General features: G+C 72.0%; 28 protein-coding genes. 24 read left to right on the top strand and 4 right to left on the bottom strand.

What is annotated here, in order from left to right; translation table 11 throughout:
- Nucleotides 1-1,129: 1,129 nt before the first annotated feature.
- Nucleotides 1,130-1,597, bottom strand: a complete 468-nt coding sequence (locus tag ACTIGN_RS13295; protein ID WP_439624544.1) for a hypothetical protein — start codon at nucleotides 1,595-1,597, stop codon at nucleotides 1,130-1,132.
- 158 nt (nucleotides 1,598-1,755) lie between these two features.
- Between ACTIGN_RS13295 and ACTIGN_RS13290 the strand changes: the two genes are divergently transcribed.
- The 3 genes from ACTIGN_RS13290 to ACTIGN_RS13280 are packed head-to-tail and all read left to right on the top strand — an operon-like array spanning nucleotide 1,756 to nucleotide 5,764.
- Nucleotides 1,756-2,763, top strand: a complete 1,008-nt coding sequence (locus ACTIGN_RS13290; protein WP_439624542.1) for an AAA family ATPase — start codon at nucleotides 1,756-1,758, stop codon at nucleotides 2,761-2,763.
- Nucleotides 2,760-3,653 carry a DUF58 domain-containing protein gene (locus ACTIGN_RS13285; RefSeq protein WP_439624541.1) on the top strand — a complete coding sequence of 298 codons (894 nt, stop codon included), beginning with the start codon at nucleotides 2,760-2,762 and terminating at the stop codon, nucleotides 3,651-3,653. The genes ACTIGN_RS13290 and ACTIGN_RS13285 overlap by 4 nt, the downstream gene beginning before the upstream one ends.
- 23 nt (nucleotides 3,654-3,676) lie before the next feature.
- Nucleotides 3,677-5,764, top strand: a complete 2,088-nt coding sequence (locus ACTIGN_RS13280; protein WP_439624539.1) for a BatA domain-containing protein — start codon at nucleotides 3,677-3,679, stop codon at nucleotides 5,762-5,764.
- Between the two features lie 1,260 nt (nucleotides 5,765-7,024).
- Here ACTIGN_RS13280 and ACTIGN_RS13275 read toward each other — a convergent pair.
- On the bottom strand, nucleotides 7,025-8,404 hold the full coding sequence (locus ACTIGN_RS13275) for a transposase (RefSeq protein ID WP_439624537.1): 1,380 nt from the start codon (nucleotides 8,402-8,404) through the stop codon (nucleotides 7,025-7,027).
- 198 nt (nucleotides 8,405-8,602) lie between these two features.
- Here ACTIGN_RS13275 and ACTIGN_RS13270 point away from each other — a divergent pair, with 198 nt between their 5' ends.
- The 15 genes from ACTIGN_RS13270 (at nucleotide 8,603) to ACTIGN_RS13200 (ending at nucleotide 30,586) form a co-directional block, all read left to right on the top strand.
- Nucleotides 8,603-9,700, top strand: coding sequence for a hypothetical protein (locus ACTIGN_RS13270; RefSeq protein WP_439624535.1), 1,098 nt, complete (start codon nucleotides 8,603-8,605; stop codon nucleotides 9,698-9,700).
- Between the two features lie 56 nt (nucleotides 9,701-9,756).
- Nucleotides 9,757-10,692, top strand: a complete 936-nt coding sequence (locus ACTIGN_RS13265; RefSeq protein ID WP_439624533.1) for an SIMPL domain-containing protein — start codon at nucleotides 9,757-9,759, stop codon at nucleotides 10,690-10,692.
- An 816-nt stretch (nucleotides 10,693-11,508) separates the two neighbouring features.
- Nucleotides 11,509-12,828 carry a fibronectin type III domain-containing protein gene (locus tag ACTIGN_RS13260; protein ID WP_439624531.1) on the top strand — a complete coding sequence of 440 codons (1,320 nt, stop codon included), beginning with the start codon at nucleotides 11,509-11,511 and terminating at the stop codon, nucleotides 12,826-12,828.
- A 254-nt stretch (nucleotides 12,829-13,082) separates the two neighbouring features.
- A complete protein-coding gene (locus ACTIGN_RS13255; RefSeq protein ID WP_439624529.1) occupies nucleotides 13,083-15,836 on the top strand; it encodes a sigma-70 family RNA polymerase sigma factor in 2,754 nt (917 codons plus the stop codon).
- A complete protein-coding gene (locus ACTIGN_RS13250) occupies nucleotides 15,833-16,501 on the top strand; it encodes a DNRLRE domain-containing protein (protein ID WP_439624528.1) in 669 nt (222 codons plus the stop codon). The genes ACTIGN_RS13255 and ACTIGN_RS13250 overlap by 4 nt, the downstream gene beginning before the upstream one ends.
- A gap of 65 nt (nucleotides 16,502-16,566) precedes the next feature.
- Nucleotides 16,567-17,928, top strand: coding sequence for a DUF1501 domain-containing protein (locus ACTIGN_RS13245; protein WP_439624526.1), 1,362 nt, complete (start codon nucleotides 16,567-16,569; stop codon nucleotides 17,926-17,928).
- A gap of 64 nt (nucleotides 17,929-17,992) precedes the next feature.
- Entirely contained in the window at nucleotides 17,993-20,452 is a 2,460-nt protein-coding gene (locus tag ACTIGN_RS13240) for a pre-peptidase C-terminal domain-containing protein (RefSeq protein WP_439624524.1), read from the top strand.
- A gap of 49 nt (nucleotides 20,453-20,501) precedes the next feature.
- Nucleotides 20,502-22,907 carry a DUF1549 and DUF1553 domain-containing protein gene (locus tag ACTIGN_RS13235; RefSeq protein WP_439624522.1) on the top strand — a complete coding sequence of 802 codons (2,406 nt, stop codon included), beginning with the start codon at nucleotides 20,502-20,504 and terminating at the stop codon, nucleotides 22,905-22,907.
- Nucleotides 22,908-22,984: 77 nt separating this feature from the next.
- The gene (locus tag ACTIGN_RS13230) at nucleotides 22,985-24,649 is read left to right on the top strand and encodes a c-type cytochrome domain-containing protein (RefSeq protein WP_439624520.1); all 1,665 of its coding nucleotides are present in this window, start codon (nucleotides 22,985-22,987) and stop codon (nucleotides 24,647-24,649) included.
- Nucleotides 24,646-25,893, top strand: a complete 1,248-nt coding sequence (locus ACTIGN_RS13225) for an outer membrane protein assembly factor BamB family protein (protein ID WP_439624518.1) — start codon at nucleotides 24,646-24,648, stop codon at nucleotides 25,891-25,893. Before ACTIGN_RS13230 ends, ACTIGN_RS13225 begins: the two co-directional genes overlap by 4 nt.
- Nucleotides 25,894-26,053: 160 nt before the next feature.
- Nucleotides 26,054-27,283: a DUF1559 family PulG-like putative transporter gene (locus ACTIGN_RS13220; protein WP_439624516.1), complete on the top strand. Its 1,230-nt coding sequence runs from the start codon at nucleotides 26,054-26,056 to the stop codon at nucleotides 27,281-27,283.
- A gap of 36 nt (nucleotides 27,284-27,319) precedes the next feature.
- Complete coding sequence (locus ACTIGN_RS13215) at nucleotides 27,320-27,694, top strand: hypothetical protein (RefSeq protein ID WP_439624514.1); 375 nt, start codon at nucleotides 27,320-27,322, stop codon at nucleotides 27,692-27,694.
- On the top strand, nucleotides 27,664-28,683 hold the full coding sequence (locus ACTIGN_RS13210; RefSeq protein ID WP_439624512.1) for a hypothetical protein: 1,020 nt from the start codon (nucleotides 27,664-27,666) through the stop codon (nucleotides 28,681-28,683). The genes ACTIGN_RS13215 and ACTIGN_RS13210 overlap by 31 nt, the downstream gene beginning before the upstream one ends.
- Entirely contained in the window at nucleotides 28,680-29,873 is a 1,194-nt protein-coding gene (locus ACTIGN_RS13205) for a hypothetical protein (RefSeq protein ID WP_439624511.1), read from the top strand. Before ACTIGN_RS13210 ends, ACTIGN_RS13205 begins: the two co-directional genes overlap by 4 nt.
- A 104-nt stretch (nucleotides 29,874-29,977) precedes the next feature.
- Nucleotides 29,978-30,586, top strand: a complete 609-nt coding sequence (locus ACTIGN_RS13200) for an FHA domain-containing protein (protein ID WP_439624509.1) — start codon at nucleotides 29,978-29,980, stop codon at nucleotides 30,584-30,586.
- Between the two features lie 107 nt (nucleotides 30,587-30,693).
- Here the strand turns inward: ACTIGN_RS13200 and ACTIGN_RS13195 are convergent, their stop codons facing one another.
- On the bottom strand, nucleotides 30,694-31,677 hold the full coding sequence (locus tag ACTIGN_RS13195; RefSeq protein ID WP_439624507.1) for an aminotransferase class IV: 984 nt from the start codon (nucleotides 31,675-31,677) through the stop codon (nucleotides 30,694-30,696).
- 872 nt (nucleotides 31,678-32,549) lie between these two features.
- On the opposite strand from ACTIGN_RS13195, the gene ACTIGN_RS13190 reads away from it, so the two are divergent.
- The 3 genes from ACTIGN_RS13190 to ACTIGN_RS13180 all read left to right on the top strand — a co-directional run bounded on the left by ACTIGN_RS13190 (nucleotide 32,550) and on the right by ACTIGN_RS13180 (nucleotide 41,224).
- Nucleotides 32,550-39,485: an SdrD B-like domain-containing protein gene (locus ACTIGN_RS13190; protein ID WP_439624505.1), complete on the top strand. Its 6,936-nt coding sequence runs from the start codon at nucleotides 32,550-32,552 to the stop codon at nucleotides 39,483-39,485.
- Between the two features lie 162 nt (nucleotides 39,486-39,647).
- Complete coding sequence (locus tag ACTIGN_RS13185) at nucleotides 39,648-40,154, top strand: hypothetical protein (protein ID WP_439624503.1); 507 nt, start codon at nucleotides 39,648-39,650, stop codon at nucleotides 40,152-40,154.
- A gap of 299 nt (nucleotides 40,155-40,453) precedes the next feature.
- Entirely contained in the window at nucleotides 40,454-41,224 is a 771-nt protein-coding gene (locus tag ACTIGN_RS13180) for a lipid-binding SYLF domain-containing protein (protein ID WP_439624501.1), read from the top strand.
- 64 nt (nucleotides 41,225-41,288) lie between these two features.
- Here the strand turns inward: ACTIGN_RS13180 and ACTIGN_RS13175 are convergent, their stop codons facing one another.
- Nucleotides 41,289-42,914, bottom strand: coding sequence for an endonuclease/exonuclease/phosphatase family protein (locus ACTIGN_RS13175; RefSeq protein ID WP_439624499.1), 1,626 nt, complete (start codon nucleotides 42,912-42,914; stop codon nucleotides 41,289-41,291).
- Between the two features lie 169 nt (nucleotides 42,915-43,083).
- Here ACTIGN_RS13175 and ACTIGN_RS13170 point away from each other — a divergent pair, with 169 nt between their 5' ends.
- From ACTIGN_RS13170 to ACTIGN_RS13160, 3 genes are all read left to right on the top strand, one after another.
- Nucleotides 43,084-44,703, top strand: coding sequence for a TolC family protein (locus tag ACTIGN_RS13170; RefSeq protein WP_439624497.1), 1,620 nt, complete (start codon nucleotides 43,084-43,086; stop codon nucleotides 44,701-44,703).
- A 70-nt stretch (nucleotides 44,704-44,773) separates the two neighbouring features.
- Nucleotides 44,774-48,031 (top strand): efflux RND transporter permease subunit, encoded by a 3,258-nt coding sequence (locus ACTIGN_RS13165; RefSeq protein WP_439624495.1) that lies wholly within the window; start codon nucleotides 44,774-44,776, stop codon nucleotides 48,029-48,031.
- Nucleotides 48,032-48,104: 73 nt separating this feature from the next.
- Complete coding sequence (locus ACTIGN_RS13160; RefSeq protein WP_439624493.1) at nucleotides 48,105-49,280, top strand: AraC family transcriptional regulator; 1,176 nt, start codon at nucleotides 48,105-48,107, stop codon at nucleotides 49,278-49,280.
- Nucleotides 49,281-49,349: the final 69 nt, after the last annotated feature.

Raw genomic sequence — 49,349 nt, 5'->3', positions numbered from 1 at the left:
CGGGTCCCGACCGCCCGGGGCACCCCCCGTGGGGAGCTTCCCCCCCCGGCCCGGCTGGGGGCGTCGCCCCCCCGATCCGGCCGGTCGCGGTGTCCGCCCCGAGTGACTCGTGATCCCCGCAGACAACCCGCCGGTGCCGGACCCGAACCGGACGACGCGGCCGTGGAGACGGCCCACGGGAAGGTCAGAGTGGAGCGGCTCGCGGCCCGTTCCACACATTCGGGACGGGCTACCGGAACCTCGGGTGTGCGGGAATCCGCTCTGCACACCGGACGGAGGGAGAGGTTCGCGGCCGTGTTGTTCAGGGTCGCGGCGCGGCCCTTCGAGCGTTCAGCCGGACAGCGTCCGGCATTCGGGCTTGGCGAGCGGGTGCTGGTCCTACCGGCCGTCCGCGATCCCGACTTCGGTCATCTGGTGGGGCGGACGACACCGCTCACCTATCGTGGCTGGCTATCGTCCGGCTGGTGATGCGCCTGGCTGCTTGACCTACTCTCGTCCAAGGCCGCGTTCCAGTTCTTGGACCCCGGCTCGTGAGAACCGACTCCGCGAAAGAACGCCTCGAACGCCGCGCCCGGTCGAAGTCGTCGCACTTGTGCCACCCGACCAGCTTCGGCTCGCAGGCGGCGGACCGGCCGGAGGTGCGGGGCGTGTACGGGACGGCGAGCACGGGCCCCGGCCCACGGGAAGGCGTAGGACCGCACCTCCCTCCAGGGTGACTGCGTCCGGCTTGCCGCCCGCAGCGGCGACCCGGCCGTCGTTGGCCAGCACCCCATCGTCGGCGGTGAACGGGGTCTCCTCCAACCGCTTCCGGGCGTGCGCGACGGCCGCACCCGCGTCAGACACGCACCAGCTGGCGTGGGCGGCGACGAACCCGGCCGGTTCCGAAGCGGTAATCACCTGCGGCACCTCCGGGCCGAACGACCCGGTTCAGCCGGGGGAGTGCTACCGCCCAGAAAACGATCCCGCCCGACGCTGCGCCTGGTTAGACCTGTGCCCATCGCACCCCTCTTCCGTTCAACGATTCCGTGTCCGCACGGCGTCGGGTGTACCGGACAGGACGTCGGAGGGCAGCGGGCTTTCGCCAATAGTCCATCCAACGGCCACGCGTAACCACGGGGGCGTCGCTGCGTTACGCCACGTCGGAATCGGCCACCAGGATCGCACGGGTCCGGTAACCCTCCGAGGTTTCCGCGACCACGGCGACGCCGGAGCCGTTCGGGTCCAGCCGCACCAACAGGTCGCCGGTCTCCGACCAGACCGCACTGCGGCCCGCCGACCGGAGGCCCCCGGACGGGCCACCGAAGTTGGCCAGGGCCGTCAGCATGCGGTGCCGCGCGGCGTACTGGCCCAACTTCGCGACCTCGCCGTCGTAGTCGGAGGGGATCACGAACATGCTCGCCAGGTACGTGTCGGCCCCCCGGTCCGCGGCCCGCTGCGGGTGGGCCGGCGTCCCGACGTCGGCGCACACGGCGACCGCGGCGGTGCCCCCGCCGAACGCGACGAGCGGGTCGCGGTCGTCCGCCCGCCGGGACGACGAAATGACGGGGTTCGCGCAGACTCTGGGCCACCCGGCCTCCGGGTGCGGCGACGGACGCACTCACGCCACTCGTGCGAAAATGTCTGACACCAGATCGGCAAATCGCTTGCTGAAGAGATAGTTTTCGGTTATCGTTCTAGCCATCGATCTCCCAATCGACGCCCGGTGCGGCCCGTGCCGCACCGGCCGCCGGACCCCTCTATCTGCGCGACCACCTTATGCCAGCGCCCGAGAGTCCCGCCGAGTTGGCCCGAGAGCGGGTCGCGGCCTTTTCCGACCGCGTCCGCACGATCCGGGAGCAACTCCACCGGGTCGTCATCGGCCAGGACGCGACGATCGATCAGCTCCTGACGTGCGCGATGACCGGCTCGCACGCGCTTCTCGTCGGCGTGCCCGGGCTCGCCAAGACGCTCATGGTCAAGGCGCTCGCGTCGGCGTTCGACTGGAAGTTCTCCCGGGTCCAGTTCACGCCGGACCTGATGCCCTCCGACATCACGGGGTACGAGCTCCTGGGCCGCGACCCGCAGGCCGCGGCACCGGCGATGGTCTTCCGCCCCGGGCCGGTGTTCGCCAACCTCGTACTCGCCGACGAGATCAACCGCGCCGCACCCAAGACGCAATCCGCGCTCCTCGAGGCGATGGCCGAACGGCACGTCACCGTCGGCGGCCGCACCCACCCGCTCGAAGACCCGTTCCTCGTCGTCGCGACGCAGAACCCCATCGAACAGGAGGGCACGTACCCCCTCCCCGAGGCCCAACTCGACCGGTTCATGATGGAAATTCACATCGACTACCCGACCCCGGAACAGGAAGAGGAGATCGTCCTCCGCACGACCGGCGGGGCGGTCCAGATGCCGAACGCGATCCTCGACCGGGCCGCGTTCCTGGAACTGCGCGACCTCGTGCTGGCCGTGCCGGTCGCCCGGAGCGTCGCCTCCTACGCGGTGCGACTGTGCGGGGCCAGTCGGCCGGGCGACTCGCGGGCCGACCGCTACGTGAACGATTACGTCGCCTGGGGGGCCGGGCCGCGTGGGTCGCAGAACCTCGTCCTGGCGTCGAAGGCGCACGCGCTGCTCCAGGGGCGAACGGCACCCACCGTCGACGACGTGCGGGCCGTGGCGCTTCCGATTTTGCGGCACCGGATGATTGCCAATCACCGTGCGATCGGCGACGCCGTCGGCGCGCCCGCGATCGTCACCCACCTTCTCAAGGCGGTGGCCGCGTGACCGGCCCAGCACCCAGTCGGTTCCTCGAACTCTCGGCACTCGCGGGCCTCCGGCGGCTCCGCTTCGCCACGCGCCGCGCGATCGAGGGGACGTTCACCGGCCGGCACGCGTCGCGCCGCCACGGCGGGGCCGGCGAGTTCGCCGACTTCCGCGAGTACACCGACGGCGAGGACCTCCGCCGGCTGGACTGGAAGGTCCTGGCCCGGACGGGGCGGGCGTACACGCGACTGCACCAGGACGAAACGAACTTCGTCTGCACGCTGGTCCTCGACGCGAGCGAGTCGATGCGCTTCGGCACGCCGGGGCCCAAGATGGAGTACGCGCAGTACCTCGCCACGGCGCTCAGCCAGGTGATCGGCTGGCAGCAGGACCAGGTCGGGCTGGCCGTCGCGGCCGACGGGCTGCGGGCGTTCATTCCTCCGGCGGGGACGCCGCGGCACGTCGCCCACCTGCAGGCGGCCATCGAGCACCTCGCCACTCGACCCGCGAGCGACCTCGCCGGGGCGCTGCGGGAACTCTTCCAGCGGCTCACGCGCCGCGGGGTTCTCCTGGTGCTGAGCGACTTCCTCGTCGACGACCCGGAGGCGGTGTTCGGGGCCGTGCGGCTGTTCCGCCACCGGGCGTGGGAAGTCGTCGCGCTGCACCTGATCCACCCGGACGAGGAGCGGCTGCCCGAGGGCGAAGCCTTCCGGTTCGAGGGGCTGGAGAACGAGGGGGTCGTGGACTGCTCGCCGCGGGAGGTTCGGGCGGAGTACGAGGCGAAGTTCGAGGCGCACGCCGCGGCGATCCGGACGCTCGCGCTGGCGGCGGGCTGCGACTACCGGCGGGTCTCGACGGCGGTGCCCTACCTGCACACGCTGTCGGGCTTCCTGGTCGAACGCCAAGGGTGACCCGACTCGGCTTGGGGGCGGTGATGACCTTATTGCACCCGTGGGCGATCTGGTTCGGTGCCGCGGGCGTGGCCTTGCCCGCCGTCGTTCACCTGTTGACCCGACCGCGGCCGCGCCCGTACCCGCTCTCGACCATCCGCTTCGTCCGGGCCGCTCTGCGTGACCGCCGGAGCCGGCACCGCCTCCGCAACTTCGTGGTCCTCGGCCTGCGGGCACTCGCGGTTCTACTTCTGGCCGCGGCCGTCGCACGGCCGTTGGGCGCCACCCGACCGCTCGTGGTGCCGGACGGCCCCGGCGCCACAACGCGGGTCGTCGTCCTCGACGTCAGCCAAAGCATGGCGGCCGAGAGCCGCGGCGTCCAGCTCTTTGAACGCGCCCGGCCCGCCGCGGCGGCGTACCTCGGGGACCGGCCGGACCTCCACGCGGGCTTGATCCTGGCGGGGGCGTCGGCCCGCCCGACGTTCGATCGCCTCTCGGCCAACACCGGCGCGCTCCGGGAGGACCTGGGACGTGCGAGCGTTCGCCCCGAACGGCTGAGCGCCCAGGTCGCCGTGAACCGGGCGGGTGAGCTCCTCTCGTCCGCGGCGGCCGGCTCCGGGCGGCGCGAGCTGGTGATCGTCAGCGACTTCCAGCGGTCGAACTGGGCGAGCGTCGATTTCGGCGTCCTCCCGGCCGAGACGCTCATTCAGTTCGAGTCGGTCGCGCCCGCAGAGGCGCTCGCCAACCTGGCCGTGCTGCGAGTGGCCACGCCCGGCCGGGTCGAACAGGGGCGGGACGTGCGGATCGAGGTCGAGGTGGGGAACTTCTCGCCGGCCGCGCGACAGGTGCAGATCGAGGTGGCGGCCGGGGAATCGGTTTCGCGGGCCGAGGGCCTCTGCGCGGCGGGCGTCCGCACGACGCTCGCGGTTGAAGTTCCACCGCGGGGAACCGGCTGGCAGACCGGACTGGCCCGGATCGTCGGCGGGCGGGACGCGTTGCCAGCCGACGACAGCCGGCCGTTCGTTCTCGACATCCGCCCGCTGCCGAGCTACGCCCTCGTCACCCGGCAGCGTCCCGAGGAACGGCCGTCCTCCAGTTACTATCTGGAACGGGCGCTGTCGCCGCTGAGTCCGCGCCCCGGGCGCCCCGAACCGCGCGTGACCCGCCTTGACCCGGCGCAACCGGATGACGGGGGGCTCGCGACGGCTGACGTGATCGTCATCGACCACCCCGGCCGGTTCGGGGCGGACGCCGCCCGGCGGGTGGCCTCGCTTCTGAAGCGCGGCCGAGGGGTTCTGTACGCCGCCGCCGAACCGCAAGACGCCACGAACCTGAAGCTCATCACGGAAGCGGCCGGGGCGGACCTGCGGATGCCGGTCGAGTTCGTTCCCCCCGCGGCCGGCCAGCGCCGACGCGACCTGTTCCTGACCAGCGTGCGCCACGACCAGCCGCCGTTCGCGGCGTTCGGAGAGTCGCCGGCCTGGGCCGACGGCCTCCGATTCGCGGGCGGGCTGTCGTCCCGCCGCCTGGACCAGGGGCTCGCGGACGACGTGCTCGCCGGCTACAGCGATCGCTCGGCGTGCCTCGTCGTCACCACCTGCGGCGACGGCGTTCTCGCGGTGCTCAACGCCGACCTCGGCGCGTCCAACTTGCCCGCGTCGCCGGTGTTCGTGCCGCTGATGGGCGAACTCATTGGCCGACTGCTCGGTCAGAAGGGTGGGGCGGACGCGTTGCCGTGCGGTGAGCCCGCGGCGGTGTACCTGCCCGGCGCGGCAGGCACGGCGGCGGGGCTGAACGCCTCGGGACCGGACACGAGTGGCGGCCAGCTTCGTGAGGAGAGCGGCGGGATCTTGTGGAGTCACACGGGGGCGGAAGCCCCCGGCGTGTACCGCGTGACCCGCCAGGGCGAGGTGGTGTTCGCCGTCGCGTCCGCGCTGGCCGCCGAGGAGAGCGACCTGCGGCCGCTGGATGCGTCGGTGCTTCCCGAGCGGCTCGGCACCGGGCGGGCGGTCTCCTTCCACTCCGTCAGCGGCGGCGACGACGATCGCGACACGCCGTGGTCCGCGCTGGCCGTTGCGTGCGTCCTGTGCCTGTTCGGGGAGTTGCTCGCGCTCAAGGCGTACCGGACGTGACATGAACACCCTGAACTTTGAACCCCTGATCCCCCCTGCCCTCTGGGTGCTTCTCGCGCTCGCCGGGCTCGCCTTGGTGGCGTGGTACGGCGCGACGCGGCCCGGCTCGGTCTCGCGGCGGCGGTGGGCGACCGTCCTCGCACTCACCGCAGGGAGCCTGGTCGCGGTCCTGCTCGTGCTGTTGAACCCGACGTGGATCGAGCCGGTTCGCCCCCCCGGGGGGAAGCCGGTTCTCACGATCGTGGTGGATTCCACGGGCAGCATGGCGACCCCCGACGGCCACGGCGGAGCCACCCGTTACCGGGCAGCCGTCCGGGGCGCGCGGGTCCTCAACGAGAAACTCGGCGGCGCGTTCGACGTCCGCGTCGCGACGTTTGCCGAGACGCCGAAGCCCGCAGATGCGGAGGGTCTGGACGCTGTCGACCCGGCCGGGGCGGTCACGAACCTGGCGGCGGCGGTTCTCGGCTCGGTCGACCGGGCCCGGCCGCAGGGGCAAGCCGTCGTGCTGTTGAGTGACGGGATTCACAACGCGGGCGGCGGCACCGGCCGCGTGATCGACGCCGCCCGCGTCGCGAAGGCGATGGCCTGCCCCGTGTTCACGCACACGCTCGGTGGCGACGCGGGCGTCAAGGATCTCGCCGTGGACCTGCGTTCGCCGCAGGAGATCGCGTTCGTCGGGCAGAAGGTCGCCGTGCCGGTCGTCGTTCGCCAGCGCGGCCTCGCCGGTGCCGAAGCGACGCTGGTCCTGTCGGCCGACGGCACCGAGGTCGAGCGCCGGGTCGTTCGCCTCACGACCAGCGAGACCGCCGAAGTGCGGTTCGAGGTGACGCGAACGAAGCCCGGCGTCTACCGCTACGGGGTCGCGGTGGAAGCGCTCCCGGAGGAGGTGACGCGGGCGAACAACGCCGCCATGCTGGTCCTCCGGGTGATGGACCGGCCCGTTCGGGTGCTGCTGCTCGAGGGCCGGCCGTACTGGGACAGCAAGTTCCTGGTGCGGACGCTCCTGGGCGACGCGTCCGTCGAGCTCGACAGCGTGGTCCGCATCGGCGAGTCCCGGCTGATCCGCCGCACCCTCACCCGGGCCGCGGGGGCGGGCGACACGCCCGCCCCGGGCCAGGAGGAGTGGAAGGTGCTGGCCGATCTCTCCGAGGTGCTGGGCGGGGCCGACGGACTGCGGTCGTATCAGATCGTCGTGCTGGGCCGCGACACCGACGGGCTCCTGAGCGACGACGTGCTGGCGGGGCTTCAGAGCTATCCCTTTCACGGTGGCTGTTTGTTTCGCAACTGCTGGCGCTGTTGGAGGAAGCGAAATGTCGAGGTGTGCGTGTTGATCGGCACGCCCGCCTCGGGCATCGCCTTCGGCTTCTTCGGACCTCGCGTCGCCTTGCGGTAGTACTCCAGATCCATGTCCTTCGACGCCTCACGCAGCCAGCGGCCGAACTCCGACGCACTCAGCGCACGGACGCGATCCCAATCCTCCGAGCCCAGCACCAAGTCCAACCCGTCCCACATCCGCCCGACTTCCTCCGCCATCGTGTGACCCGACAGTTCCTCCGCCACGCCCGCGCCGTGCGTCGCCGCCACGGCACCCTTCACCGCCTGCAACCCGTTGTACACCGACACCGCCACGCAGAACGCGAACAGCGCCGCACGCGGGTACGCCAAGGTCTCCACCTCGCACGTCAACGACACCGTCAGGTCCCAGAACACGGTCTCGATCCCGCGACGGCACAGGTACGCCTGCGCCACCTGGCGACCACTCGCGACCGACGCCGGCACGTCGGTCAGCAATCGGATCACCGTCTCGCCGTTGCGAGTCCCCGTGTCCAACTCCACGTCCACGCACCGCAACCGGCGGCCCGTCCTCGCGTACTCGACCCTCGACTCGTACACCCGACCTGTCGCCGTCCTCCCACACGGCCGACGTTCCCTCGTGACCCGCAGCCCCACCGAGGCGTTGTGGCGGATGACGAACCGAGCCCCCCGGGCATTGACGAGGTCCATCACGGTGGACGCGCAGAACTGTCGGTCGGCCACCACGACATCCCCCTTCTGCAGTTCCAGCCCGCCACTCGCCAACACCTCCTTCTCGTTGGAGTGGGCATCCTCCCAGGGCAACACGTCGAGGACCAACCCGGACGCATGTCCGAGCACGGCGAGTACCTGGCCGGGCAGCGCCGCCCCGGTCTGACCGTCGAGTCGGTTCTGGGTGGCGTTGGGGTGGTTGCCGTCGATGATGATCAGCCGGCGCCCCGGGATCGGTTCGGCGTTGGGCCTGGGACAGGCCCCGCAGATCGCCTCGGTACGCCGAGAGGTGGCCCGGACCAGGGCCCGCATGGTGGCCGGTTCGACCCGCTGGACCTTCTCGTAGAAGCACTTGAGTGTGCCCCGTGCCTGTACGGCGGGAGCGTTGAGGAAGGAGCGTCGGACCGAGGGGTAGGTCGAGAAGACAACACCGGTGAGGACGCTGACGAGATCGGAGAACAGGAACTGGTGCGAGTAGTTGGCAACGGTGGAGTCGTCGAACAGGTCGTCGAGGAACGGGTCGGTGAAGAGGTACTCTTGTGTGGCCCGCGTCATCAACGCCACCGGGCAACGCTTCCGCACCCGGTCCCACAGGTCCGCCCACAGCGACGACATGGTAATTCCTTCTACGCAAACACGTTGCCATCACCACCGCGTCGCTAAGCTATCCCCCACACGGCCACCGTGAAAGGGATACCCCAAGGGGGTCACCGAACTCGTTCCGCTCCTCGAATCGCAGTTGCGGGCCGACGCCCCGGCCGAGCGCGGCGAGGCGGCGCTCGCCCTGATCGCACTCCATCAGGGAAGCCCGCGGTGGCGGCGCTGACCGCAGCGGCGGAGGCGCAGCCCCAACTCGTGGCGCGGGCCGCGGCGGCGCTGCCCTGGCTCCCGTGGGCGGAGCGGCTCGACCTCTTCACCCGCCTCGTCGCGCTCGGGCCGAAGGGCGAGGCGATGGAGTCGGCGGTGCGGGCCTTCGCCCAGGTGCCGGACGCCCGCGCGACCGGACCGCTGTGGGACCTCTCGGCGCGGAACGGGATCGGCGCGGCCGGCGCGGGAGAGATCGCCGGGGCGCTCCTCCAGTTGGGCGGCGGCGACCGGTACAACCGGCCGAGCGCGACGAGCCCCGCGGCCCGCGGGCTCCTCGACGACGCCCGGACCAAGGCCCGGGCGGGGCCGGAACTCCAGCGACTGGCCGCGCTCGTCGTCCTCGCGGCCCAGGACCCCGCGAGTGCCGCGGAGCTTTCCGCGGCGATCTACCAGGACGCCGCGACCCCGCCGCCGCTGCGTCGCGACGCCTTCCAGGTCATGCTCGTGACGCGGCGGCCGGCCGACGCGACGCCGGCGGCCGTGCAGGCGCTGGCCGAGGGCGAGCCGGGGGTTCGCCGCGCGGCCGTTCAGTTCCTCGCCATCGGGGCCGACCCGCTCCGGCAGCTCCGCGACCGGCAGGTCTACCTCAACGTCCACGACCGGTCCTTCGCCCACTACGGGTCGCTCCGGCTGGAGCGGTACGTCCCCCGGGTGCCCGCCGGCCTCCCCCGCGCCGTGCTGCGGCAACTGCTCGGCGACCCCGACCCCGTGACCGGCGCGGCCGCGGGCTACCTGCTCGCCCTGCTGGGCGACGACTCCGGCCTGGCCGTGCTGCTCCGCTACTGGCGGGAATCGGCTCGCACTGACAGCGACTGGACGTGGCTCGTCGTGATGGCCGTCTCGTGCCTCGACGACGACTCGCTGGTCCCCGTCGTGGAAGAGGTGTACCGCGGGCTTTCGCCCAAGGACCCGGACCGCCGCCAGACTCAGCAGGTCCAGGACCTGTACTGGATCATCCGCCCGATGGGCGGGCCGAACGCACTGCGTCTCCGAAAAACCATCCGCGCGGACGTCGGGTTGCAGTCCCTTGGCCTCTCCGACTGAGGCGTGCGGTCGCCGCTCCGGTCCGTGATCGTGACCCCTGTTCGAGGTAGCCCGCCATGCTCCGATCGTGTGCCCTCTCGTCGCTGGCCGTCCTGGTAGTGTGCCTCGCGGCCCCTCCGGCCGGGGCCGAACCGCCGACCGCCCCGACGGTGACCGGAACCGGCTCCTTCGAGATCAAGCGGCAGCCCGAGACGCTGCGGGTTCAGATCGAAGTGATGGCTCGCGGCAAGACGCTCAAGGAGGCACTCGAGAAGTTGAAGATTCGCCGGGAGGAGGTGCGGTCCGCGCTCGTTCAACTCGGGGCGAGGAAGGAGAGCGTCGCCCTGGGCGACCCGAGCACCGCCGACGAGCTAGCCGGCCGGCAGGCCGACGTGGGCCGAATGATTCGCGACCGAAACCGGGCCATCGGCAAGGCCCCGGGGAACGCCGAGGCCCCGGCCATCGTCGCGGGCATGGTCCGCGTGGAGTTCCCGTTGCCGGCCGGCGGGGCGGACGAGTTCCTGGTCGCCAGCGGCGGACTTCAGGACAAGATCAAGACCGCCGACCTCGGCGGGCTGAAGGACAAGGGGAAGCTCACGCCGGAGGAACAGGAGGCGATCGAAGAGGCGAACGGGCGCGGCCGCCGCGGCGACGAGGGCGAGGCCCGGGGCGAGCCGATGTTCCTGTACGTCAGCAAGGTTACGGACGAGGAGCGTGCGAAGGCGCAGGCGGGAGCCTTCGCCAGGGCGAAGCGGGACGCCGAGCACCTCGCCCGTGCGGCCGGCATGGAACTTGGTACCCTGCACCGCCTCACGAACGGGTTCCAGCCGGGTGGTGAATTCGACGACCCGTTCGGTCGCCGCGGGTTCTACAACCCGGCCACGATGCTGTCCCGGCCGCTCGACGGGGCTAACGACGACGTCTCCGAGGCAGTCGGGTTCCAACCCGGCAAGGTGTCGCTGCGCCTCGGCCTCGTGGCCGAATTCACCCTCAAGCCGCCCGCGGGCAAGTGATCGCAGTCCGGCGGCCGGTTCTGACCTCTAACCGCCGGTCCCTGGTCGGTTGTGACGGTACGGATCACTCGCCCAGCACGATCGCCTCGCCCCGAGGCACGCCCGGGGCGGGCGGTGGCACCCGCCCCGACCCGGTCTGGCAGTGCGCGCCGTCGGCACGAAGAACCGGGCTCGCCCATCCCCTGCGTCGCGCCGGCCCCGGCGGCCGCAACTGCGCTCACGGTCACCCCACTCGTCCTGGCAGTCATCCGGCACAAGATTCCGCCCTCCCGCGGCCGGGTCCGACGGTCTCGCAGTGGGGGCACGACGTCAGCTTGAGTCGCTCGACAAGGGCGACCCAATCCTCGTCGCGGCGGTAGACCCAGGGTTGGTCGCCGCGAACTTCGCTCATTCGCGGTGCGGGACCCATCCACCCACTCCGACGACAATTCGGCCACATCCGGCCTGAGACGCGACAAGAGCCCGGGAACGCACAATCAACAGCCTCGCCGCCTCCCACGCCGGCAACGCACCGGGACGTGAGAACCTTCCGCGAAGGCCGCTTGTGGCGGTCGTGAAGGCAGCGCGAAGTTCTTGCGGGTCCGCGGGGCCGTGCCGCGGTCCCGCCGCGGCCCGCTGCCAGGGGGCTCCCCACGAAGGCGTATCGCATCTCGTGGTCGTGAGAGAACGTGCGCCGCCCCGCGGCAGCGACGGCCGCGCGTCGGAAGCCCGTCACCCCTTTCTACACCGCACGCACACTTCAAATTCACTTGCACGCCCCCCGCAATTTCCAAGGATCGTGTGTGGCCCATCACATCCGCCCGGAGGTACCGCATCGTGCCCGCACTGAGTCGTCGCTCGCTCCTCGGCGCATCGCTCGCCGCCCTCGCCACCCGGACCGCTGCCGCGCAACAACAATCGCAACCCCCGGCGACACCCACCGTCGGCGGGGACGACGCGGCGTTCCAGCCGGACACGCTGTTCCTGACGTGGCACCGCGACCCGACCACCACGATGACCGTGCAGTGGGTCGGCACCGCCGGCGAGACGGCCGACACGGCGGTCTACTACCGGAACGCGACCCGCGGGCTCGTCGCCCGGCTCGCGCCCCACGCCCTGCCCCTGGGACCCTGGGAGGCCAAGCCCACGGTCGCGAAGCCGTACCCTACCACGGACTTCAAGGTGTTCCGCGCCGAACTCGACGGCCTGACGCCGGGCACGGACTACGAGTTCCGCATCGGCAAGCGGTCGCCCGTGTACCGGTTCCGGACGATGCCCGCGCGGGCGACGGAGGCGATCCACTTCGTCACGGGCGGCGACTGCGGGGTGAACGCGCACGCGATCGCCAACAACGTCCAGGCCGCGCGCCAGGACCCGATGTTCGCAGTCGTGGGCGGCGACCTCGGGTACGACAACGGGCGCTCCGTCGAGGTCAGCCTCGCCTTCATTCGGAACTACTCGCGGCACATGGTCGGCAGGGACGGGCGGCTCATCCCCCTGGTCACCTGCATCGGGAACCACGAGGTGGACGGCGGGTTCGGGAAGACCCGGGAGAAGGCCCCGTTCTTCTACGCCCTGTTCGACGGGCTCTACCCGAACACCGGGTACGCGGCCCTCGACTTCGGCGACTACCTGAGCCTCGTGCTGCTCGACACCGGGCACACGTCGGCGATCGCCGGCGACCAGACCGACTGGCTCGACAAGGCACTGCGGACCCGCCGGGACCACCCGAACGTGATGGTGGTGAACCACGTCCCGGCGTACCCGTCGTACCGCAAGGCGGAGGGGGTTGGTGATAAGCTCGGCACCGGCGAGGGGAACCGCAAGCACTGGGTCCCGCTGTTCGACAAGTACCGAGTGCCGGTGGTGCTGGAGCACCACGACCACACGTTCAAGCGCTCCAAGCCGCTCCTCGGCGGCCACACCGACAACGACGGGGTGCTCTACCTCGGCGACGGGTCCTGGGGCCGGATCCGGCCGCCGCAGTCCCCCGAGAAGCTCCCGTACCTCGCCGCCGCGAGCGGCGACTACCACCTCACGCTGCACCGCCTCCAGGGGCGGGAGCGGTTCCACCTCGCACTGGACGAGAACGGCCGCGTGATGGACGTGTGCCGCACGGGCCAGCGAAGGGCCGGGGTGGTCCGCGCCGGCGGCTGATACCGGGTCTGTGGGATTCGTACTGTTCCGAGCCCGAGCGCCGAGCGAGGGTTCACGTGGACCCTCGCTCGGCGCTCGGGCTCGGACCCGTCCACCACGGTTCCCGTTCCATCGGACCTGGTATGACCCGGTCGCCCCCGAGTTGGCGGACGGTGTGGGACTCGCGAAGCTCCGGTGAATGTCGACGAGCGGCGAGAAATGCGGACGCCCCGGAGCGGTTTACCCGTGTCTCGCCGGACGATGAGGGCAGCCGCGTGGCAACCAAGGCCGGTTCACTGCTCCTGCACCAACTGCGGTTCGTCGTGGCCTCCTGGCGGGAGGACCCGCGGACCGACGCCGAACTGCTCCGGTGGTTCACGCAGAAGCGCGACGAGCAGGCGTTCGGCACCCTGGTGGGGCGGCACGGGGAGATGGTGTGGGGCGTGTGCTTCCGCGTGCTGCGGAACACCGCCGACGCCGAGGACGCGGTCCAGGCGACGTTCCTCCGCCTGGCCCGCGACGCGGACCGCGTCGAGGCCCGGGGGGCCCTGGCCGGGTGGCTGCACCGCGTGGCCCGGGCGTGCGCCGTCGACCTGCGCCGCTCGATCGCCCGCCAGCGCCGCATCGAGGGGCGACTGGCCGAGGTCGCGAGCCAGGCGGGCGAGGCCCAGCCCACCGACCTCCGCGTCCTGCTCGACGACGAACTCTCGCAGCTCCCCACGTGCGAGCGGGCGGTCCTCGTCCTGATCTGCCTCGAGGGGCGGACCTACGCCGACGCGGCTCGCGAACTCGGGTGCTCCACGGCGGCCGTTCACCGCCGGTACCAGCAGGCCCAGGCCCGGCTCCGGCAGCGGCTCGCGCGGCACGGCCCCGCGGCGGTGGGAATGGTCACCGGCGGGGCGTCGGTGCTGTGCGCCCCGGTGGCCTACGCCGCCCGCCCGTTGCTCCTCGCCCGCACGGTCGAGGCGGGGCTGGGCGTCGCCCGCACGGGCGTTCTCCCCGCGGGCCGCGCGGGGTGGCTCGCCGCCGGGGCCACGGGGGCCGCCGGGGCCGCCCTGGTCCGGGGCCTCGCGATCGCGGTCCTCATCGGAACCGTGCTCGCGGCCGCCGCTCTCGCCCTGGCCGCCCCGCCACACGAACAGCCCGCCCCGGCACCGGACGTCCACGCTCCCGCCCCGCAGCGGGAGCACCCCGGCGGCACGCTGTCCGGCGTCGTCCGGGGTACCGACGGGCGGCCGGTCGCCGGGGCCGAGGTCGTCGCGCTCGCCCGCCGGCCGTTCGCCCCGGGCGAGCGCGGGCTCCGCGACGAGGTTCTCGAACAGACGACCACCAACGGCGACGGGCGGTTCACGCTCCGCGTGGCCGACGACTTCGCCACGTGGTTCGTGGACCGGGTCGTGACCGTGCGGGCGTCCGCCCCGGGCCTCGCCCCGGCCTCGGTGCCGGTGCGGGTCGGTGCCCGCGGCGACGTCGAGTTGCGGCTCACCGGCGGGGCGGTCCTGTGTGGCCGGCTGGTGCTCGGGTCCGGGGAGCCGGCCGCCGGTGCCAGGGTCGAGGTCGTGCGCGTGGGGTGCGCCGTGTCCGAGCCGGTCGTCGGCGCCGAGCGACTGCACCCCCCCGGCTGGCCCGAGCCGGTGCGGGCCGACGCGGCGGGGCGGTTCGCGATCCCCCGCCTCGGCACCGCGGAGAACGTCTGGGTCCGGGTGGCCGACCCGCGGTTCGCGACCGACACCTTCCGCCTCGACCGGCCGGCCGGCGACCGGTCCGGGTACCGGGTGGAACCGGCCGTCCCGCTTACCGTCGAGGTGCGGGCCGCGGAGTCCGACCGGCCGGTCGCCGGGGCGCACGTCACGGTCATCACCGACCGCCTCCGGTCGCACGCCCACTTCTGCGCCGCGGATCACGCGATCCTCGGGGCGCTCACGGTCCCGGCCGACATCGACGCCGTCACCGGGCCGGACGGCCGGGTCCGCGTCGAGGTAGCGCGGGGCGACCGCGTCGAACTCCTCGTCCACCCGCCGGAGGGCGACGAGCCGCTCGTGGGCGTGCGGCAGGTGGTCACCGTGGGCGAGGAACCTGCCCTCGCGCCGGTCCTGCGGCTGCCCAAGGGGCGGTGGCTGACCGGCACGGTGACCGACGCCGGCGACCGCGGCGTGGCGGGCGCGGCCGTTCACTGGGGCCGCGAGGGGGCCACCAAGCCGGAGTGGCGCGACGACGTCCTGGTGGGCCGCGACGCCCTGACCCGCACCGACGCCGGCGGCCGGTTCCGGCTGGCCGTGCTCCCCGGGGCGTGCTCGGTCCGCGCCCACGGCCCGACCCTCGATCACCCGCCGGTCGCGGCCCGCGTGCCCGGGTCCACCTCCACGCTGTTCGCGCACCACGTCACGCGCGTCGAAGTGCCCGCCACCGGCGACCTCCCGCCGCTCGCGCTCGGCCTGCCGGCCGGGGCGGCCGTGACGGGCGCGGTGGAGGCGGGCGGCGCGGGCGCCTTCTTGCTGTGCTCCGGGCGGTCGTCGCCGGTGCGGCCCTACGCGAGCGTCGGCCTGCCCGTGCGGGACGGCCGGTTCGCGGTCCCCGGGTGCCGCACGGGGTGGGTGACCCGGGCGTACTTCCTCGACCCGGTCGCGAAGGCCGGGGCGGTGGCCGACGTCTCACCCGGCGCACCGGTGCCGCCCGTGAAACTCGCACCGTGCGGCGCCATCCGCATCCGCGTCGTGGGCCCGGACGGGCTTCCCGCGGCCGGGCGGGAGGTCACGGTGTCGCTCCTCGTCGCCCGCGACCGGCGGCCCGGCGAGCCCCCCGTTTCCGACCCGCAACCGGCGGACTGGTTCGACGCCGCGAACTACCCCGCGCGCCGCAAGACGGACGCCACCGGGGTCGCGGAGCTGACCGCACTCGTCCCGGGCGCGGAGTACCGGATCGCCGTCCACTCCGGCACCGCCAAGGCGGCAGTCGGAACGTTCACCATCGAACCCGGCCGGACGCTCGTGCTCCCGGACGTGGTCCCGACAGAAGGAGAGACCCCATGAGAACGGCTACCGCGGCACTCGCGGTCGCGCTCGCCCTTGTCGCCGCCGCGGCGTGCGCCGACCCGGCCCCCGCGCCCCCGACCGGCACCGGCGAGAAGAAGACGGTCGCGTTCCAGGACGGCGTGAACGGGTACGCCGGCACCGTCGACCTCGAGATCTGGGCGGTGGCCCCGCACACGTGCCTGAACGGCAACCCGAACGCCAGCGCCGACGCGGACAACGACGGCGGCGAGAGCCAGGTGCTGATGCGGTTCGACGACGTCATCGGCACCAGGCCCGGCCAGGTGCCCCCCGGCTCGGCCGTCCACTCGGCCACCCTCATCGTCCCCGCGTTCGACGAGGGGAGCACCGTCCACCTGCACCGAATGCTCGTGCCGTGGAAGGCGACCGCGACGTGGGCCAGCATGGTCGGGGGCGTGACCGCCGACGGGCTCGAGGCCTCGAAGCAGAAGGACGGGTTCACGTTCGGCAAGATCTCGGCCAGCACGTCGGCGATCCCGTTCGACGCCACCGACGCGGTCCAGTCGTGGGCCAGCGGCAAGCCGAACTACGGGTGGGTGTTCATCAACACCGCCGGCAACGGCTGGGACTTCTACACGTCCGAGTTCGAGGACGTGAAGCAGCGGCCCAAGCTCGTCGTCGAGTTCACCCCGCCCGCGAAGTAGTCCGGCCAGACGAGTTCCTCCGACCCTCAACCAGCGACCCGCACCCAACAACCCCACCGGAGACCATGAACACCCCGCAACCCGGCACCTGGCACGCCGACCCCGCCCACTTCACCCGCCCGACCCGCCGCGACCTGATCCGGGTCGGCGTGGTCGGCGGCCTCGGCCTGACCCTCGGCGACGTGCTGAAGCTCGAAGCGGCCCAGCCGGCCGGCAAGAAGGCCGAGGCGAAGGCGAAGTCGGTGATCCACGTGTACCTCCAGGGCGGGTTCGCCCACATGGACAGCTTCGACCCGAAGCCGGACGCGCCGGCGGAGTACCGCGGCATCCTCGGCACCGTGCAGACGAAGCTCGCCGGGGTCCGGTTCAGCGAGCACATGGCGAAGTGCGCCGAGGTCGCCGACAAGATGACCGTAGTCCGCAGCATGACCCACACCGAGGTGGACCACAGCCGCGGCGAGCACAGCATGTTCACCGGCTACCGGCCGAGCCCGGCGCTGACGTACCCGAGCCTGGGGAGCGTGACCGCCCACGAACTGGGCGTGCGGAACGACATGCCGCCGTACATCGTCGTCCCCACGGCCGGCAGCCAGTACCTCGGCAGCGGGTACCTGAGCAACCAATACGGCCCGTTCGCGCTGGGCACCGACCCCGGCCGCCCCGGGTTCGCGGTCCGCGACCTGTCGCTCCCGAAGGGGGTGGACGACGCCCGGTTCGCCGCCCGGAAGGAGTGGAAGGAACTGGTGGACGACCACTTCGCGAAGTCGGAGCGCGAGGACTCCCTCGCCGCGATGGACAGCTTCTACCAGCGGGCCTACGGGATGCTGTCGTCGCCGACCGTGAAGGCCGCGTTCAGCCTCAAGGACGAGACCGAGGAGACCAAGAAGCTGTACGGCATGGCCGGGCTGAGCGGCCCGCTCGCGTTCCGCAACGGCGGCGCGGCGCGGTTCCTGATCGCCCGCCGGCTGGTCGAGGCCGGGGCCCGGTTCGTGTCCGTCACGTTCGGGTCGTGGGACACGCACGCGTACCACTACCGCGGGATCGAGGCCCAGATGCCGGTCCTCGACATCGCCCTCGCGGGCCTCGTCACCGACCTGGACCAGCGCGGGCTGCTCGACGAGACGCTGATCGTGGTGAACAGCGAGTTCGGCCGCACCCCGAAGGTGAACGCCGGCGGCGGCCGCGACCACTGGCCGCGGGTGTTCAGCCTCGTGCTGGCCGGCGGCGGGGTGAAGCGGGGCCAGGTGTACGGGGCGAGCGACGCCCTGGCCGCCGAGCCCAAGCAGAGCGCCCTGGGGATCGAGGACTACGCGCACACGCTGTACCACCTCCTCGGCATCGACGCCCGCAAGGACCTGATGTCGCCGGGCAACCGGCCCCAGCAGATCGTCATGAACGGCAAGGTCGTGAAGGCCCTGCTGGCGTGACGGACCGTTCCGCCGCAGTGGACGCCAGACCGCAGCGAGAGACCGACACCCGGAGTTCCCGAACATGCTTCGTTGCCTGACAGCCTCCCTCTGCGTCCTCTGCGTCCTCTGCGGTGCCGCGCCGGCCGCGGCACCGCCCACGGTCGAGTCGGTGTCGCCCGGTGCGGGCCGCCGCGGCACCGAGTTCACCCTCACGCTCGCCGGGGCGCGGCTCACCGGCCCGCAGGAGCTGATGCTCTACTCGCCCGGCGTGGTCTGCACGAAGGTCGAGGGCACGAGCGAGAACGAGGTGGTCGCGACCCTCCGCGCGGCCGCCGACTGCCGCCTCGGCCTGCACGCCTTCCGCCTCCGCACCGCCGGCGGGGCGTCGGAGGTCCGCACGTTCCGGGTCACGTCGTTCCCGGTGGTCCCCGAGGCCGACGCGCACGGGGACCGCGAGCACGCCCAGGTGGTGCCGCTCAACACGACCGTCGCCGCGGTGCTCGACGCGGGCGACACGGACTTCTATGCCGTCGCGCTCAAGAAGGGGCAGCGGCTCTCGGCCGAGGTCGAGGGCGTCCGCCTCGGCGTCGAGCCGACCGACACCGTGCTGACCGCCTACGGTCCGGACGGCAAGCAACTCGCGTTCGCCGACGACACCCCGCTGTTCCGCCAGGACCCGTTCGTCTCGCTCGTCGCGCCGGTCGACGGCACCTACGCCGTCGAGGTCCGCGACGCCAACCGCGGCGGCGGCGACAACCACCGCTACCTCCTCCACGTCGGCACGTTCCCGCGGCCGGCCGCCGTGTTCCCCGCCGGGGGCCAGGCCGGCACCGAGGTCGCGGTGAAGCTGTTCGACGCGGCCGGCGACCGCGACGCGAAAGTCACCCTTCCCGCCTCCGGCACCCCGTTCGAGTTCTACCCGGGCGACGCCGACGGCACCGCTCCGACCCCGAACCCGTTCCGCGTCTCGCCGTTCCCCAACGTGACCGAGAGCGAGCCGAACGACGCCCCCGCGGCGACGAAGGCGGCTGCCGCGTGGCCGGTCGCGTTCAACGGCATCATCGAGAAGGCCGGCGACGTCGATCACTTCCGGTTCCTCGCGAAGAAGGGCGACGTGATCGACGTGCAGGCGTTCGCGTACCGCATCGGGTCGCCCGTCGATACCGTCGTCGCGGTGTTCACCGCCGGCGGCACCCTGGTGGCGCAGAACGACGACGACGAGACGCACGACAGCCGCGTGCTGGTCGTCGTCCCGGCCGACGGCGAGTACCTGGTCCGGGTCACCGACAAGCGCAAGCAGGGCGGCCCGGCGTTCATCTACCGGGTCGAACTCGACCGCCCGCAGCCGGGCCTCACGGTGTTCCTCCCCGAGCGGGTCCGCAAGTCGCAGGACCGGCACGTGATCGCCGTGCCCCGCGGCGGCCGGGTGACGGCGTTCCTCGGCGTCCGCCGCGACCGGGTCGACGGGCCGGTCGCGCTCGCCTGCGGCGAACTGCCCGCGGGCGTGAAGGTCGGCCTCGGCACCGTCGCGGCCGGCGAGTACCTGCTGCCGGTCGTGTTCGAGGCGGCCGCTGACGCCCCGCTCGGCGGCAAGTTGGTCCCGTTCGCGGGGACCGGTGGGGACGCGACGCGCGCCGTGACCGGCGGGTTCGCCCAGGAACTCGTCCTCGTCCGCGGGCCGGGCGACTCGGGGATGCACGCCGTGACGCTCGACGCGCTCGCGGTCGTGGTCATCGACCGCTCGCCCCTGGAAGTGACCCTTCTGCCCCCGGCCGGGCCGCTCGCCGCCGACGGCACGCTCGACGTGACTGTTCGCGTCACCCGGGCGAAGGACTTCGCCGAGCCGGTCGCGGTGTCGTTCCCGTGCCTGCCCCCGGGCGTGGAGGTCCCGACGACCGTGACCATCCCCGCGGACAAGTCCGAGGCCGTGGTCACGCTCGTCGCGAGCCCGGCCGCCGACCTCGGCGAGTGGAAGCTGGTCGCCGAGGCGGAGGTGGCCCGCCCCGGCCGCGGGGACCGCGACCCGCTCGTCGTCGGCATGAACGGCCTGGGCACCCCCGACGCGCCGCCGGCCGGGCGGGGCCGCCGCCGGAAGGCGATCGAGGGCTTCACGCCGGTCGCCTCGGAGATGCGGGCCGTCACCCTCGCGGCCCCGCCGGTCAAGGGCGCGTTCGCCCCGGCGGTCGCGGAACAGGGGAAGGCCGTGAAGGTCGTCCTCGCGCTCGAAGGCCCGGTGCCGGCGGGCACCTTCACGGCCAGGCTCGACGGGCTCCCGCCGCGCGCCGCCGCCCAGCCGGTCGAGGTGCGGGTCGGAGCGAAGCAGGTCGAGTTCGCGGTGACCGTGGACGCGACCACCCCGGTCGGCGCGCACGACGCGCTCGTGTGCGAACTGGCCGGGACGGTCGGCGGGCAGAAGGTCGTGTACCGCGTGGGCCGCGGCGGGGTGCTCAAGGTGGACGCCCCGGGCGCGGTGAAGACCGACGCCGCGGGCAAGCCGCTCAGCCCCCTCGACGCGCTCCGGCAGCAAGAGAAGTCGAAGTAACGCCGCCCCCCGGCCGCGCTCACCAACGAACACCCTCGGAGTTCCCGGTATGCGTCTCGCGCTGATCGCTTCATCCCTGTTGTTCGCGCTCCCGGCCGCGGCGGCCGAGCCCGTGCGGGTCACCGTAGCGCCGGCCGCGGTCGAACTGACCGGCGCGCGGGACCGCCAGGGGCTCGTCGTCCAGGCCGAGTTCGCCGACGGCAGCACCCGCGACGTGACCGCCGCCGCGACGTTCGCGCTGGACAAGCCGGTCGCCGAGGTGCGGAACGCGTTCCTCGCCCCGACCGCCGACGGGACCGCCACCCTCACCGTCACCCTCGGGGCGCACGCGGTGAAGGTGCCGGTCACGGTGGCCCACTCGGCCGCGGCCGGCGACGTGCGGTTCCGCACCGACGTGATGCCGGTCCTCACCCGGGTAGGGTGCAACACCGGCAAGTGCCACGGCTCGGCGTCGGGGAAGGACGGGTTCATGCTCTCGCTGTTCGGGTACGACCCGGACGGCGACCACTTCCGCGTCACCCGGCAGATGGGCGGCCGCCGCGTGAACCTCGCCACCCCCGACGACTGCCTGATGGTCAACAAGGCGACGGGCAGGGTGCCGCACACCGGCGGCAAGCGGATCGAGCCCGGGAGCGAGAACTACCTGCTGCTCGTCCGGTGGCTGGAGGCCGGCGCGCCGAAGGACCCGGCCGACACCCCGCGGCCGGTCGGCATCGAGGTGTTCCCGAAGGAGGCGGTGTTCGCGGCCAAGGGCGAGGCCCAGCGGGTCGTCGTCCGGGCGAAGTACAGCGACGGCACCGACCGCGACGTGACCCGGTTCACGGTGTTCGTCGGCAACAACGACGCGGCCGCCACCGTCTCGGAGGACGGCGTCATCACCGGCACCGGTCCGGGCGAGACGTTCGTGCTGGCCCGGTTCGACGAGTTCACCCAGGGGACCGCGGTGGTCGTGCGGCCCGACACCCCGTTCGCCGACCCGAAGACCCCGGCGCTCAACTACATCGACACCCACGTCCACGCGAAGCTCAACAAGCTCCACGTCGTGCCGTCCGAGGTGTGCGACGACGAGACGTTCCTCCGCCGCGTGTACGTGGACCTGGTCGGCCTGCTCCCGGCCCCGGCCGAGCGCGCCAAGTTCCTCGCCGACCCGGACCCGAAGAAGCGCGAGAAGCTCGTCGACGCGCTGCTGGAGCGCGAGGAGTTCCGCGACATCTGGGTCATGAAGTGGGCCGAGCTGCTCCAGATCCGCACCATCAACGGCATCAGCCCGAAGGGGCTGCAACTGTACGACAAGTGGCTCCGCGACCGAGTCCGGTCCGGCGCGACGCTCGACACGATCGTCCGCGAACTGCTCCCGGCCGCGGGCGGCACGTTCGAGAACCCGGCCGTCAACTACTTCCAGACCGAGACGACCCCGCAGCTCCTCGCGGAGAACGTCGCCCAGGTGTTCCTCGGCACCCGCATCCAGTGCGCCCAGTGCCACAACCACCCGTTCGACCGGTGGACGATGAACGACTACTACGGGTTCGCCGCGTTCTTCGGCCAGATCGGGTACAAGAACGCCCAGGACCCCCGCGAGCTGACGGTGTTCAACAGCGGCACCGGCGAGACGCTGCACCCGGTCGGGAACCGGCCGGTGCGGCCCAAGTTCCTCGGCGCGGGGGCGCCCGACCTGAAGCCGGGGCAGGACTACCGCGCGGCCCTCGCCGACTGGCTCGCCAGCGCCGAGAACCCGCAGTTCGCGCGGAACTTCGGGAACGTCGTGTGGGCGCACTTCTTCGGCCGCGGGATCGTCGAGCCGGTGGACGACGTGCGGGTGAGCAACCCGGCCGGGAACCCGGCCCTGCTCGCGGCGCTCGGCGAAAGGGCCGCGGCCTACGGGTTCGACGTCAAGAAGCTCGCCCGCGACGTGTGCCTCAGCCGCACGTACCAGCTCTCCACCAAGCGGAACCCGACCAACGAGTGGGACGAGCGCAACTTCGCCCGCCAGACAGTGCGGCGGATGCGGGCCGAGGTGCTCCTCGACTGCATCACGCAGGTGACCGAGACGGCGACCGCCCTGCCCGGCCTGCCGCCCGGTGCCCGCGCCGTGCAACTCGCCGACGGCCGCACCCCGAACTACTTCCTCACCACCTTCGGCCGCGCCCCGCGGGCCACCGCGTGCTCGTGCGAGGTGAAGACCAACCCGACGCTGTCGCAGGCGCTGCACCTGCTCAACGGCGACACCACCAACGGCAAGGTGGTCGAGGGCAAGGTGGTCGAGCGGCTGCTCGCGAACCGGAAACCGGCCGAGGCCGCGACCGACCTGTACGTGCGGTGCCTGGGCCGCGCCCCGACCGCGGCCGAGGCCGAGCGGATCGCGAAGCGGCTCGACGCCGCCGAGGACAAGACGGCGGCCCTCGAAGACCTGTTCTGGGCGCTGCTGAACTCCAACGAGTTCGTGTTCAACCGCTGAGCCCGGCCCGCGCGGTCCCGGGGTCACGCCCCGGGACCGCGGCCCGCGAACACCCGACCACCCCGAGGTTCCACCCCGTGACGACCCGACCGCTTGCACTGTTCGCCCTCGCCCTCCTCGTCGCGCCAGCGGCCCCCGCGCCCGGCGCGGCCGACGACAAGAAGTCGGACGCCCCGAAGGTGACGTTCGAGACCGTGCGGCCGATCCTCGCCAAGCGGTGCGCCAAGTGCCACACCGGCGAGCGGCCCCGCGGCGAACTCGACGTGACCACGTTCGGTGCCATCATGCAGGGCGGCGTGTCCGGCAAGGCCGTCGTCGCCGGGAAGCCCGCCGACAGCCCGCTGTACACCCTCACGGCGCACCTCGAAGACCCGAAGATGCCGCCGAACAGCCCGAAGATCCCCCAGACGGAACTCGACGCGCTCCGCAAGTGGATCGAGGACGGGCTCGTCGAGAAGGCCGGCACCGCGGCCGCGGCCACGAGCGTCGCGCCGACCACGAAGGTTCCCGACGGCATCACGAAGGCCGACCCGCTGCCCCGGGCCACCCCGGTCACCGCACTGGCCGTCGCGCCCGCTTCGCCGCTCGCCGCGGTGCCCGGCAAGAAGCAGGTTCTCGTCTACGACCTGGCGACCGGCAAGCTCCTCGGCGGGCTCCCGTTCCCGGAGGGCGAAGTTCACGCGCTGCGGTTCTCACGCGACGGCAAGCTGCTCCTCGCGGCCGGCGGCGTCGGCGGGCAGTCCGGGGCCGTCGTCGGGTTCGAGGTCGGCACCTGGAAGCGCCGGTTCGCCGTCGCCGACGACACCGACGCGGTCCTCGCCGCCGACGTCTCCGCGGACGGCACCCGGGTCGTGTTCGGCGGGCCGGGGCGGGTGGTGAAGGTGGTCTCCGTCCCGGACGGCAAGGTGCTGCACACCCTCCGCAAGCCGACCGACTGGGTGCTGTCGGTCGGGTTCAGTCCCGAGGGGCTGCTCGTCGCGGCCGGCGACCGCTTCGGCGGGCTCTACGTGTGGGAGGCGAAGTCGGGCAAGGAGTTCGCCGTGCTCCGCGGGCACACGAAGGCGGTGACCGCGCTCGCGTGGCGCGCCGACTCGGACGCCCTCGCGTCGGCGAGCGAGGACGGCACCGTGCGCGTGTGGGACCTGCACACCGTGGCCGAGAGCGCGAAGTGGGAGGCGCACCCCGAGGGCGCGCTCGACGTCGCCTGGCACGCGGCGGGCGCGCTCGCGACCGCGGGCCGCGACGGCCAACTGCGGGTCTGGGACCAGAAGGGCAAGAAGGTCGCCGACCTCGGCCCGGCGGGCGACGCCGTGCTGCGGGTCGGGTTCACCCCGGACGCGAAGGGGGTCGCCGCGGGCGACTGGTCCGGGCGGGTGGCCGTGTGGCCGGTCGCGGGCGGCGAACCGGTTCCCGTCGCGCTGCCGGTGTCGGCGAAGGCCGCCACGCTCGCGCTGATCCCCGTGCCGACCCCCGCCCTCCCGATCGCCGCCGCGGTCCGGCCCGGCCCGGCCCCCCTCGCGGTCGGCGCGGCGGCACTTCAGGCCGAGCTCGCCCGCAAGCGTGCGGCGCTCAAGGCCGTCGAGGACGCCGCGGAGAAGCTGAAGGACGAGGCGGCGCACGACCCCAAGAACGCGGCGCTGGCGAAGGCCTACCTGCAACTGTGCGAGGCCGCGCTGGTCGTCAAGGCCGAAGTGGTCGAGGCCGAGGCCGCACTCGCGGCGACGAAGGAGGTGCGGAAGTGACGCGGTTCATCCTCGGACTGTCCCTCACGTTCGCACTCGCCCCCGCACTCGCAGCGGCCGACTGGCCGGTCTGGCGCGGGCCGAAGGGCGACGGCGTGGTCACCGACCCCGGCGTGCCGACCAGGTGGAGCGCGACCGAGAACGTGCTGTGGAAGGTGCCCGTGCCGGGCGTCGGGCACTCGTCGCCGGTCGTGTCGAACGGCCGCGTGTTCCTCACGTCGTTCGACCCGGAAACGAACGACCGGCTCCTGCTGTGCTTCGACCGCACCGGCGGCAAGCTGCTGTGGAAGCAGGTCGTGCTGACCGCGGCCCCCGAGAAAATGCACAAGGGGAACACCCCGGCGAGCGCCACCCCCGCGAGCGACGCCGAGCACGTGTGGGCCGCCTTCGTGGACGGCGACAAGGTCACCGTCGCCTGCTACGGCCGCGACGGCAAGCGGGCCTGGCTCAAGGCGTTCGACGGGTTCGCCTCCCCGCACGGGTTCTGCGGCTCGCCGGTCCTGCACGGCGACCTGCTCATCGTGAACGGCGATTCGGACGGCGACGCGTTCCTCGCGGCCCTCGACAAGCGGACCGGCGAGCAGCGGTGGAAGGTCGAGCGGCCGAACCGCACCCGGTCGTTCAGCGTCCCGCTGTTCATCGAGGTCGCCGGCAAGACCCAGATGGTCCTGGCCGGCAGCAAGTCGGTCGCGGGGTTCGACCCGGCCGACGGCAAGCAGCTCTGGGTCGCGGACAGCCCCACCGACAAGTTCGTCGCCACGGTCGCGTTCGGGCAGGGGCTCGTGTTCGCCACCGGCACCAGCCCGACGAGCACGCTCGTCGCGATCGACCCGACGGGCACCGGGAACGTCACCAGGACGCACGCGAAGTGGTCCGACACCCGGACCGCATCCTACGTCCCCTCGCCGCTCGCGTTCGGGGACCGGCTGTTCGTGGTGTCCGACTCGGGCGTCGCGACGCTGCTGGAGGCGCGGACCGGCAAGAAGGTGTGGTCCGAGCGGCTCGGGAGCCGGCTGCACCACGCCTCGCCGCTACTCATCAACGGCCTGATCCACTGCCCCGCCGACGACGGCACGACGTACGTGCTGGGCGCCGGCGACGAGTTCGAGGTGGTGGCGAAGAACGTGCTCGGCGAGGGGTGCCACGCGACCCCCGCGGTGTCCGGCGGGCACCTGTTCGTCCGCACGACCGGGCACCTGTGGTGCCTCGGCGCACGGCCGCGCACCGACGTCCCGCGGCCCTGACCGCCAACCCCGGCCAACGATCGGATGAGAAAATACGCCTCTTCTCATCCGGCTCACACGATACACATTGGATTCCGGTAGCGTGCGAGCAGCTCCCGCCGCGGTCACCCGCGACCCGGCCGACCGTGACCGAGACCCGACCCCTTGGACTGGAGTACCCATGAACGCTCCGCACCGCCTCCCGCGCCGCGGCTTCACCCTGATCGAGCTGCTGGTGGTCATCGCGATCATCGCGGTCCTGATCGGCCTCCTGCTCCCCGCGGTGCAGAAGGTACGCGAGGCCGCCGCCCGGATGAAGTGCCAGAACAACCTCAAGCAGATCGCCCTCGCGTGCCACAACGTCGAGAGCGCGACCAGCACGTTCCCCCCCGGCCTGCCCCGGTTCAACCAGGCCGACCCGCAGAACGCCCCGCACTGGCCGGGCGGTTCGACCGGGACCGGCCCGGCCAGCCAGGACCCGCCGCTGTGGTGGGTGACCGGCAACCAGGCGTTCACCGCCGGCCCGGAGGCCCGGTGCTACGGGGTGCCCTGGCCGCTCCACATCCTCTCGTACATGGAGCAGAACGCGCTGGAGAACATGCTCAGCGGCGGCGCGGCGGCCAGCGGGGGCACCTACAACATCGACCCGGCGTTCTCCGAGGAGAGCAACCCGGCCGACAACTTCGACGGGCAGCAGCACCCCTTGCCCGCCGGGCGGCGGATGGAGGTCGGGATGCAGTTCTACATGATTCCGAAGATCATGACCTGCCCGAGCAGCGGCCACAACCCGGAGGTCCAATTGAGCGATTTCGCCCTTGAGAACCTGATGAAGGGGAACTACGTGGGATGCTTCGGCGGTGGCACCTTCGGCGACGCCGCCGTGTACGGCGGGGCCAGCCCGGTGAGCGGGGTGTTCAGCCTCGTGCAGGTGAAGAAGTGGCCAGTCGAGACGCGGTTCGGGATCGGCAAGGGCACCCCGATCGTGGGCGTCACCGACGGCACCTCGAACACCGCCATGTTCAGCGAACTGCTCCCGTTCAGTGAGCCGCTCGACGCCCCCTCGTCCAACGGGAGCAGTCCGAACGGGCGGAACAGGGACGGCCGCGGGGTCACCCTTCTGGCCGGCCCCGGTGGGGCGTTCTTCCAGACGCACACCGGCCCCAACAGCGGCACCCCCGACCAGATGATGTACTGCGACGACCGCATCCCCGCGACGCACCCGGACAAGCTCCAGTGCGTGCAGAACCGGGCCGACGGGAACCAGTGGGCGGCCGCCCGGAGCAAGCACACGGGCGGCGTGAACGCGGCTTTCGCCGACGGTAGCGTGCGGTTCATCCGCAACTCGATCGACCCGACGGCGTGGAAGGCGATGGGCACCAAGTCGGGCGGCGAGCCCGCCAACACCGACTGACCACCGGCCCCGGTGAACACCCACGGAGTACCCCCAATGCACGCAATCGCTCGACTCCTGCTGGTGGCCGCCGTCGCGGTCGCCGCCGGCTGCGGCCGTTCGGACCAGTTCAACGTGCCCGACATGGGCGGAGAGGACGGCAAGCAGATCGCGACGCTCGTCGACCGGCTGAACGACGACAGCACCCGCCCGGCCCAACTCAAGCAATTGTTCGCCGCCGGCGCGACCGCGGACTCCCGGGCACTCCGGCAGTACCGGTTCGACCTGAAGGACAAGCCGGCGGTGAGCGGCGGCACCGCGACCGGGACGGTCGTACTCGAGAAGGCCTCGGGCCACGCAATGGTTGAGAAGGAGTGGGCGTTCGTGAAGGAAGGGGACAAGTGGAAGATCAAGGCGGCCCCGCTCCAGTGAGGCGGGCGACACCTCCCGGCCGGGGGTGGCTCGTCTCCCCGGCCTTTGACCTGCTGTTCGTGGCGAACCTCGGGTGGCTGCTCCTGCTGCTCCCCGGGTTCGCGACCCGGTCCGACACGTCCATCGACTTCTGGCAGATCTACTTCCTCACGCTCCCGCACCGGTGGGTCACGCTCGTCTTGGTCGCCACCGACCCGGACCGCCGCGGGGGCCGATCCCGCCGGCTCGTGCTGGTCGCCGCGCTCGCGGGGGCGGTGGTCCTGGGGGCGTTCCTGGGGACCGGCGCGTTCCTGTGCCTGGCGCTGGTCGACTTCGTGTGGAACGCCTGGCACTTCGCGTCCCAGCACGCCGGGGTGCTGCGGATGTACGCCCGCAAGGCCGGCGGCGGGAGCGAGTGGCTGGAGCGGTGGGGGCTCCGCGGGTTCGTGACCTACGCCGCGCTGCGGGCCGCGGGGTGGGCGACGGGGTGGGCCGAGGCCGACACGGCCGCGCTCGCGCGGCTCCGGCTCCTGGACCTCGCCGCGCTCGCCGTGCCCGCGGCGCTGCTCCTCACCAACCTGGTCGGGGCCACCCGCGAGCGGCTGGGGAAACTCGCGTACCTCGCGAGCGTGTGTGGGCTGTACACCGGGTTCGTTCTGAGTCTGCGGGCCGGCGAGCCGGGGCTCGTCGTCGCGTTCGCGGCCGCCGGATCGATGTTCCACGCCGTCGAGTACCTCGCGATCGTCACGCACTACGCCCGGCGGCGGGGCGAGGTGGGCGGGCCGGGGGCGTTCCGGGTGCTGGCCCGGCACTGGGTGACGTTCCTCGGCCTCTACGCGCTCGCCCTGGGTACGGTCGGCGTGTGGATGTCGCGGCCGGAGAACGGGCTCGGCACCCTGTGGCAGGGGCTGAACCTGTGGGCCGCGTTCGTCCACTACGCCTACGACGGCATGATCTGGAAGCTCCGCCGGCCGGAGACGGCCGCGGCCCTGGGGGTGTCGGACACGTGAGTACCTCCGAGTTGCGCCTGGTAGCGGGGTGCGTGCTGGCCGTGGCGGTGCCGGCGGCGGCGCTACACCTGTCCGCCCCGGACCCGCGGCTCGCCGCCGGGCTCACGGCCCCGCCGTTCGGGTGGCCGCGGCTGCTGGTCGCGCACCTCGTCGCCGCGCTGCCGCTGGGCCTGATCGCCGCACAGTGGGTCCGCTCGATTCCCGACGCCAACCGGGCGACCCGCGGGGTCTGGGTGGCGGTCGGGTTGGCGGCCGCTGGTGCCGGGGCCGTGTCTTCCCCAGGACTCGGCGAGGCCGTCGCGGGGGCCGGGGCCGTCGCCGCGCTCGTGCTGCGGGCGCTGCTCGCGGTCGGGCTGGTGCTGCCGTGGTGCGTGTGGGCGACCGACCGGCCGCCCGGCACCCCCAACGCGCCCCGGCCCGGCCTGCGGTTCGCGCTGGGCGCGGGGATCGCCCTCGTCCCGTGCGGCCTGTACGCGGAGGCCGTGGTCGCGGCCCGCACCGAGCACGCGAGCGAGTTGCTGGGCCGCGAGCGGCTCGCGCGTGCCGACGTGATCGTGGGCGGGCTGATCGAACTCGGGAGCGAGTTGCCGGTCGGCGGCCGGAGCCCGGCCGAGGTGCGCGACGCGCTCGCCGCGGCCCTGCCCCGGCTCCGGCAGGCGGCGGAGTGGCCGCTCCCCGCGGCGGCCCCGCCCGCGGCGCGCCTGAACCGTGCGGTGCTGCTGGTGCGGCTGGACCGGTCGTCGGAAGCGGCCGGGTTGCTCGAACCGCTCGCGGTCGGGAACGACACGGCGGCCCTGCTCCTCGCGACGGTGTACCGCGACCTGGGCCGGTGGGCGGAAAGCGACGCCCTCTTCTCACGCGTCCTGGACGCCGCCCTGCCCCGGGCCGCCGGCGACCCCGCCGCGCTCGCCGCGTGCCAGACGGCGATCGACGGGCTCGCGTTCAACGCCCGCGAGGACCGCCGCCCCGCCGATGTCGAGCGGGTCCTCGTGCTCGGCCTCGGGGCGCTCCCGTCCCGGGCCGCGTACTTCCACCTCCAACTCGGCCGGCACCACGCCGACGGCGGGCGACCGTTCCGGGCCGTCGAGCACCTGCGGGAGGCGGCGCGGCTCGACCCGGAGCGGTGCGCCGGGCCGGCCGAGAAGGTGCTCGGTGCCATCCGAAGTTCCACGCCCGCGTGCCTGCCGTGAGGAGGGGGCCGCGGTTCAGCGGTTCAACTCACGGCGGCACGCGATCGATCCGAACACCACCGGTGGGCGCTCCCCTCTCCTCAACCCAACAGGCGGGAACACACATGAAGGTTAGCTTGTACGTCGCGTCCGGCACGCACCAGGGGAAGGTCATCCCCGTCACGACCCAGGAGTTCGCCATCGGCCGCGACCGGGCGTGCCACCTGCGGCCGGCCAGTCAGGCCATCAGCAAGCGGCACTGCGGCCTGGTCGTGCGGGACGGCCTGGTGTACCTCACCGACTTCGGGAGCACCAACGGCACGCTCGTGAACGGTGTGATGGTGCGGTCGGAAGAGGTCGAGGTGCCGCCGGGCTCGACGCTGACGATCGGGCCGCTCGACTTCATCCTGCGGGTCGACGCCGAGGACGAGGCGGGGGCTCCGGTGCCGATCTCGGGGACCGGGACGGAGGCCGAGCAGTACGTGTCGGCCGTGGCCGACGCCCGCAGCGTGGAGAACACGGCCGCCATGCTCCTCGCGCTGGACGACGAGGGCGGTGTCCGCGACGGCAGCACGGTGACCGAGTTGCCCCTCCAAAGCGCCGCCGAGACCCGGGTGGGCGACGCCCTGCCGCCGGCCGCCAAGCCCGACGACAAGAAGAAGGCGACCAGCCGCGAGGAGATGACCGCCGCCGCGGGCGCGATCCTCCGCAAGCTCATGCGCCGCCCGAAGTAGCCGGACCCGGCGGCCCGCGGTGCCGCTCGGGTCACCGGGCGTCGCCTCCACGCGCGGCCGTCAAGAACCGAACGCCGCGACCGCCGAATGCTCTCCGGGGGGCCGCGTCACCCTGAGACCCGCGGCGAGGGCATGAGCCACTCTGCCAGTTCCTGCGTCTCGCGGCCCACCGCGAACGTCTGCCCGTCGATCTGAGTCACGGGCACGATCCCGATCTTACTGTTCGTGACGAACACCTCGGTCGCGCTCGCGAGAGCGGCCCGCGGGAGCGCCTGCTCGCGGATCGGGAGCGGCGCGTGGGCCAAGAGGTGCTGGCGCACCGTTCCCGGGAGGAGGTCGCCGTTCGCGGGCGGGGTCGCCCAGCCGTCCGGGAGCCGGACGAACAGGTTGGCGTGGGCCATCTCAAGCACGTTGTCCCCGGCGTCGACCATCAGGGCACCGTCGAACCCGGCGTCGTGCGCCCGCTGGTTGGCCGCTAGTCGCCCGCCGTACTGGAACGTCTTCCACACCCGGTACGGCTCGTCCCTGGGGGCGACGGTCGGGCACGTCCGGAGCCGCACCGCCGCCAGCGGCGCCGGGATCAACTGCGCGCTCATCCACACCACCCCGGGCCGCTTCGCCGCCGGCACCCCCGCCGTCACGTTCAGGCGGATCACCAGGTCGCACCCCGCCAGGGCGCGGGCGTACCGCGCGACTTCCGCGGCGTCGGGGAGCCGGGCCGGGTCGACGCCGATGCCGAGGTCCGCTGCCGTGCGGAGGAGCCGCTCGGTGTGGAGCGGCCACAGCCACGGGACGTGGTCGACCGTCCGCGTGCTCTCCCAGATGCCCCGCCCGAACAGCAGCCCCTCGTCGGACGGGTCGATGTAGAACTGCTCCCGCGGCACGGTCCGGCCGTTCACCCACACCAGGGTGACGACCCGGACGAGTTCGTCGACGACGTGTGCGGGGAGGTTCGGGGGCACGTCGAGCCCGTGCGACTTCAGGACCGCCACGGGGTCCGAAACGGGCAACTGGTTCCGCGCCGGCGTGCTGCCGTCGCTCGTGATCGGAGCCCACAGGTGCTGACGCGGGTCCGACGGTTGTTGGGGCATGTGTGCTTCCGGCGCGTGCAACTAAGGGACGGGACGAAGTTCGACCGTTCGCTGCGGGCTCGGCGAACCGCTTCGAACAACGCAAGGGAATGCTACTCCGCGATCGCTGTGTGGATGCGAAATCGCGACCGGGATGGGCGTGGCCTCCTGCTGGACCGGCCTGGTTCATCCCACAGCACAACTTCGGCTATCATCACAATTCCATGCCAGAGCAATATTTCATCTTTAGAAGTGATTTTTCACGCTGATTATGGTCCACATTATCCCATAGATGAATTTTCTACTTTTTCCAGGCAAGAATATTCATCTTTAACATGGATTCGATTTCTCGCCGCGTCGCGGTAAGCCGATTTCATCCGCATCAATGTGCGACGCAAATCGTTTTTGATTAGGTATTTATGGCGATAAATTGTGTTTCTTCGCCGAGAATTGGACGTTACCGTCCGGTAGGCTAAGCTGGGAAGAATAGGCGGCCCCACTTTCCGAATCTGATATTTGCTGACAGGCGTGATTCGAGACCCCCTATTATCGTTATCGAGATCTGTTTTCTCTCCGTGTCGCACTTTTTCGTCGTTTCTGTTGAGATCGCCCATGACCAACTTCGGAACCCTCTGCTCGTTCACCTCCCCCCTCCCGCCTCCGCTCCCCTCTGGACTCGGGCTCGGTCAGACGCGGGGTTAGCGGTCGGAACCACGTTGGTTCCGAGTTGCCCCAGCGATGCCTGCTCCACCGTTCCTCTGATTCACTCGAACGACGTTTCACGAGCGACCGCGGCCGCTCCCGGAATCTGTCTCGTCGCTCGGCGGTGCGTGCCGCGACGGCCGGTCATTACTCCTTGATTTTCCATTTGTTATTCTTTCGAGAAGACAAACATGCTTTACGTTTCCAGGTGGCTCGCTCGACTGCACCGCCCCGCCCGCCCGATCGTGACGCGGCCGAAGCGGGACAAGATGTCCCTGCTCGTGGAACAGCTCGAGTGCCGCGACATCCCGTCGGCGACGTTCACGGGAACGGTCCTTCAGGACTTCAACGCGAACGGGCGGGTCGATAACGGAACGACGAACCAGACCGCGAACGCCGGGAACGCCGTCAACGCGGCATCGGGGAACGTCCGCGGGTCGCAGGACAGCGTGCCGCTCGCCGGGGTCACGGTCACCGCGTACGACGCCACGAACATGGCCGTCGGGACGGCGACCTCGGCGGCCAACGGCACCTACACCCTGACCGTGCCGGACAGCGTCGCGCTGCGGGTGCAGTTCACCGTCCCCGCGTCCCTCACGGGCCAGGGGTACACGGTCTCCCCGCAGGGGGCCGACAACGGCACCACGGTGCAGTTCTTCGCCGCCCGGGCGAGCGGGTCGTCGACGCCGCTGAACTTCACGGTCGTCCGCAACGGCGAGTTCAGCGTCGACAACCCGCAGATCATCACCGCACAGTACCTGTTCGGGGACCAGGTGAGCGGGCCGGGGAAGAACCTCCCGGCGGTGCGCGGGAGCCTGTACAACGCCGGTGCCGTGAACACCGGGGCCATCAACCTCGGCACCACCGACGTCCACCCGTCCCCGTACGACGCGCCGCTCAGCGGCGGCGCGACCGGGACTCCGACGCACACGTTCGAGACGCCCGCTGGCCAGGTCGGCACCGTCTTCGGCCTCGCCTACAACCAGGCAAACAACGAGGTGTACGCGAGCGCGTACACCAAGCTCCACACCGGCTACGGGCCGACCGTCGGCGCGTTCAGCGGGAACGGCACGGTGTACACGATCGACCCGACTACCGGCACAGCGACGAAGTTCGTGAACCTGAACGAGTTGTTCGGGGCCGGCAGAGCGGGGTTCGACTTCCGGGCCGGGTACACGCCAGAAACCACGACGACGGTCGGCGCGTCGCAGTTCTTCGAGGACAGCCTCAACGTGACCAGCGCCGAACTCCGCAACGGGAGCTGGGACACGGTCGGCAAGACCTCCCTGGGCGGGATCGCGTACGACCCGGTCAACCAGAAGCTGTTCGTGATGAACCTGGCCGACCGGATGCTGTACGTCATCCCGACGAACCTCGCCGGCCCGGTCACCGTGGGCGACATCGAGACCGTTTCGATCCCGTTCGACGCCCCGTTCGCCACGGGTACCGCCGGGGACGACCTGCGGCCGTTCGCGGTCACGTACCACCAGGGCCAGATCTACGTCGGCATCGTGAACAGCGCGGAGAGCACCATCACCGTGGCCGAGCCCGGCGGCGACCCGACCCAGTTGCGGGCCTACGTGTACGCGTTCGACCCGGTCACGAACACGTTCGGCGCGAGCCCCGTGTTCACGACCGGCGACGCGACCGAAGGCGGCCTCGCGTACCCCCGGGACTTCGCCGCCCGGTACACGAGTGCGGGGCGGTCCGACTGGAAGCCGTGGACCCCGACGTTCAAGAACAACAGCACCGCCGGCCTGGTGTACGCCCAGCCGATGCTCAGCGGCATCTCGTTCGACGTCTCGGGGAACATGACCCTGGCGTTCCGCGACCGGGTCGGCGACCAGGGCGGCAACTTCACCCCGGCCAACGCGGCCAGCATCACCACGAACTTTGAAACCTACCCCGCGGGCGAACTGCTCCGCGCGGCCGGCGACCCCGTCAACGGCTGGACCCTCGAGTCGGGCGGCCGCTCCGACGGGCTGGGCGCGGGGCCGACCAACCGGAACTTCGGCCCCGGAACGGGGCCGGGGGCACGCGGGTACTTCTACCACCAGCAGGACTACGCCCCGCCCACCGGCGGCCACGGGTACGTCACCAGCGGCAGCGTCACCCAGGTGCCGGGGTTCCCGGACCTCGTCGTCACGTCCTACGACCCGGTGCTGAACCGCGACTTCCAGACGGGCGGCGTCCGGTGGATGGACAACACCACCACCGGGTCCCTGTCCAAGGCGTACTACCTGTACCTGATGGACAACACCTCAACGGTCCAGAACTTCGGCAAGGCCTCGGGCATCGGCGGGGTGACGTACGCGACCCCGGCGGCCCCCGTCGAGATCGGCAACCGCGTGTGGCGGGACGCGAACGGCAACGGCACCCAGGACGCCGGTGAGAGCCCGATCGCGGGCGTCACCGTGAAGTTGTTCGCACAGGGGGCCGACCCGGCCACCGCCACGCCGCTGGGTACCGCGGTCACCGACGCCAACGGGAACTACTACTTCTCGTCCGACCCCAACCGCACGGACACCACCAGCGCGGACTACGGCATCGCGGGCCTGACCCCGGGAACCACTGGCTACACCGTCGTCTTCGACACGGCGTCCGCGGCCCTCACCGGGATGGTGCCGACGTTCGCCGACCGGGGCGGGGACGACACGATCGACTCCGACGCGGTGCTGATTTCCGGGTTCCTGCGGGCCACGGTGGACACCGGTGGCCCCGGCAGCGCCGACCACTCCGTCGATGCCGGGTTCTACACCCCGGTGCGGGTGGGCGACTTCGTGTGGGACGACCTGAACGGGAACGGCCTCCAGGACAACGCCGAGCCCGGGATCGCGGGCGTGACGCTCACCCTCACCGGGACCGACGGTGCCGGCAACGCGGTCAGCCTGACGGACACCACCGACGCCGATGGCAAGTACCTGTTCGACGCCCTGCCCCCGGGCACGTACGCGGTCGAGGTCGACGCCGCCAACTTCACCGCGGGCAACGCGCTCTTCGGGTACGTGGTGACCGCACAGGACCGGGGCGGCGACGACGCTCTCGACAGCGACGACCCCACCGGCACCGGCACCACCCCGGCGGCCCTCACCAGCGGCGGGGAAGACCTGACCCTCGACTTCGGGTACTACCGGCCCGTCACCGTCGGCGACTTCGTCTGGAACGATGCGAACGCCAACGGCATTCAGGACACCGGCGAACTGGGCATCGCGGGCGTGACGCTCACGCTCGCCGGCACGGACGGGGCCGGCAACGCGGTCAGCCTGACGGACACCACCGACGCCGATGGCAAGTACGAGTTCACCGCCCTGGCCCCGGGCACGTACCAGATCACCGTCGCCGCCGCCAACTTCGCCGCCGGCGGCACGCTCCGCGGGTACTCGGCCTCGCCGACCGGCCAGGGCACGGCCGCGACCGATAGCAACGGCAGCCCGAGCGGCACCACCCCGCTCGCGCTCGAGAGCGGCGACGACGACCCCACCATCGACTTCGGCTACTACGCGCCGGTGACGATCGGCGACTTCGTCTGGCACGACCTGAACGGCAACGGGCTCCAGGACAACGGCGAGCCCGGCATCGCGGGCGTGGTCCTGCTCCTCACTGGAACGGACAGCCTCAACAACCCGGTCACCGGCACGGCCACGACCGACGCCAACGGCAAGTACCAGTTCGTCGAGGACCCGGGCACCTATGTGGTGTCCGTCGATCCCGCGAACTCCCTCGCCGGCGGCAAGCTCTTCGGGTTCGTTCCAACGGCCCGGAACCAGGGACTCGACGACACGGTCGACAGCGACGACCCCACCGGCACCGCCACCACCCCGGACACCCTCGCCATCGGCGACGACGACCCGACCATCGACTTCGGGTTCTACCAGCCCGTCACCGTGGGCAACTTCGTGTGGGACGACCTGAACGGGAACGGGGTCCAGGACGGGGGCGAACCGGGCATCGCCGGCGTCACCCTCACCCTCACCGGGACCGACGGGGCCGGCAACCCGGTCACCCTCACCGACACCACCGACGCCGACGGCAAGTACCTGTTCGACGCCCTGCCCCCGGGCGCGTACTCGGTGGAGGTCACCGACTCCGGCAACGTGCTCGACGGGTACGTGGTGACGGCCCGGGACCAGGGGGCCGACGACGCCCTCGACAGCGACGACCCCACCGGCACCGACACCACCCCGGACACCCTCGCCATCGGCGACGACGACCCGACCATCGACTTCGGGTACTACCGGCCCGTCGCCGTCGGTAACTTCGTGTGGCTCGACACGAACCGCGACGGCATCCAGGACACCGGCGAACTCGGCATCGCGGGCGTGACGCTGACCCTCGCCGGGACCGACGGGCTCGGCAACGCGGTCACCGACACGGCCGTCACCGACGCCGACGGAAAGTACGAGTTCACCGACCTGCCCCCGGGTGCCTACGCGGTGACCGTGGCCCCCGCCAACTTCACCGCCGGCGGGAAACTCGCGGGGTTCCTCCCGTCCCCGACCGGTCAGGGCACGACCGCGACCGACAGCAACGGGAGCCCGAGCGGCACCACCCCGGCGAGCCTGCCGAGTGGGGCGATCGACCCGGACCTCGACTTCGGGTTCTTCCCGACGGCCGACCTGAGCCTGACCAAGACGGTCGACCGCCCGGCCGCCGCCATCGGCACTCGGGTGGTCTTCACCGTCACGGTGCGGAACGACGGGCCGATCGCGGCCACCGGCGTCTCGGTCCTGGACCAACTCCCGGCCGGGTTCACGTTCGTCCGGAGCAGTGCCGGGGCCGCGTACAACAGCGCCACCGGCACCTGGACCGTCGGGAGCCTCGCGGTGGGCGGGTCCCGCACGATGACGATCACCGCCCGCGTCACCGCCGCGGGGCCGTACGCGAACTTCGCCGAGGTCGCGACCTCCGACCAACCGGACATCGACTCAACCCCGGGCAACGGGCCGCAGCAGGTGCCCGAGGACGACGAGGCGACCGCGGTGGTCACGCCGTCGCTGTCGCCGCCGCCCCCGCCCCCGCCGCCCCCGCCGGCCCCGGCCAGCCTCTCCGGGCTGGTGTACGTGGACTCGAACAACGACGGCGTGCGGCAGGCGAGTGAGCCGGTGATCCCGGGGGCGACTGTGACCCTGTTCAACTCCACGACCGGGGCCAAGGTCGCGACCACGACGACGGCCGCCAACGGCACGTACGCGTTCACGAACCTGGCCCCCGGGACGTACCGCGTCACCGAGACGCAACCGGCCGGGTACGCCGACGGCAAGGACACCGTGGGCTCCGCCGGCGGCACCCTCGTGGCCCCGGACACGATCACGGCGATCCCCCTGACCGCGGGCACCAACGCGACCGGGTACAACTTCGGCGAGCTCCGCCCCGGGCTCGGCGGCAAGGTGTTCCTGGACACGGACAAGGACGGCACCCTGGACCCCGGCGAGACCGGCATCCCGGGGGTCACGATCACCCTGCGGAACGCGGACGGCACCGTGGTCGGCACGGCGGCGACCGACGCGAGCGGGAACTACGTGTTCCCGAACCTCGCGCCGGGCACGTACACCGTCACCGAGACGCAGCCGACGATCTACGGGAACCCGCCGGCCGGGCCGTTCGCCCCGGACGCCCGCACGGTCACGATCACCAGCGCGTTCGTCACCGAGCAGAACTTCGGCGACACGCCGGCCGGCATCTCGGGGTTCGTGTACCAGGACCCGAACAACGACGGGGTGAAGCAGCCGTCCGAGGCCCCGATCCCGGGCGCGACGGTGACCCTGTTCAACGCCGCCACCGGCGCACAGGTCGGGACCACGACGACCGGGGCCGACGGGGGCTACAACTTCAACAACCTGCCGGCCGGGACGTACCGCGTCGCCGAGACGCAGCCGGCCGGGTTCACCGACGGCCGGGACTCGGTCGGGAGCGTCGGCGGCACCCTCGTGCCGACGGACACGACCACCAACATCGTCCTGCCGGCGGGCGTCCTCGGGACCAACTACAACTTCGGCGAACTCACGGGGAACCGGCTGTCGGGCACCGTGTACTTCGACGACAACCAGGACTCGGTGTACCAGCCCGCGGGCGGCGACCGGCCGCTCCCGGGCATCCCGGTCACGCTCCGGAACGCCGCCGGCGCGGTCGTGGGCACCACCCTGACCGCGGCCGACGGGTCGTACTCGTTCGCGAACCTGCCCGCCGGGACGTACACGCTGACCGAGACGCAGCCGGCCGGGTACGGGAGCAGCGAGGTCCCGTTCAACGTCCGCACGGTCACGATGCCCGCGACCGGGAGCGTCACGAACCAGAACTTCGGCGACACCCTGGGGTCGATCGCGGGCCGGGTGTACCGGGACTACAACCTGAACGCCGTGTTCGACACCGCCAGCCAGAACCCGGACACGGGCCTCGCCGGGGTGCGGGTGACGCTGAGGAACGGGGCCGGGGTCGTGGTCGCGACGACCACGACCAACGCCAACGGGATGTACCGGTTCACCGGGCTCGTCCCCGGCCGGTACACGGTCGCGGAGGCGCAGCCGCCGCGGCCCACGACGCTGACCAACGGGTTCTACGACGGGGCCGACAACCTGGGCAACCTGGGCGGGACGCTCCCGGTCAAGAACTCGATGAGCCTGGTGCTGGGGGTCGACCCGGCGACGCGGATCAGCCAGAACGGGCGGGGCTACAACTTCGGCGAGCTGCCCCCGGCCGACCCGAACGGGTACGTGTACCTGGACGTGAACCGCAACGGGGTCCGGGACGCCGGGGACCGGGGGATCGCTGGCGTCGCGATCACGATCAGCGGGACCGCGTTCGCGGGCACCCCGTTCGCCCGGCCGATCACCGGTGCCGACGTGCCCGGCGGGAGCCTGACGGTGCTCACCAACGCCAACGGGTTCTACGAGTTCAACCCGATCCCGCCGGGGGTGTACGCGATCCGCGAGGCCCAGCCGGCCGGGTTCCTCGACGGCCTGGAGTCGAACCGCGACCCGTCCGGCCCGGCCCCGACGGTCGGCAACGACGTGTTCTCGAACATCCTCCTGAACCCGTTCCCGGTCCGCGGGCCGTTCGACTTCGGGGAGCTCCTCCCGGCCGGCGGCCTGGCCCCGTCGAAGCGCGACCTGCTCGGCAGCGCCATGTGAGTGGTGTCCCGTTGCGGACGCCCGCCGGACGGCGGAGCCCGCGGGGCCGGCCCCGCGGGCTCCGCCGTTTACCGGCCCCAAGCGCGGCGTGCCGCCGGCCGAACTGGACGGCGGGGAATCTTGCACTACGTTACTCGGTTCCCCCCTGGAGGTTTGTCGACGATGGCGAAGGCGAAGAGCAAGAAACCGGTGATCGAAGACGAGGACACTGGCCCGGAACCGGAACCCGTTCTGGCCGCCCCGGTGCGGCGGCCCGAGTCCGACATGGTTCTCGATTTGGAGGGGTACGGCGGAGAGGTCGCCAGCGCGTTGATCGTGAACGGACTGCGGGCGTACCTGTCGGTCGTGAACAAGGGCGTGAACGTGGTCGCCGCGAACCGGGCGCACACCGCGTTCGCGCCGGTGCGGGTCGAGGCCTGTGTCGCGGGGCTCGACGTGAAGCGGGACGAGGCCAAGGCGCTGGTCGACGGCCACGGCGTGCTGGCGTTCCTGCTCGACGACGGCGACGAGCGGGTGCGGTACTTCCTCCCCGTCTCCGAGTACCTCGAAATGGCCGAGGACCGCGGCGAGAGCGGCCTGCGACTCGAGATCGAGGAGCACGCGAAGTGGCTCGAGAAGTACCGGGGGCACCCGGGCGTCCGCCGCGCGTTCGCCCAACTGCTCGGGTGACCGCGGCCGGCGGCTGCGGAGGGACGTGTGCCACTTTTGCACCCCGACCTGCCGATCACCTCGCGGCCGGCCGCCGGCACCAGTCGGAGTTTCAATCGGGGCGGGCCGCGCAGACCGCCCCAGTCCCGCAAGCCCCCACCGCACTGCCGCCCCATTCCGCCCAATCGCCGCATCCCCCCCGGGCGCGGCCCCCGCGCCGTGCCGAGCAGCGAGATTGCGCGGTCCGGCGCTCGGGTTGCTACTCCCCCTCCCGCCGCGGCCAACTCGGGGCCGCACTCACGGACAGCGGAGGAATCAACGTGAATCGCACTCTACTCGGCACGGTCGCCCTGACGGTTCTCGCCTGCTCGACGGCGTCGGCACAGCCCCGCGAGCGGCTCCGCGACCGCCTCGCGCCGGCGCCCACCGAGACCCTGGACGCGGCGGCGACGGTCCTCGCGGACCTGTCGAAGATCCCGGAGAAGAGCATCCCGCCGGCCCTCCTGGCCGACGCCCAGGGCGTGGTGGTGGTCCCGCGCGTCATCAAGGCCGGGTTCATCGTCGCGGGTGCCGGCGGCCACGGCGTCGTGCTCGCGCGGGACAAGGACGGGAAGTGGGGCGGGCCGGTGTTCATCAACTTCGGGGGCGGGTCGGTCGGGTTCCAGGCCGGGGTCGAAGCGACCGACGTCGTGCTGGTGTTCCGCGACCGCAAGAGCCTCGACCGGTTGCTCGAGGGCAAGGGGAAGTTCACGCTCGGGGCCGACGCGTCGGTCGCGGCCGGGCCGGTCGGGCGGACGGCCGCCGCCGGGACCGACGTGAAGTTGGGGGCCGAGATCATCTCGTACTCGCGGAGCCGCGGCCTCTTCGCCGGGGTGGCGCTGGACGGGTCGGTGCTCCGGCCGGACCCGACCGTGAACGCGACGTTCGGAGCGGACGCGCGGCCCGAGGTGGCCCGACAGGTCGCCGCACTCAAGGAGGTGCTCGACCTGATGAGTTCGACGACCCCGCCCGCCGATCCGGCGAAGGTCGCGCCGCCGCTCCCCGCACCGCTCCCGACACCGGCACCCCCAGTGGTTCCCGGTCGCCCGTGAGCCGGCGGTAACCGAGTCTGCCGATGATGATGAGCGCGGCCGCACCAGCAATGGTGCGGCCGCGTCACTTCGCCACGGGTTCGAGGACGACCAGGACCGGGCGGTGGTCGGATGCGACCGGTTCGTTGATGACGACGGCGCTGGCCACGCGGAACCGCTCGGCGGGGCGGAACAGGACGTGGTCGATCTGCTGCGCCGGACGGTCCACCGGGACCGTGAGCAGCCCCTTCCCGGCGGTGGCGTCCGTCCACTTCGCGGTCAGTGCGGCGAACGCCTTGCTCTCGGGCGTGGTGTTCAGGTCGCCCGCGAGAATGACCGGGCGGTCGGTACCGGCGAACAGCTCGTTGAGTTTCGCCGCCTGTTGGTCCCGCTCAGCGGCGAATTGGTGGTCGAGGTGCGTTGTCACGAACGACAACTCCCGGCCGTCGATCTTCACCCGCACCTCGAACGCGACCCGCGCCTCCTGCTTCGGCGCACCGGGCAGCGGGTGAACGGTACCCGCGCCGAGCGGGAACCGCGACAGGACCCCCTGACCGTACCCCCCGCCCTGGAAGTCGATCGCCTTGCCGAACGCCCCGTTCAGGCCGGTGAGCCGGGCGAGCTCGGCCGTCTGATCGACCCCGCCGGTCCGCTTCGTCCGGTCGTCCAGTTCCTGGAGGGCGACGAGGTCCGGGTCGGCGGCGCGGATCACTTTCGCGACGCGCGGCAGGTCGAGTTTCCCGTCGGTCCCCTCGCAGTGGTGGACGTTGTAGCACAGCACGCGGAGGGTGGTCTTCTGGTCCGGCGCGGCCGGGCGGAGGACCGCGGTGGCCGGGAAGTGGTCCGACGGGACCCGCCCGTCGCGGGCCGTGCGGTCGATGCCGGCGAGCCGCACGTCCCAGTCCCGCGAGCACCCGATCCAGTCGATGCGGTCCCCGCCCGTGGCGGCCGGGTCGAACCCGGTGAACGTGCCCTCGCTCTTCCCGCGTTTCGGGTGCGCGACCCGGAACGTGTCCACGACTGGCGACGGTTGGTCTTCAAACTTGCCGAACAGCCCGGCGTACGGTTCGCTCCCCTCGCCGGCGTTGAAGTCGCCGGTGACGACCACCCGGCACCCCTTGCCGAGTTCGGCGACCTTCGCTCGGATGAGCCGTGCGGACTCGAGCCGCGCTTTCTCGCCGCGGTGGTCGAGGTGGGCGTTCAGGAACAGCATTGGCTTGCCGTCCGGCGCGGTCCGGTCCTTGAGTTTCACCCAGGTGGCGACCCGCGGGAGCGCGGCGTCCCACCCCTTGCTGCCGGGCTTGTCGGGCGTCTCGCTGAACCAGAAGTGGCCGCCGTCGAGCTTCTCGAAGCGGTCCGTGCGGTAGAACACTGCGGCCATCTCGCCGGCGTCCTTGCCGTCGTCCCGCCCGGCGGCGAGCGCCGCGTACCCGGTGAGTTTCTCGGCCAGGAAGTCCCGCTGTGCGGCCAGCGTTTCCTGCGTCCCGAGCAGGTCCGGGTCGAACGCGGCGACCGTCTCCGCGAGGAACCCCTTCCGCTTGTCCCAGGCGTTGTCGCCGTCCCTCGCCGTGCCGTAGCGGATGTTGAAGCTCATCACCCGCACCGGCGCGACCGCAGGCGCAGCGGCCGCCGGTGCGGGCGGCGCGGGCGGGTCGGCCGCGGGTGAAGCGACCGCGACACAGGCCGTGAACAACAGGACAAGCCGAACCATTTGGGAACTCCGCGTGGGCGAACGGTCGCGTGGCAACGGGCTGAACAGAAACGGGAAATTACATGTCGCCGTTCAGCCGGACCGCCCGGCGGACCGATAAAACGTGGACGATCAGCCGGGTCCCACCCCGGCCGCGTGGACCCGCGCCCGGCGTTCTCGGGAGGCTGATGTGGCGACCGCACTTGGAATGCGCCGGGCGGCACGGTGGCTCGCCGGTGCGGGGGTGCTGATGCTCCCGGCCTGCACGACGCTCGACCCCGCCGACGCGCTCCTCCCGCCGCCGGCCCGATCGGTGGCCCCGGTTAGTGTACCGAGCCCCAAGGCCCCGGCGGTCGTTCCGGTCGGACACGTCGAGACCGCGACCGACGAGCGGGACGCGCCCCCGGCGGGCGCGCCCGCGAGCCTGCCGACGGTTCCGCCCGCGGAGGGCCAGGGGAAACCGCTCCCGATCACCCTGCCGACCGCACTGTCCCTGGCGAGCGCCAGCCCGCTCGACATTCAGATCGCCGGGGAGCGGCTCCGGGCCGCCAACGCGGCGCTCGACCGGGCGAAGGTGCTGTGGCTCCCGAACGTCGGCCTCGGGATCGACTACTTCCGCCACGACGGCCAGATCCAGGACGTGGGCGGGTTCGTGTTCTCGACCAGCAAGACGTCGTTCTTCGTCGGGGCCGGCCCGACCGCGGTGTTCTCCGTCGGCGACGCCCTGTTCGCCCCGCTCGCGGCCCGCCAGGTCGTCCGCTCGCGGCAGGCCGACGTGCAGACCGCGCGAAACGACACGGCGCTGGCCGTGGCCGAGGCGTACTTCACCGTTCAACAGGCCCGCGGCGAGGTGGCCGGGTCCATCGACGCGCTCCGCCGCGCCGACGAACTGGTGAAGCTCACCCAGAAGGTCGCCCCGGACCTCGTCCCGACCGTCGAGGTGAACCGGGCCAGGGCCGAGTCGGCCCGGCGGCGACAAACGTTGGAGTCCGCCTACGAGCGGTGGCAGGTCGCCAGCGCCGACCTCACCCGGCTGTTGCGCCTCGAACCCGGCACGCTGGTCGAGCCGGCCGAGGAGCCGTCGCTCACGGTCGAGTTGATCGACCCGGGCGCGGCCCCGGACGACCTCGTCCCGATCGCCCTGACGCACCGCCCGGAACTCGCTTCCGATCAGGCCGTGATCCAGGCGACCCTGGCCCGGGTCCGCCAGGAGAAGGCCCGGCCGTTCGTCCCGACCGTCGCCTTCCGGGGGGCCGGGGCGCAGGTCGCCGGCCTGGCCGGCGGGTACTTCGGCGGCGGGTTCAACGATGAACTGGGCAAGTTCGGCGGGCGGTTCAGTTTCGACCTCCAGGCGGTCTGGGAGATCCAGAACCTCGGGCTCGGGAACCGCGCCACGGTCCGCGAGCGGGCGGCCGAACAGCGGCTGGCGCTGCTCCAGTTGCTCCGGACCCAGGACCGCGTGACGGCCGAAGTGGTCCAGGCCCACGCCCGGGTGCGGCGGTCGGCGAACCGGCTGAGGGCGGCGACCGCCGGGGTGGCCGACGCGGTCGAGACGGCCGAGAAGAACCTCCGGGGGCTGGTCCCGGGCAAGCGGGTGGGGGACCAGCTCACGCTCGTGTTCCGCCCGCAGGAGGCGGTCGCCGCGGTCGCGGCGCTCGACCAGGCGTACCGGGACTACTATGCCGCCGTAGCCGACCACAACCGGGCGCAGTTCCAGCTCTACCGGGCGCTCGGCCACCCGGCCCAGTGCCTGATGAACGCGGCGGCCGCTCCCACCGCGACGACCGTTCCGGCCGCGGACCCGAAGTAGCCCCCGTACACTACCACTCGCGGTCCCGGGGAGTTACCATCCAGCTACCCGTACTCGCGCAGACACCTTGATGAACCCGATCACCGCTGCCCTCAACCGCCCGGTCACCGTGCTGGTGCTCGTCCTCGGCACCGTGTTCGCGGGGGGCCTGGCGTTCACCCGGATGAAGGTGGACATCTTCCCGGCCCTCGACCTTCCCGTCATCTACGTGTGCCAGCCCTACGGCGGGATGGACCCGCAGCAGATGGAGGGGCTGATCGCCAACTACTACGAGTACCACTTCCTCTACATCAACGGCATCCACCACGTCGAGTCGAAGAACGTCCAGGGCATGTCGATCATGAAGTTGTACTTTCACCCCGGCACCGACATGGCCCAGGCCATGGGCGAGACGGTGGGGTACGTCAACCGCTCGCGGGCCTTCATGCCGCCCGGGACGGTCAACCCGTTCATCATGAGGTTCGACACCGGGAGCGTGCCGGTCGGCTACCTGGTGCTGTCGAGCGAGGCGCGGACCATCGGCGACATCCAGGACAAGGCGCTGTTCAAGGTCCGGCCGATGTTCGCCGCCATTGAAGGGGTGAGCGCCCCGCCGCCGTTCGGCGGGAGCCAGCGGACCGTGGTCGTGCGGGCCGACCCGGACCGGCTGCAGGCGTACAAGGTGTCGGCCGACGACGTGGTGAAGAGGCTGGCCGAGGGCAACACCATCGCCCCGTCCGGGCAGATCCGGGACGCCACCCGGATGCCGCTCGTGCCCAGCAACGCGATGGTGGTGCAGCCCGCCGAACTCGGGGCCATCGAAGTGAAACCGGGGGTGTTCCTGCGCGACGTGGTCAAGCGGAACCCGGTGACCGGCGCGCCGCTGATCGACGACGCGAGCGACGTCCCGACCGGGTACGCGCTCGTGAACGGCAAGCGGGCGGTGTACATCCTGGTGACCAAGCGGGCCAGCGCCTCGACGCTCGACGTGGTCAAGAAGGTCCGGGCCAACCTGCCGAAGATGCAGGCCGAACTGCCGGACGACATCCGGGTGAGCTTCGAGTTCGACCAGTCGCCGTACGTCACCAACTCGATGAAGGGGGTGGCGTTCGAGGGGCTGCTCGCGGCCGGGCTCGTCGGCCTGATGGTCCTCGTGTTCCTGCGCGACTGGCGGTCGGTGGTGGTCGTCGTACTGAACATCCCGTTCGCGCTGGTCGCGGCGCTGGTCGCCCTCTGGCTCACCGGCGAGTCGATCAACCTGATGACGCTGGGCGGGTTGGCCCTGGCGGTCGGCATCCTCGTGGACGAGTCGACCGTCGCGGTCGAGAACATCCACGTCCAGATGGAGAGGACGCCGTCGGTGGCGCTGGCGGTGTGGCGGGGGGTGACCGAGACGGCGGTGCCGCGGCTCCTCGCGATGCTGTGCATCCTGGCCGTGTTCATCCCGTCGTTCCTGCTGGAGGGGGCCGCCCGCGGGCTGTTCCGGCCCCTCGCGCTGGCCGTCGGCTTCTCGATGGTCGCCAGCTACGTCCTGTCCAGCACGTTCGTCCCGGTCCTCTGCGTCCTGTTGCTCAAGAACACGCACCGTGGATCCGCCGCGGCGGCGACGTCCGGCGCGTACGGCCGTGCGGTCGGCCGCCTGACCGCGCTGCGGTGGGTGCTGGTGCCCGCGTACCTCGCCCTCGCCGGAGCGACCGTGGCGCTGGTCGGCCCGCTCCTCGGGACCGAGATCTTCCCGCAAGTGGACGCCGGCTCGTTCCAGCTCCGGGTCCGGGCACCGACGGGTACCCGAATCGAGGAAACGGAGGCGATCACGCAGGAGGCCCTCCGGTACCTCGGGGACGAGGTGCGGGCCGCCGGCGGGGAGGTCGAGATCACCCTCGGGTACGTCGGGGTGGTGGCGTCCAGCTACCCCATCAACGCCGTGTACCTGTGGATGGGCGGGCCGCACGAGTCGGCGGTCCGGATCGCCCTGAAGCCCGGCCCCGTCCGCATCGACGCGCTGAAGGCCCGGCTCCGCGAGACGCTCCCCGCCCACCTCCGGGCGTGGACGGCGGCGCGGTGGCGGCAGCCGCCGTTCGCACTCGCGGCCGACGTCGCCGACCGCCGGGCGAACGAGCTCCGGCTGTCGTTCGAGCCGGCCGACATCGTCAACGAGGTCATGAGCTTCGGCTCCCCCACCCCGATCGAGGTGCAGGTGTCCGGGTCGAACGTGGCGGCCAACCGGGCCCACGCCGAGAAGGTGCGGGCCGAGCTGGCGAAGGTCCCGGCCCTGAAGGACCTCCAGTTCTCCCAGCCGCTCGACTACCCGACCGTGGAGGTGCAGGTGGACCGGGAGAAGCTCGCGGCCACCGGCGGGACCGCCGCGGACGTGGCCCGGGCGATCACCCCGTTCACCTCGTCCAGCCGGTTCACCGTCCCGAACTACTGGCGCGACCCGGCCTCGGGCGTCGGCTACCAGGTGCAGGTCGAGGTGCCGTTCGTACTGGTGAACTCGGCGAAGGACCTCGAACTCGTGCCGGTCGCCTCGAACGGGGACGGCACGGTGCTGGTGCGGGACGTCGGGGTGGTGAAGGAGGGCGTGATGCCCGGGGAGATCGACCGGTACAACATGCGGCGGGTCGTGACGCTCACGGCCAACATCCAAGGCGGCGACCTCGGGGACGTGTCCGGCGCCGTGACGCGGGCGATCGCGGCCGCGGGCGATCCGCCGAAGGGCGTCTCGGTCGACGTCCGCGGGCAGATCACGCCGTTCAACGAACTGTTCCGCGGGCTCGCGTTCGGCCTGGCCGTCGCGGTGGTCGTGATCGCCCTGATGCTGACCGCGTACTTCCAGTCGGTCCGGCTCGCGCTCGTGGCCGTGGCCCCGGTGCCGGCGGTCCTGGCCGGGGTCGCGGTGGCGCTGGTCGCGACCGGGTCCACCCTCAACCTGCAGTCGTTCATGGGGGCGATCATGGCGGTCGGGGTCGCGACCGCGAACGCCATCCTGCTCGTCACCTTCGCCGAGCGGGCGCGGGCGGACGGGATGGCCGCCCGCGAGGCCGGCATCGAGGGCGCGCGGACCCGGGTCCGCCCGATCCTGATGACCAGTTGCGCGATGATCGCCGGCATGGTGCCGATGGCCCTCGGGCTCGGCGAGGGCGGCGACCAGACGGCCCCGCTCGGCCGCGCGGTCATCGGCGGGCTGGCCGCGGCGACGCTCACGACCCTCGTCGTTCTGCCCGCCGTGTTCGCCGCCGTCATGGGCCGCGCGCCCGCCCGGTCGGCGTCCCTCAGTCCGTTCAACCCGGCCGGCCGCCACTTCGTCCCGGACGCCGCGCCGCCCCCGGAGCCCCCCCGTGCCTCGTGAGGCCGGCCGGCTCCGCGCGGCCGTTCGCGGGGCACTGCTTCGGGGAACACACTAAGAACCCGGGAATCGCACCATGGGCCGCAAGCCGCGTCGGGTCGCGCTGATGTTGGACCTCCAGTGGCCGTACAAGCGGCACTCGGAGATCTTCGCCGGGATCCAGCGCTACGCGGGGGAGCAGGGCTGGGCGTCGATCATCGACGAGTTCGCCCACGACACCCTCCGCCGGCCGCGGAGCGCCGCGGACCGGTACGACGGCATCGTGGCGCGCGTGAACCACCCGCTCGCGCGGCTCGCGAACAAGCGGGGCGTGCCGGTGGTGAACGTGTGGCCCAGCTCCCCCGCCCGGCACCTCGTGCCCGGCGTCTTTCCCGATTCGGCGGCGACGGGCCGGCTGGTCGCCGAGCACCTCCTGGCCCGGGGGTTCCGCGCGTTCGCCACGCTGACCTCGCCCCACAACGTGGACAACGACCTGGAGGTGCGGGAGTTCACCCGGCTGGTCCGCGGGGCCGGCTTCGGGTGCGCGTCCGCGTTCGTTCCGCAGCACCCGCACCAGGACGTGGCCCACTGGCGGAAGACGGAGCGGCTGATCGAGCGAACACTGGACTCGTGGGCGGCGCCCATCGGCGTGTACGTCGGCCAGGAGGTGTGCGGGCGGCTGGTGGTGCAGGCGAGCCACCGGCGGGGGTGGCGGATCCCGGACGACGTGGCGATCGTCGCCGGGAAGAACGAGGTGACCCTGTGCGAGCAGCCCCGCCCCTCGCTCACGAGCATCGAGATCGGCTACGACCGGATCGGGTACGCGGCCGCGGAGCTGCTCGACCAACTGATGGACGGGCACGAGCCGCCGGCCGAGCCGGTGCGGCTGGAACCGGAGGGCCTGGTGGTGCGGGAGTCCACCGACTTCTTCGCCGTGGACAACGTGCTGGTGGCGGCCGCGCTGGCGCACATCGCGGCGCACAGCCACCGGCCCCTCGGCCCGGACGACGTCGCCCGGGCGGTCGGGGCCGAGACGCGGACGCTCCAGAACCACTTTCAGCGGACCCTCAAGCGCCCCGTCGCGGCGGAGATCCGCCGGGTCCGCATCGAGCGGGCGAAACGGGAGCTGGCACAGAGCGACCGGGCCCTCGCGGTGATCGCCCGGGACGTCGGCTTCGGGACCATTCAGCGGCTCTACGAGGTGTTCCGCCGCGAACTCGGTATGAGCCCGGGCGAGTACCGCGCACAGCGCCAGTTGAAGGGGAGGGCGTGATACCGAACCTCATGCAATAGAGGTTCTTCACGATAGCGGTGGTTGTGGGTAGGATGCCAGCCCTTGCGC

The sequence above is a fragment of the Gemmata sp. genome, assembly GCF_051859125.1.
Taxonomy (GTDB): Bacteria; Planctomycetota; Planctomycetia; order Gemmatales; family Gemmataceae; genus Gemmata.
This window is presented reverse-complemented; position numbering and strand designations above follow the sequence as displayed.

Bases quoted from the DNA above. Each gene is read 5' to 3' on its own strand.
- ACTIGN_RS13290 (WP_439624542.1), top strand. From the start codon at position 1,756: ATGCCAGCGCCCGAGAGTCCCGCCGAGTTGGCCCGAGAGCGGGTCGCG.
- ACTIGN_RS13280 (WP_439624539.1), top strand. From the start codon at position 3,677: ATGACCTTATTGCACCCGTGGGCGATCTGGTTCGGTGCCGCGGGCGTG.
- ACTIGN_RS13275 (WP_439624537.1), bottom strand. From the start codon at position 8,404: ATGTCGTCGCTGTGGGCGGACCTGTGGGACCGGGTGCGGAAGCGTTGC.
- ACTIGN_RS13265 (WP_439624533.1), top strand. From the start codon at position 9,757: ATGCTCCGATCGTGTGCCCTCTCGTCGCTGGCCGTCCTGGTAGTGTGC.
- ACTIGN_RS13250 (WP_439624528.1), top strand. From the start codon at position 15,833: ATGAGAACGGCTACCGCGGCACTCGCGGTCGCGCTCGCCCTTGTCGCC.
- ACTIGN_RS13245 (WP_439624526.1), top strand. From the start codon at position 16,567: ATGAACACCCCGCAACCCGGCACCTGGCACGCCGACCCCGCCCACTTC.
- ACTIGN_RS13240 (WP_439624524.1), top strand. From the start codon at position 17,993: ATGCTTCGTTGCCTGACAGCCTCCCTCTGCGTCCTCTGCGTCCTCTGC.
- ACTIGN_RS13235 (WP_439624522.1), top strand. From the start codon at position 20,502: ATGCGTCTCGCGCTGATCGCTTCATCCCTGTTGTTCGCGCTCCCGGCC.
- ACTIGN_RS13220 (WP_439624516.1), top strand. From the start codon at position 26,054: ATGAACGCTCCGCACCGCCTCCCGCGCCGCGGCTTCACCCTGATCGAG.
- ACTIGN_RS13215 (WP_439624514.1), top strand. From the start codon at position 27,320: ATGCACGCAATCGCTCGACTCCTGCTGGTGGCCGCCGTCGCGGTCGCC.
- ACTIGN_RS13200 (WP_439624509.1), top strand. From the start codon at position 29,978: ATGAAGGTTAGCTTGTACGTCGCGTCCGGCACGCACCAGGGGAAGGTC.
- ACTIGN_RS13195 (WP_439624507.1), bottom strand. From the start codon at position 31,677: ATGCCCCAACAACCGTCGGACCCGCGTCAGCACCTGTGGGCTCCGATC.
- ACTIGN_RS13190 (WP_439624505.1), top strand. From the start codon at position 32,550: ATGCTTTACGTTTCCAGGTGGCTCGCTCGACTGCACCGCCCCGCCCGC.
- ACTIGN_RS13185 (WP_439624503.1), top strand. From the start codon at position 39,648: ATGGCGAAGGCGAAGAGCAAGAAACCGGTGATCGAAGACGAGGACACT.
- ACTIGN_RS13175 (WP_439624499.1), bottom strand. From the start codon at position 42,914: ATGGTTCGGCTTGTCCTGTTGTTCACGGCCTGTGTCGCGGTCGCTTCA.
- ACTIGN_RS13165 (WP_439624495.1), top strand. From the start codon at position 44,774: ATGAACCCGATCACCGCTGCCCTCAACCGCCCGGTCACCGTGCTGGTG.
- ACTIGN_RS13160 (WP_439624493.1), top strand. From the start codon at position 48,105: ATGGGCCGCAAGCCGCGTCGGGTCGCGCTGATGTTGGACCTCCAGTGG.